The sequence below is a fragment of the Pseudomonas sp. PI1 genome (assembly GCF_000812405.1).
Lineage (GTDB): Bacteria > Pseudomonadota > Gammaproteobacteria > Pseudomonadales > Pseudomonadaceae > Pseudomonas > Pseudomonas citronellolis.
The window spans coordinates 1-56,468 of the sequence record NZ_JWMC01000059.1 but is presented as its reverse complement, the minus strand read 5'-3'; the positions used below and the strand labels follow the sequence as shown (position 1 = coordinate 56,468).

Below are 56,468 nucleotides of genomic sequence, written 5' to 3'. Positions count from 1 at the left end.
GGCAGCGCCCGGCTGTTCGACCTGCTGGCGGTGGCCAGCCTGCCGCTGGGCCTGCTCTGCGTGGGCGCCGCGCTGCAACCGAAGGAACTGCGCGCGGAACTGCCGGTGCTGCTGGGCAGCTGCGCCACGCGCCTGCTGGCGATGCCCGCCCTGGCCTTCGCCTGCGCCCAGCTGCTCGGCCTGGCGCCGCTGGAGTCGGCGGTGTTCGTGCTGTTCTTCGCCCTGCCAACGGCGCCCACGGCCTATGTGCTGACGCGGCAGCTGGGTGGGGACAGTCACCTGATGGCGGGGATCATCACGCTGCAGACGCTGTTGGCGGGGGGGAGCCTGTTGCTGGTGATGGGAGTGGTGCAGGCGCTGGCGGGGTGACGCTGTGGGGGCTTCTCGTAGGAGCGAGCTCGCTCGCGAACAGCGTTTCCCGGTGGCCTCGGTGTTGCAGTTTGACTCCGCAACCCTCTCCCCAGCCCTCGGCTGCGCGCCCCGCCCTGAAGGGAGAGGGGGCTTGTCCGTGCCGAGAGGAGTAATGGTTTCAGCCGGAAACCTGCGGTGTTGCCGGCTGACTCCAGAACACCCAAACACTCCCAACGGTCCCCTCTCCCTGAAGGGAGAGGGGGCTAGTCCGTGCCGAGAGAAGTGATGGTTTCAGTCGGAAACCGTCGGTGTTGCCGGCTGACTCTAGAACACCCAAGCACTCCGAACGGTCCCCTCTCCCTTCAGGGAGAGGGGGCTAGTCTGTGCCGAGAGGAGGAATGGTTTCAGCCGGAAACCTGCGGTGTTGCCGGCTGACTCCAGAACACCCAAGCACTCCGAACGGTCCCCTCTCCCTTCAGGGAGAGGGTTAGGGAGAGGGCGCTCTTCAGGCCAGGCACCGAAGCCACCTGGAAACACCGTTCGCGAGCAAGCTCGCTCCTACAGAACAGAAAAGCGCCCAGCCCCAATCAGAAGTGGTACTTCACCAACAGACTGGTGGTGTTCTGGTCGGTGGTAAAGAACTGCGAATCCTTGATCCCGTACTTGTCGGACCAGTAGTCGTACTCCACGCCCACGTACAGGTGCTTGGCCTCGTAGCCCATGGCCTTGCCCAGGTCGTACTTGATCTGCGGGTTGAAGTGCAGGTTGGCGTGGTAGTCGCTCTGGCCGCGTTCGCTGGCGCTGGCGCTCTTGTTGTTCACCACCCAGTCCATGAAGCCGTCGAAGAGGATGTCGGAGTTGCCCACCGGGATGGTCACGGCCCAGGCCGGGGTGATCTGCCAGGCGCCGGAGGGCACGCGGTTGCCGTCGGGCTTGCGGTAGTAGAAGTTCAGCTGGAAGTAGTCGAAGCCGGGCAGGGCCAGGTCGAAGCCCGGGCCGATCAGGTAGGCCTCGGTGTCGCCTTCGCCGAATTCGTAGGTGGTGGCCAGCAGCACGTCCTTGATCGGGCCCAGCGACAGGTCGGCGCCGGTGATCTTGCCGAACGACAGGCGCGGGCTGAACTCGCCGTAGTAGGTGTTCTTGCCGTTCTGGCTGTCTTCCTTGCCGTTGTAGTTGATCTGGTCGACGAAGAACCAGATGTCGCCCCAGGTCCAGGCGCTCGCGCTCTCGAAGGTGAAGGTCTGCTGGATCGGCGGGTTGACCTTGAAGTTCTTGCCCCACAGGTAGGTCAGGCTTTCGTTGTGCCAGATCAGCGGGCCGTCGTTGCTGGCCGGCGCGGGGGTGAGGTCTTCGCCGCCGGCCATGGCCTGGCCGGTAGCCAGCAGCCCGCCGGCGAGCAGCAGGGATGCGAGGGTGCGAGTCATGTGGTGCTCCTAGGTTTTGAAGTGCTGCGATCTAGTTGGAATTCTGAACCTGTCCACTCGGTCAGGCTTGGCCTGCCGAGGCAAGATCGGGGCCAACGCCGGGCGCGGGCCGGGTTTTCTTCTGTGTTTTGGGAAAAGCCATGCTTTTTCATGGGCCTGCGTCGCGGCCGGCGAAGGCCTGGGATCGGGCAAAAACCTGACTACTGGGACAGGTCGTGCCTTCGCACAGGGCAGCGCAGCGTGCCGAAGCGCCATTTTGGCGAGCATGGGCAGGGCTTATTGAATACACATTTGCTTTGAGTTGAATGGAATCAATTCAAAATATGTATACAAGTTTGCTGTGAAGAATCTACACAAGCGCCCCGGCGGCCACCTTGCGGGCGGCCGCGGCCTTTCCGGGCGCGGATGATGCCAGAGCCGCGCCGCGCAAGCACCTCCGCCGGCCCGGCGGCGGTCTCACCAGGCGGCGATCTGCCCGTCGGTGCGCGGCTCGGTGCCGCCGCAGAGCACGCCGCTGCGCGGGTCGCGCAGGATGATCTGGCCGCGCCCGTAGCTGCTCAGGTCGTGGGCCACTTCCACGTGGTGGCCGCGGCGGCTGAGCACCGCCGCCAGGCTGCGCGGCGCGCCGTGCTCGATGCCGATGCGCTTGTCGCCCAGCCACTGCCAGCGCGGGGCGTCCAGCGCGGCCTGGGGGTTGAGGCCGAAGTCCACCAGGTTCATCACCATCTGCACGTGGCCCTGGGGCTGCATGTAGGCGCCCATCACGCCGAACGGGCCCAGGGGCACGCCGTCCTTGCTGAGGAAGCCGGGGATGATGGTGTGGAAGGTCTTCTTGCCCGGGGCCAGGGCGTTGACGTGACCGGCGTCGAGGCTGAACTCGGCGCCGCGGTTCTGCAGGGCGATGCCGGTGCCGGGCACCACCACGCCGGAGCCGAAGCCGTGGTAGTTGCTCTGGATGAACGACACCAGGTTGCCCTCGCCGTCGGCCGTGGCCAGGTACACGGTGCCGCCGGCGCGCGGCTTGCCCGGGTGCGGTTCCAGGGCGCGCTCGCCGATCAGCGCGCGGCGGCTGGCGGCGTAGTCGTCGCTGAGCAGGTCGGCGACGCTGAAGCGCATGGCGTCCGGCTGGCCGATGTAGGCGCGGCCGTCGGCGTAGGCCAGCTTCATGGCCTCCAGCTGGCGGTGCCAGGTGTCCGGGCTGTCGCGCTCGCCGAATTCGAAGCCCTTGAGGATGTTCAGCGCCATCAGCGCCACCAGGCCCTGACCGGCCGGGGGGATTTCCCAGACGTCGTAGCCGCGGTAGTTCAGCGCAATGGGCTCGACCCACTGGGCGCGGTAGCCGGCCAGGTCGGCCTCGTCCAGGTAGCCGCCGCTGGCCCGGGCGTGGGCGGCGATGCGCCGGGCCAGGGCGCCGCGGTAGAAGCTCTCGCAGCGGCTTTGCGCCAGTTCGCGCAGGGTCTGCGCCTGGCCGGGGTTGCGGAAGATTTCCCCGGCGCGCGGGGCGCGGCCGTCGATGAGGAATTCGTCGAACCAGGCCGCCAGTTCCGGGTGCGCGTCGCGCACCCCGCGGAATTTGTCCAGGCCGCTCTGCCAGAGGCCGGCGATCACCGGCGAGACCGGGAAGCCCTGCTCGGCCAGTTCGATGGCCGGCGCCAGCAGCTCGGCGAAGTCCAGCCGGCCGAAGCGCGCCGACAGCTCGGCCCAGGCCGCCGGGCAGCCCGGCACTGTCACCGGCGTCCAGCCGTACAGCGGCATGCGCGCGTGGCCGGCGCCGCGCAGCGTGCCGATGTCCAGCGCCCCGGGCGCGTAGCCGGCGGCGTCCAGGCCGTGCAGCTTGTCCTTCACCCACACCAGGGCGAAGGCATCGCCGCCGATGCCGCAGCCGGTGGGCTCCACCACCGTCAGCGCCGCCGCCGTGGCCACCGCGGCATCCACCGCGTTGCCGCCGCGCTTGAGAATGTCCAGCCCGACCTGCGCCGCCAGCGGCTGCGAGGTGGCCACCATGCCGCGCCGGGCATACACCAGCGAGCGTTGCGAAGCGTAGGGATATTCCTGGGCGGAGAAATTCAGCATGGGCGGGCTCCGTTGACGGCTTGAGGCGGCAGGGTAGCCCTGCCAGACTCTGTCCACTAGCGATACAAAGCCAAAGCATAGCGATGAACGGACAGCACCCCCATCTGCAACGCGCGATTCCCACGCTCGACGACCTGCCGCGGCCGGTCTACGCGCGCGCCGAAAGCCTGCGCGCCGGCTCCTGGACCGGCCGCCACCACCACGCCTGGGTGCAACTGTCCTACGCCATCAGCGGGGTGCTCGGCGTGCACACCGCCGAGGGCAGCTTCTTCGCCCCGCCGCAGCGGGCCATCTGGATACCGGCGTACCTGGAGCACGAGGTGGTCACCTCCGGCCGCGCGGAGATGCGCAGCCTCTACCTGAGCGCCGAGGCCTGCGCCTGGGCAGAGCCGCGCTGCCGGGTGCTGGAGGTGACGCCGCTGGCCCGCGAGCTGATCAAGAGCTTCTGTGAGCTGCCGGTGGATTATCCACAGGGCGACAGTCCCGAGCAGCGTCTGGTGAACGTGCTGCTGGACCAGCTGCGTACCCTGCCGGAGGTCGCCTTCTCCCTGCCCATGCCGCAGGAGCCGCGGCTGCTGCAGCTGTGCCAGGCGCTGATCGAACAGCCCAGCACCAGCCTCACCCTGGGCGACTGGGCGCAACGCCTGGGCACCTCGGAAAAGACCCTCTCGCGCCTGTTCCAGCGCGAGACCGGCATGAGCTTCCGCCTTTGGCGCCAACGCCAGCGGCTGCTCGGCTCGCTGGGTGTGCTGGAGGATGGCGCCAGCGTGACCGCTGCGGCGCTGGATTGTGGCTATGACTCCACTTCGGCCTATATAGCTGCGTTCAAGGGGTTGTTCGGCTTTACGCCGGGGGAGTTGTTCAAGCAGCGTTGAGCCGCTGCGGTCTGCGCTTCCTGTAGGAGCGAGCTTGCTCGCGAACGGCGTTTCCAGGCGGCCTCGGTGTTTTGGTTTGACTCCGCAACCCTCTCCCCAGCCCTCTCCCTGAAGGGAGAGGGGGCTTGTCCGTGCCGAGAGGAGGAATGGTTTCAGCCGGTAATCACTGTGCTAGCCGGCTAACGCCGAAGTATCAGTATCTGCCCAACGGTCCCCTCTCCCTTCAGGGAGAGGGTTAGGGAGAGGGCGCTCTTCAGGCCAGGCACCGAAGCCACCTGGAAACACCATTCGCGAGCCATCTCGCCCCAACGAAAAGCCACTCCAAATAAGCGGATTTCCGCTCACCCACCCCCGCCCATCGGCATCCAACCGCCTGCCCACGCTGTACGAAAACCCCGTAATCCCTTGCCCCACGCGGCTTTGCGCCCTTGGCACGTTGCCTGCTATCGCCCTCCACACTGCGCCGCACCTCGTGGCGCGCCGGTGCCGGTTTCGTGGTCCGCGCACCCGACGACAACAACGACAAGAGGATTACCCATGGATAGCGCAAGCGCCGTCTCCGCTTCTGCCGCGCCCCGTACGACCTCCCAGCGCATCAAGTCGATCTTCAGCGGCTCGGTGGGCAACCTGGTGGAGTGGTACGACTGGTACGTCTACGCCGCCTTCTCCCTGTACTTCGCCAAGGCCTTCTTCCCCCAGGGCGACATGACCGCCCAGCTGCTCAACACCGCCGCGATCTTCGCCGTGGGCTTCCTGATGCGCCCGATCGGCGGCTGGCTGATGGGCATCTACGCCGACCGCAAGGGCCGCAAGGCCGCGCTGCTGGCCTCGGTGCTGCTGATGTGCTTCGGCTCGCTGATCATCGCCCTCACCCCCAGCTATGAAACCATCGGCGTCGGCGCGCCCATCCTGCTGGTGCTCGCGCGCCTGCTGCAGGGCCTGTCGGTGGGCGGCGAATACGGCACCTCGGCCACCTACCTCAGCGAGATGGCCAACAAGGAACAACGCGGCTTCTTCTCCAGCTTCCAGTACGTGACGCTGATCTCCGGCCAGCTCATCGCCCTGGCGGTGCTCATCGTGCTGCAGCAGACCCTCACCGTCGAACAGCTGGAAAGCTGGGGCTGGCGCGTGCCCTTCTTCATCGGCGCGCTGTGCGCGGTGACCGCCATGTTCCTGCGCCGCGGCATGGAAGAGACCGAGTCCTTCGCCAAGAAGAAGGAAGAGCCCAAGGAAAGCCTGATGCGCACCCTGCTGCGCCATCCCAAGGAAGTCCTCACCGTGGTCGGCCTGACCATGGGCGGCACCCTGGCCTTCTACACCTACACCACGTACATGCAGAAGTACCTGGTGAACACCGTGGGCATGAGCAAGACCGACTCGACCATGATCTCGGCCGCCACCCTGTTCCTGTTCATGCTGCTGCAGCCCATCGTCGGCGCGCTGTCGGACAAGATCGGCCGGCGCCCGATCCTGATCGCCTTCGGCGTGCTCGGCACCGTCTTCACCTACCCGATCCTCAGCACCCTGCACAGCATCGACACCTGGTGGGGCGCGTTCTTCCTGATCATGGCGGCGCTGGTGATCGTCAGCGGCTACACCTCCATCAACGCCGTGGTGAAGGCCGAGCTGTTCCCCACCGAGATCCGCGCCCTGGGCGTGGGCCTGCCCTACGCGCTGACCGTGTCGATCTTCGGCGGCACCGCCGAGTACGTGGCGCTGTGGTTCAAGAGCATCGGCATGGAGAGCGGCTTCTACTGGTACGTCACCGGCTGCATCGCCTGCTCGCTGCTGGTCTACGTGACCATGAAGGACACCCGGACGCATTCGAAGATCACTACCGACTGATAGGGCGCGTGCCCTGGCCCCGGGGTTGCTCCGGGGCGTTTTATCCACGAGGCCCGGCATTTGCTGGGCCTCGTCGTTTTCGGGTCGCCTGGGTTGGGCTTATGGGGGGCGGGGAGATGGGGGAAGCGGCGGATAACCGCGAACGGTTATACGCCCTACGTTATGCTCGGCGGCGTACTTCTTGACGACGCGAGTTCATGAGCGTTTTGGATATTCCCTTTGGGCCTCTGCGGGCCTGCGGCTTGCGCGGGGCGCTGAGCGGGCCGTTCGACCTCGACCTGGCGCCCGGTCGCTGTACGGTGCTCAGCGGCCCTTCGGGCATCGGCAAGAGCCTGTTGCTGCGCATGCTCGCCGACCTCGACCCCAACCAGGGCCAGGTCAGCCTGGCCGGGGTGGCGCGCGAGCGTATGCCGGCCAGCGCCTGGCGGCGGCTGGTCACCTACGTGGCGGCGGAATCCGGCTGGTGGGAGGAGGGCGTCGCCGCGCACTTCGCCGACCTCGACGCCGCGCGGGCGCTGCTGCCGCGGGTGCGTCTCGACCCGGCGTTGCTGCAGGCGCGGGTGGCGCAGTTATCCACAGGCGAGCGCCAGCGCCTGGCCCTGCTGCGCGCGGTGGTGCAGCGGCCGCGCTTCCTGCTGCTGGACGAACCCACGGCGGCGCTGGACGCGGCCAGCCGCGAGGGCGTCGAGCAACTGCTGCAGGCACTGAAGGCCGAAGGCCTGGGCCTGCTGGTGGTCAGCCACGATGCCGGGCAGGCGCGGCGCCTGGCGGATGTGCACCTGCAACTGGACGAACACGGCCTGGGCGAGGTGCAGCCATGACGCCGCTGCAGCTCGGCCTGCCGGAACTGGCCCTGGCGGCGCTGCTGATCGTGGTCGCCGCCGGGCTGTCCTGGGCGCTGCGCCTGGGCCTGCAGCGCACCCTGCTGGTCTGCGCCGTGCGCCTGGTGGTGCAACTGGTGCTGGTGGGGCTGTTCCTGCGCCAGGTGTTCGCCCTGTCCTCGCCCTGGCTGACCGCCGGGGTGGTGCTGGCGATGCTCGCCGCGGCCAGCTTCGAGGTTGGTTCGCGACAACGCCGCCGGCTGGCCGGCTTCTGGCACCTGGGCATCGGCGGCGGCAGCGTCGGCATCGCCACCCTGGGCATCGCCCTCTTCGCCCTGGCCGGCAGCCTGCGGCCGCAGCCGTGGTACGACGCGCGGCACGCCATCCCGCTGGTGGGCATCATCCTCGGCACGGCGATGAACGCCGCCAGCCTGGCGCTGAACCAGGTGTTCGCCAGCGTCACCCGCGAGCGCGCCGCCATCGAGGCGCGCCTGGCCCTGGGCGCCGACCGCTACACGGCGCTGGGCTCGGTGCTGCGCCGGGCGCTGTACAACGGCCTGATCCCCACCCTGAATCAGATGGCCGCCGCCGGCATCATCACCCTGCCGGGGATCATGACCGGGCAGATTCTCGCCGGCATGGACCCGCTGGACGCCGCGCGCTACCAGATCCTGCTGATGTTCCTGCTGGTCGGCGCCGGCTTCGCCGCGGCCCTGGGCGCCGTGTACCTGTCGGCCTGGCGGCTCACCGACGAGCGCGACCGCCTGCGCCTGGACCGCCTGCGCGGCGAGGATTGAGCGGGTATGCTGGGGCTTTTCCATCCCGAGGGGAGAGCCCCATGAGCACTGCCAATTCCGCCCTGATCATCGGCGCCTCCCGCGGCCTCGGCCTGGGCCTGGTGAACCAGCTGCTGGCGCGCGGCTGGGATGTCACCGCCACCGTGCGCGACGCCGCCAACGCCGGCGTGCTGGACAGCCTGCCGGTGCGCGTCGAGTCCCTGGTGCTGGACGATGCGGCCTCCCAGGACCGCCTCGCCGAGGCCCTGGCCGGGCAGCGCTTCGACCTGGTCTACATCAACGCCGGCATCTACGGCCCGGCGCACCAGTCGGCGCTGGACGCCAGCCTGATGGAGGTCGGCGAGCTGTTCATGGTCAACGCCGTGGCCCCGCTGCGCCTGGCCGAGCGCCTGCTGCCGCTGCTGGAGCCGCAGCGCGGGGTGCTGGCCTTCATGACCTCGGAACTGGGCAGCGTGGCCGGCAACGAATCCGGCGGCATGGGCCTGTACCGGGCGAGCAAGGCGGCGCTGAACTCGCTGACCCGCAGCCTGGTCGCCGGGCTGGGCGAAACCGGTCTGACGGTGCTCAACCTGCACCCCGGCTGGGTGCGCACCGACATGGGCGGCGAGGCCGCGCCGCTGGACGTGGAAACCAGCGCCGCCGGGCTCGTCGACCAGGTCGAGGCCTACGCCGGGCGCGGCGGCCAGCACTACCTGGACTACCAGGGAACGACGATCGACTGGTGACGGATGCCGGCGGCGGCGTTACCATGCGCCGACGCCTGACCTGCGGGTCAAGGCGCACCTGGATCAGCAGACAGGGTGAACACTGAGCTGGCTTCCCGTACAACCGGGAGCCGGCTCGCCTCGGGCGGCGGCTCCGCAACCCGGAGGATTCACCCATGTCATCCCCCCGCCTGTGGCTGCGCAACCCCCTCGCCATCTTCACCGCCAACGGCCTCGACGCCCGTGGCGGCCTGGTCGTGCAGGACGGCCGCATCGTCGAGTTGCTCGCCGCCGGCCAGCAACCCTCGCAACCCTGCGAGCAGGTGTTCGACGCCAGCCAGCACGTGCTGCTGCCCGGCCTGATCAACACCCACCACCATTTCTACCAGACCCTCACCCGCGCCTGGGCGCCGGTGGTCAACCAGCCGCTGTTCCCCTGGCTGAAGACCCTCTACCCGGTGTGGGCGCGGCTGACCCCGGACCAGCTGGCGCTGGCCACCAAGGTGGCCCTGGCCGAGCTGCTGCTGTCCGGCTGCACTACCGCGGCGGACCACCACTACCTGTTCCCCGACGGCCTGGAGCAGGCCATCGACGTGCAGGCCGGGGTGGTCGCCGAACTGGGCATGCGCGCCATGCTCACCCGCGGTTCCATGAGCCTGGGCGAGGCCGATGGCGGTTTGCCGCCGCAGCAGACGGTGCAGCGCGCCGAAGACATCCTCGCCGACAGCGAACGGCTGATCCGCGACTACCACCAGCGCGGCGACGGCGCCCAGGTGCAGATCGCCCTGGCGCCCTGCTCGCCGTTCTCGGTGACCCCGGAAATCATGCGCGCCAGCGCCGAGCTGGCCGAGCACCACGACGTGCGCCTGCACACCCACCTGGCCGAGACCCTCGACGAGGAGGACTTCTGCCTGCAGCGCTTCGGCCAGCGTACCGTGGACTACCTGGACAGCGTCGGCTGGCTCGGCCCGCGCACCTGGCTGGCCCACGGCATCCACTTCAACGACGAGGAAATAAAGCGCCTGGGCGAAGCCGGCACCGGCATCTGCCACTGCCCCAGCTCGAACATGCGCCTGGCCTCGGGCATCTGCCCCACCGTGGCCCTGGAAGCCGCCGGCGCGCCGGTGGGCATCGGCGTGGATGGCTCGGCCTCCAACGATGCCTCGAACATGATCCTCGAAGCGCGCCAGGCCCTGTACATCCAGCGGCTGCGCTACGGTGCGGAAGAGATCACCCCGGAGCGGGCGCTGGGCTGGGCCACCAAGGGCTCGGCGAAGCTGCTGGGCCGCAGCGACATCGGCGAGCTGGCGCCGGGCAAGCAGGCGGACCTGGCGCTGTTCAAGCTGGATGAACTGCGCTTCTCCGGGAGCCATGATCCGCTGTCGGCGCTGCTGCTGTGTGGGGCGGACAGGGCGGACAGGGTGATGGTCGGGGGGAGTTGGCGGGTGGTGGATGGCAAGGTGGAGGGCCTGGACCTCAAGGGCCTGATCGCTGCGCACACCCAGGCAGCACGCAAACTGATCGGCTGACTGGCTTTTCGTAGGAGCGAGCTTGCTCGCGAACGAGGCCAACCGGGGGTGCGGTGCATGCCCTGAAGAGCCCCTCTCCCCAGCCCTCGGCTGCGCGCCCCGCCCTGAAGGGAGAGGGGGCTAGTCCGTGCCGAGAAGAGGAATGGTTTCAGCCGGAAACCTTCGGCGTTGCCGGCTAACTCCAGAACACCCTGCCCTGCCCAACGGCTCCTCTTCCTTGAGAGAGAGGGGGCCTGTCCGTGCCGAGAGGTGGCATGGTCTCAGCCTGAGACACTCGGCGTTGCCGGCTAACTCCTATACATCCGCGTCTGCCCAACGGTCCCCTCTCCCTTCAGGGAGAGGGTTAGGGAGAGGGCGCTCTCAAACCCGCGCACCAACCCACCCAGCAAGACACCAATCAAGCCTTCATCCACTCCACCAACCGCCCCAACATCCCATCACAAGCCGCCAACTGCTCCTCACTCACGAACTCATCCGGCTTATGCCCCTGATCCATGCTCCCCGGCCCGCACACCACCGTCGGAATGCCCGCCTGATCAAACAGCCCCCCCTCGGTGCCAAAAGCCACCGTGGAAAACTCATCCGACCCACTGAGCCGCGCCAACAACTGCGCCACCTCGCTCTGCGGATCGGTAGCCAGCGCCGGATACGCCGACAACTCGCTGAAGCGGATATCCGCCTCCGCCTTCACCGCGCGCATCTTCGGCAGCAGCTCGGTTTCGGCGTAGTCGCGCAGTTGCTCGGCGACCTGCTGCGGGTCGTCGCTGGGCAGGGCGCGGACCTCGAAGTCGAACTGGCATTCGGCCGGGACTATGTTCAGCGCGCGGCCGCCGCCGATCACCCCGGTCTGCACCGTGGAGTAGGGCGGGTCGAAGCGCGGGTCGTGGCGTTCCGGCGCGGCCAGGCGGCTGCCGATCTCGCCCAGGCGGTTGATCAGCTTCGCCGCGTATTCGATGGCGTTCACCCCCTGCGGGGCGTAGGCCGAGTGGCAGGCCGCGCCGTGCACCTGGCAGCGCATGGCCAGCTTGCCCTTGTGGCCGAGCACCGGCTTGAGCTCGGTGGGCTCGCCGATGATGCAGGCGATGGGCTTGTGCTCGCGGCGCGCAAGGTCCGCCAGCAGCGAGCGCACGCCCAGGCAGCCGACCTCCTCGTCGTAGGAGAAGGCCAGGTGCAGCGGCACGCGCAAAGGCTGGGCGAGGAAGGCCGGCACGGCGGCCAGCACGCAGGCGATGTAGCCCTTCATGTCGGCCGTGCCGCGGCCGTACAGGCGGCCGTCGTTCTCGGTCAGCTCGAAGGGCGGGACGCTCCAGTTCTGGCCGTCCACCGGCACCACGTCGGTATGCCCGGACAGGCATACGCCGCCGCGGTCGCGCGGGCCGAGGGTGGCGAACAGGTTGGCCTTGCCGCCGGCTTCGTCGAAGAACAGCTCGCTGTCCACGCCCAGGCCGGCCAGGTAGTCCTGGATGTACTTGATCAGCGCCAGGTTGGAATTGCGGCTGACGGTGTCGAAGGCGATCAGCCTGGCGAGGATGTCACGGCTGGAAAGCATGCAATGTCTCCGTAGGATGGGTTAGCCGCGAAGCGGCGTAACCCATCGATTGGCGTCGATGCGCTTACTCGTCGCCGGGCACGCCGTAGCTCGGCGCCTTGGTCGGGTCCAGCGCGCGGGTGATGTAGTCCTGCATCTGCGGCTTGTAGGCTACCCAGAGTTTTTCCAGCGCGTCGATGGGCGCTTCGTCGGCCCAGTCCACGCGCAGGTCGACCATCGGCCAGACCAGGTCGCCCACCACCTTCAGCGCCGCCGAATGCACCGGCCCGGCTTCGCCGCCGGCGGCCATGGCCGCCTGCATCGCCGCCAGCAGGCGTTCGGCCAGGCAGCCGTCGGCCGCCTCGAAGGCCTTGGTCATGGCTTCGATCACCGCGGTGGACGACAGCAGGTTGCCCGCCGCCACGCAGTTCTCGCCGGCCACCGCGTGGTTCACGCCCAGCGCTTCGCTGCCGGTGAACAGCGCCACCTGGCCGTGCTGGTCGATCACCGTCACCTGGCGGTACTCGCTGTAGCCGTTGCTCGACAATGCTTGGTCCAGCGCGGCGGCCGGCGCCAGGCCCGCTTCCAGGCGGTCGAGGATCTGCGGGCCCAGGGCCGGCAGGGTCACGTTCTGCGTGGCCACCGCGCCGACGCCGGCGCGCACCCAGGGGCAGCGCGCGCCGACGGCGATGCTCGACGAGCTGATGGCGATGCCCAACTGGCCGGTTTCGGCGCAACGGCCGACGATGGAGAAGGTCATGGGCCGCTCCTTATTGTTCCCAGTCGTCCGGAATCACCGCGATCACGTCGATCTCCATCAGCCACTGCGGCTGGCCCAGGGCCGAGACCACCAGGCCGGTGGAGATCGGGAACACGCCCTTGAGCCACTTGCCGACCACCTGGTAGACCGGCTCGCGGTAGCGCGGATCGATGATGTAGGTGGTGGTCTTGACGATGTGCGACAGGTCGCTGCCGGCTTCTTCCAGCAGCTGCTTGAGGTTCTTCATCGCCTGCTCGGCCTGGGCCGCCGGGTCGCCCAGGCCCACCAGGTTGCCGGCGAAATCGGTGCCGACCTGGCCGCGCACGTATACGGTGTTGCCGGCGCGCACGGCCTGGCAGAGGTCGTTGTCCAGGGACTGGTTCGGGTAGGTGTCCTTGGTGTTGAACATGCGGATGCGAGTGTGGGTAGGCATCACTTACTCCCAGGAAGCGGCTTTTTTGGCTTGCGATTCGGCGGAGGCCTCGCGCTGCGAGGCGTCCTGGTATTCGACGTATTTGCGTTGCGTGGCGATGTGCCCGGCGATGTGCTTGGCGTCGTGCCACACGCCCCAGATGAACGACGAGCCCCGGCGCGACAGCCACGGCAGGCCGACGAAGTACACGCCCGGCTCGCGGGACACGCCGCGCTGGTGCTTGGGCTTGCCCTTGTCGTCGAAGGCGTCCACCTGCAGCCAGTCGAAGTCCACGGCGTAGCCGGTGGCCCAGATGATCGAGGTGATGCCGGCGGCGGCCAGGTCCAGTTCCAGGATCGGGTTGCGGATGCACTCGGCGTCCGGGTAGACGCGGCGCGCTTCCGGCTCTTCCGGCAGGTCCAGGCCGTTGCGTTCGATGTAGGCGTCGGCGGCGTCCAGCAGGTCGAGGTAGTTCTGGTCGCCGGCCTGCAGGTTCTTCACCAGGTCTTCCTGGAAGCTCACCTTGCCGTCGGCAAAAGCCTTGGTCAGGCCGACCAGGGTGATGCCCTCGTTGGCCAGGCGGCGGAAGTCGATGGTCTCGCCGCCACGGGCGCCGCTCACGGCGATGGTCACGTGCTCGCGGCCGGGCTGCACTTCCTCGGCGTCCCACAGGCCGAGCACGCCCAGCCACCAGACGAAGTCGCGGTTGCGGTAGGAGCGCGGCGGGCGGTCATGGGCGCCCACCGAGAGGAACACCCGCTTGCCGGCGCGGTTCAGCTCGTCGGCGATCTGCACGCCGGAGGAGCCGGCGCCCACCACCAGCACGGCGCCTTCGGGCAGCTGCTGCGGGTTGTAGTACTGGGCCGAGTGGATCTGCTGGATGCGCTCGTCCTTCGGCGCGATGGCCGGGATCACCGGGCGCTGGAACGGGCCGGTGGCGGAAACGATGCGCAGCGCCTGCAGGGTGCCTTCGGAGGTTTCCACGGTGAAGCCGGGGCGGCCTTCGTTGCGGGTCACCTTCTTCACTTCCACGCCGGTGCGGATGGGCGCGTTGAACTGCTTGGCGTAGGCGACGAAGTAGTCCGCTACCTGCTCCTTGTGCGGGAACTCGTCGGGGCCGACGGGGAATTCCATGTTCGGGAAGCGGTCGTGCCAGGCTGGGCCGTTGGCCACCAGCGAATCCCAGCGGCCGGTGCGCCAGGCTTCGGCGATGCGGCTCTTCTCCAGTACGATGTGCGGCACGCCCTGGGCGGTCAGGTGCTCGCTCATGGCCACGCCGGCCTGCCCGGCGCCCACCACGAGGGTATCGGTTTCAATGCCATCGAGCGATTTGCCGGCGGGCTTGCCGAAGGCGGTCTGGTTCGGATCGGCCATGGGGTGACTCCTCGGACTCTGATCGTTGTTGTTCTGCGGTCGCGACTGTCCACCGCGCGTTGGCCGCATTCTGTTCAGACCCGGGCATTAGCGAAATTATGATTTTTGTAGTCGCAGGCTAGGGAAAAGCTGTGGGCCCGCGAGCCACGGGCCGCGCGGGGCGGCGGGGAGGGGGTATAGGTTTTTGCTTGGCAGGGGCGACAAATTCGATTCGTGCGCATTGGGGGGCAGTCGTAGGATGGGTTGAGCGAAGCGATACCCATCACCGTGGCCGCATGGGTTTCGCAGGCTCAACCCATCCTACGCAGAGCGCCTCGGCGCAGCCGGCAAGGGCTTTGAATCAACGGCTCTCCGCCACCGCCTCCAGAAACCGCTCCAGCACCAGGTTCGGTCGCCGTCCCTTGCGCGTCACCACCGTCAGCGGGATGTCGTAGTGGAAGCGCTCCGGGCGCAGCGCGCGCATGCGGCCCTGGGCCACCCAGTCGGCGGCGTAGTGGTCGGGCAGGTAGCCGATGTAGCTGCCGGTGAGGATCAGGAAGGCCATGCCCTCGCGGTCCGAGGCGTTGGCGCTGGCGTTCAGCTCCTGGTGGCGCTCCTGGGCCTCGGCGGGGATGCGGTAGCTGGGCGCCACCGCATCGCAGGCGTGGATTTCCGCCACCGTGATGCCGGCGTCCTCGCGCTCGAACAGAGGGTGCTCGCGGCTGCAGAACAGCAGCGACCGTTCGTCGTACAGCGGCGAATACTCCAGCCCCGACAGCGGGCTGATGAGCGGCACCACGCCGATGTGCAGGCGGCCGTCGAGCACGCCCAGCTCGATCTCGTTGGGCGTGGTCATGCCGATGTTGATGCGCACCCCCGGGCCGCTGGCCTTGAGCGCGCGCAGGGCGTGAGTGATGCGCATCTGCGGCAGGGTCACCAGGTTGTTGATGATGCCGATGTTCAACTCGCCGCGCAGGTGCTGGTGCAGCTCGTTGACCTCGGCGCGGAAGCCCTCCAGCGCCGCCAGCAGCGACTGGGTGGCGCGGTATACCTCGCGGCCCTCGTCGGTCAGCGCGAAGCCGGCGCGGCCGCGCTGGCACAGGCGCATGCCCAGGCGCTTCTCCAGATCGCCCATGTGCAGGCTGATGGCCGAGCGGCTGATGCCCAGGGTGCTTTCCGCGGCGGAAAAGCTGCCGCACTCGACTATGGTCTTGAAGATGCGCAGCAGGCGTATTTCGAAATCGCTGACCTGGCCCAGGGACGGGCTGCGGGTTTTCGCCATTTTTGTTTTACCGAATCGAAACTGAACGTGAGAAGAATAGGCTTTAACTCACGTTAAGTCAGGCCCAATCTTGAGCCATCGCAGCAGGCGTGACGCGGCCTGCGCGCCCAACAAGACAGTCGTCGAGGACGAGTTCCATGAACCAGCAAGTGAACGTAGCGCCGTCGGCCGCCGCCGACCTGAACCTGAAGGCTCACTGGATGCCCTTCAGCGCCAACCGCAACTTCCACAAGGACCCGCGTATCATCGTGGCCGCCGAGGGCAGTTGGCTGGTGGACGACAAGGGCCGGCGCATCTACGACAGCCTGTCCGGCCTGTGGACCTGCGGCGCCGGTCACTCGCGCAAGGAAATCGCCGACGCGGTGGCCAAGCAGATCGGCACCCTCGACTACTCCCCGGGCTTCCAGTACGGCCACCCGCTGTCCTTCCAGCTGGCCGAGAAGATCGCCCAGATGACCCCCGGCACCCTCGACCACGTGTTCTTCACCGGCTCCGGTTCCGAGTGCGCCGACACCGCGATCAAGATGGCCCGCGCCTACTGGCGCATCAAGGGCCAGGCGCAGAAGACCAAGCTGATCGGCCGCGCCCGTGGCTACCACGGCGTGAACGTCGCCGGCACCTCCCTGGGCGGCATCGGCGGCAACCGCAAGATGTTCGGCCCGCTGATGGATGTCGACCACCTGCCGCACACCCTGCAGCCGGGCATGGCCTTCACCAGGGGCGCGGCCGAGACCGGCGGCGTCGAGCTGGCCAACGAACTGCTGAAGCTGATCGAACTGCACGACGCCTCCAACATCGCCGCGGTGATCGTCGAGCCGATGTCCGGCTCCGCCGGCGTGATCGTGCCGCCGAAGGGCTACCTGCAGCGCCTGCGGGAAATCTGCGACGCCAACAACATCCTGCTGATCTTCGACGAAGTCATCACCGCCTTCGGCCGCATGGGCAAGGCCACCGGCGCCGAATACTTCGGCGTGACCCCGGACATCATGAACGTCGCCAAGCAGGTCACCAACGGCGCCGTGCCCATGGGCGCGGTGATCGCCAGCAGCGAAATCTACGACACCTTCATGAACCAGAACCTGCCGGAATACGCGGTGGAGTTCGGCCACGGCTACACCTACTCGGCGCACCCGGTCGCCTGCGCCGCCGGCATCGCCGCGCTGGACCTGCTGCAGAAGGAAAACCTGATCCAGCAGTCCGCCGAGCTGGCGCCGCACTTCGAGAAGGCCCTGCACGGCCTCAAGGGCACGAAGAACGTCATCGACATCCGCAACTGCGGCCTGGCCGGCGCCATCCAGATCGCCGCCCGCGACGGCGACGCCATCGTGCGCCCGTTCGAAGCCAGCATGAAGCTGTGGAAGGAAGGCTTCTACGTGCGCTTCGGCGGCGACACCCTGCAGTTCGGGCCGACCTTCAACGCCAAGCCCGAAGACCTCGACCGCCTGTTCGACGCGGTCGGCGAAGCCCTCAACGGGGTGGCGTAAGTGAGCGAGCGTCCCAAGGCCGTGCCGACGGTGCAGATCGACAACGACAAGGTCCTGGTCACCGAGTGGCGCTTCGCCCCGGGAGCGGAGACCGGCTGGCACCGCCACGGCATGGAGTACGTGGTAGTCCCGGTGACCGGCGGCGAACTGCTGCTGGAAACTCCCGAAGGCGAGCGGCGCGCGCCGCTGGTCCTGGGCCAGAGCTACACCCGCCAGATCGGCACCGAGCACAACGTGATCAACCCGTGCGACCACGAAGTGGCCTTCATCGAGATCGAGCTCAAGCAACACTGAGCCCGCGGGCCCGCGCGTAGGCATGCCGGTTCGGCCGGGCTTACCCTGGCCGTCCCGGCGAGCCTCGCGGCCCACCCGACACACCGAACAATCCCCTCTCCCTTCAGGGAGAGGGTTAGGGAGAGGGGCTCTTACGCTCCTCCTCCAAACCCCACTCAGCGAGAAGAGACAAGACGATGACCATCATCAAGCACCTGATCGGCGGCGAGCTGATCGCCGACACCGGCCGCACCGCCGACGTCTTCAACCCGTCCACAGGCACCGCCGTGCGCAAGGTCCCGCTGGCCGACCGCGAAACCATGCAGCAGGCCATCGACGCCGCCAAGGCCGCCTTCCCGGCCTGGCGCAACACTCCGCCGGCCAAGCGCGCCCAGGTGCTGTTCCGCTTCAAGCAACTGCTGGAAGCCAACGAAGAGCGCATCGTCAAACTGATCAGCGAAGAACACGGCAAGACCGTCGAAGACGCCGCCGGTGAACTCAAGCGCGGCATCGAGAACGTCGAATACGCCACCGCCGCCCCGGAAATCCTCAAGGGCGAGTACAGCCGCAACGTCGGCCCGAACATCGACGCCTGGAGCGACTTCCAGCCCATCGGCGTGGTCGCCGGCATCACCCCGTTCAATTTCCCGGCCATGGTCCCGCTGTGGATGTACCCGCTGGCCATCGCCTGCGGCAACACCTTCATCCTCAAGCCGTCCGAGCGCGACCCCAGTTCCACCCTGCTGATCGCCGAACTGTTCCACGAAGCCGGCCTGCCCAAAGGCGTGCTGAACGTGGTGCACGGCGACAAGGGCGCGGTGGACGCGCTGATCGAGGCCCCGGAAGTGAAGGCCCTGAGCTTCGTCGGCTCGACCCCGATCGCCGAGTACATCTACAGCGAAGGCACCAAGCGCGGCAAACGCGTGCAGGCCCTGGGCGGCGCCAAGAACCACGCCGTGCTGATGCCCGACGCCGACCTGGACAACGCCGTCAGCGCGCTGATGGGCGCCGCCTACGGCTCCTGCGGCGAGCGCTGCATGGCCATCTCGGTAGCCGTGTGCGTGGGCGACCAGATCGCCGACGCCCTGGTGCAGAAGCTGGTTCCGCAGATCAAAGGCCTGAAGATCGGCGCCGGCACCTCCTGCGGCCTGGACATGGGCCCGCTGGTCACCGGCGCTGCCCGCGACAAGGTCACCGGCTACATCGACACCGGCGTGGCCCAGGGCGCCGAACTGGTAGTGGACGGCCGCGGCTACAAGGTCGCCGGCCACGAGAACGGCTTCTTCCTCGGCGGCACCCTGTTCGACCGCGTGACCCCGGAAATGACCATCTACAAGGAAGAAATCTTCGGCCCGGTCCTGTGCATCGTCCGCGTGAACAGCCTGGAAGAAGCCATGCAGCTGATCAACGACCACGAATACGGCAACGGCACCTGCATCTTCACCCGCGACGGCGAAGCCGCCCGCCTGTTCTGCGACGAGATCGAAGTGGGCATGGTCGGCGTCAACGTCCCGCTGCCGGTCCCGGTGGCCTACCACAGCTTCGGCGGCTGGAAGCGCTCCCTGTTCGGCGACCTCCACGCCTACGGCCCGGACGGCGTGCGCTTCTACACCAAGCGCAAGGCCATCACCCAGCGCTGGCCGCAGCGCAAGAGCCACGAGGCGGCGCAGTTCGCTTTCCCCAGCAATAGCTGAGGTGGCATGAGGTAAGGGAAAGGCCGGTCGATTGACCGGCCTTTTTCGTTTGTGGGGCGTGATGGGTATCGCTTCGCTCAACCCATCCTACGGGGCCTCAGGGATCGGTGTTCGTAGGATGGCGTTGAGCGAAGCGATACCCATCATTTCCCTCACTCCCCGGCCCGCTCGACCTCCCCATTACCTCCCGCCCAATCCACCGGCAACACCCCATCGCGCACATAGCGATGAAACGACGACCACGGCCAATCGACCGCCCGCTGCACGTGCCCGTGCTTGCACGGATTGAAATGGATGTAATCGACGTGCCGCGAAAAGTCCTGCTCATCGCGGATGCGGTGCTCCCAGTAGCGGCGCTGCCAGATGCCGCGCTCGCCTTTGCTGGCGCGGCTTGGCGAGCGCGCTTCGCCGCGTGGCAGGGCCCTGGAAAAGTGCGCCTTCATGAGCCGCCAGCACAGGGCATAGTCGTTGTCGCCCTCGGGCAGGGTGCAAAGGGCATGCAGATGGTCGGGGAGGATGACGATGGCGTCGATTGCCCAGGGATGCCGTTCGGCGACGTAGCGGAAGGCCTCGCGAAGCGGGCCGATGTGCTCGACCAGCAGGCGGGATCGGCGGTCGTGCAGTGCCAGGGTGAAGAACCAGGTAGCGCCTGGGGTTCGGTCACGGCGGTAGGTAGTCATGGCGCGTCCTTGGCCTTGGGGTGATGGGTATCGCTTCGCTCAACGCCATCCTACGGGTCCGTGCCAGGCGTTGATGCCGGAGCGTGCAGATACCCCCGTAGGATGGGTGGAGCGCAGCGATACCCATCAATCGGCGAGCAGCCGCGGCATCTCCTCGAAGGGCACCCAGAGCGCGCCCTGCCACTCCAGCAACATCACCCGCCGCGCCTGCCAGCTCATCATCACCCGTCTTGGCGCCTGGCCATCCGGCACGGACTGGTCGCGCAGGCTGGGGATGACTTCGCGCGTCAGCCAGGTATCCAGGTGCTGGCTTTCCGGGCTGCCGAAGCGCACCAGGGCCTTGTAGAGCGCAGCCTCGTTGAGGACGTCGATGGCTTCTTCGCTGCCGCTTTCGTAGTGCAGGTGGATGCGCCGGGTTTCGTGGGGCAGGACGCGGTATTGGAAGGTGTGGGGACGGCGGATGCCCAGGAGGCGGGCGAGGTCGTAGGAGGCGAACCAGGGCTGGTTGTCGATCATGACCGCGCGCAGGGGGCGACCGTGGCGGATGAAGAAGGTGGGGGTGTATGCGTCGTGCATTGCTAGCTCCTGTTATCCATCAAGAGAGCTGCCACCCCACGTCGCCAAGCGTAGGGCGGCAGACCACGCGGGGTTGGCGAACCGGCTAACAGGACCCGGCAGACCCGAAGGTCTCCCCGCGCGATCTGCCATCGAGCATTGCAGAGAATCTGCGAGCTTGTGAGCGCTGCAAGAGCACTCCCTTTGACATTACGCGCCTGCTAGTGATTGGGTCGCCAAACCCAAGTCACGGACTGGCCGTGACCGGTGCAGGATAGGGAGCGGCCCTTGGCCGGGATACGGCGATATTTCCGATGTGCGTGTAGGAGTAAGCTTGCTCGCGAATGAGGGCCCCGGTGACAGGGGGCGTTCGTTCGCTTATTGCCCGGGTTGTGCCCTGATTTCTGCGGAGATGGCCAAAAGATCTCGACGAGGAATCACATAGGTACGAGCCAGCATGTCGCCAAGACGCTGACAGCGTGCGGAATAGACGAAGATTACTGTGGCGACCAGGGGGCCGAGTAGGAAAGGGTTGGTTTCCAGTAATCGACAGAAATTACGCACCAGGCTTTGAATGAGTGTTGGTGGCTCGCCGTTCGGGCCTATGACAACAAGTCGGAACAACCACTTTCCTGGCGTGCGTCCCTTCAACAGCCATTCCGTCAGGGGAAAGTAAAGCAGCATCCAGGCCACACTCAGCGTGAAGGGCCGCTTCAGTATATCGATGCAGGCCATGCCGCCGGCGATTGCCAGGATGTCGAACGTATAGGCCAGGCCTCGGAGGGCGAGCAGCTTGTTTCTTGAGACTTGGCGATCCAAAAACAATATCTCCGCAAATAAATATTGAGGGTGTGCAGCAGATTCAGAGGTATGTCGAGTGCTGCACCGTTGGGAAAGTAAGCGAAAGGCCTTCCTCTGGTTTGTCAGTCTGCACGGTGTCTTCCGTTGCGCAATGTACTGCAGTTGAGGGCTTTGGTTGGAAGGTCTCTTCCATCCCATGCATGGGCTTAGTGGAACTCAGTGCCGATCAGCATCAATGCCTTGGCGCTAGTATATCGGGGCTTCTTTCCCTCTCCACGGCCTTCTAGGGGGCCGTTCGGAGTCGCTTGGAGCGCTCGTAGCCATGGCAGGCACATGGCATATAGGACGCATTTAGAGTGAACTCCTACTGAGGCGTCGGAATGGCCCGGTAGTCTCTCCCTATTCAGTTATGAAAATCCTCATGGGCTTGAGGATTAACGAATATCTACTTAGTCCAACCCATGAATCCTCAAGAACGTGAGGATTTCCCAATGAACGTCAAGATCGACTCTCCCGCCGCCCTTGGCCTGCTGGTGCGCGCCAGCCGAAAGGCCATGAACCTGCGCCAGGATGATGCCGCCGGTAGCATCGGCGTGAGCGAGAACTTCCTCGGCAAGGTCGAGCGCGGTTCGGCGTGCGTGCAGTGGGGCAAGCTGTTCCAGGTGCTGCAGGAGTTGGGATTGGAGCTGTCCGTTGAGGTGCCGGAGCACTATGCGGAGCCCACGCGACACCATCTGCAGCAGCTTGTTCACAAGGCTGATGGTGTGGGCTGAGGACTGGTTCGCGAGCAAGCTCGCTCCTACAGAGCGAAAAGCAGCGGGGCTCAGCGGAACTCGGTGCCGATCAGCATCAGGATGCCTTCGCGGAAGCGCAGCACGCGGGTGGCGCCGTTTTGTGGGGGATAGGTCCAGACTTCGATGGTGGCGCCGCCGGGGATGAATTTGCCGTCCGGGCCGCGGCGGGGTGGGGCCGGCGGGAAGACTTCGCGTTTTGCCGGCGCGCCGCACTTTTCCAGCACCGCGTCCATCTTGTCGCCTTCGTTGATCAGTTGCGTGCCGCAGCGCAGCGTCGAGGCCTGGGCGCTGGCGCACAGGGCCAGGCCGAGCAGCAGGGCGGCGAAGAGGCTGCGGGGTAGGGCGGTCATGGTTTTCCTCCTCGATGACCGCCCTAGCATACCGGCTCGCTCCGGCCCGGGCCTTTGACGCGGCTCACTTGCGCACGTTGCGCGCGTACAGGTCCTTGCCGCCGCTGTTGCTGCCGCCGCGGGCCTGGAGTTCGAAGCGCTTGGGGTGGCCCTTGATCAGGTCGCTGAGTTTCTTGAAGCCGTACAGCCGCGGGTCGAAGGCGGGGCGCAGTTTGCTGATGTTCTGGCCGAGGGCGCCTAGCTGCACCCAGTCTTCCTCGTCGTCGGCGATGTCGTCGAGCACCTTGGCGATGAAGTCCAGCGGCACGCGCTGGGGCTTGGGCTTGGCGGCGGGGGCCTTGGGTTCCTGGGGCTGGCCGGTTTCGGTAGGTTCGGCCGGGGTCACCGGGTCGGCGCGGAGGATTTCGGTGTAGATGAACTTGTCGCAGGCGCGCACGAAGGGGTCGGGCGTCTTGCTCTCGCCGAAGCCGTAGACCATCAGGCCTTCCTCGCGCAGGCGGGCGGCCAGGCGGGTGAAGTCGCTGTCGCTGGAGACCAGGCAGAAGCCGTCGAAGCGGCGGGTGTAGAGCAGGTCCATGGCGTCGATGATCAGCGCGCTGTCGGTGGCGTTCTTGCCCTTGGTGTAGGCGAACTGCTGGATCGGCTGGATGGAGTGGTCGAGCAGCACCTGCTTCCACTTGCCCAGTTGCGGCTGCGTCCAGTCGCCATAGATGCGCTTGACGCTGGCCACGCCGTACTTGGCGATTTCCTCGAACAGGCCTTCGACGATGGCGGCGGGGGCGTTGTCGGCGTCGATCAGCACGGCCAGGTGCGTCTGCTGGCGGTTGGGGGTGGTCTTGATTGCCATGGGGGCTCCGATCTGGAAATTTGCATCGACCTTAGACCGGCAGCGCTCCGGGCACCAGCCCTAGCCGTTGAGACGGCGGCTGTCGAAGGCGTCGCGGGCCTCGTAGGCGCTGTAGGTGGCCTGGGCGGCGAGCAGGCCGGCGAGGCCGAAAGCGTGGGTCAGGCCGAAGCGGGCGAAGCCGGGCGGCACCGCCCTGGCGCCGCTGATGGCGTCGGCGAGCACTTCGCCGGCCACGGTGGTCGGCGCCATGCCGTGGCCGCCGAAGCCGATGGCGTGCCAGATGCCGGCTTCGTCCTGGCCGATCTGCGCCATCTGGTGGCGGCCGTAGCTCATCAGGCCGCCCCAGGCGTAGTCCACCTTCACCTCGGCCAGCTGTGGATAAACCAGCGTCAGGTCGCGTTTGAGCAGGGCGGCGATGGCTTCCGGGCCGCGGTCGAGGATGGAGATGCGCCCGCCCCAGAGGATGCGGCTGTCGGCCAGCGGGCGGTAGTAGTCGAAGGCGAAGCGGGTGTCGTAGACCGCGGCCTGGCAGGCGATGACGTCCCGCAGGCGCTCGCCCAGGGGCTCGGTGGCGATGACGTAGGTGGCGATGGGCAGCACGGCGCGTTCGATGGGCCGGTACAGGCCGCGGGCGTAGCCGCCGCCGCAGAACACCACCTGTTCGGCGTGCACTTCGCCGCCGGCGGTGCGCACGACGAAGCGGCCGTCGCGTTTTTCGATGCCCAGGGCTGGCGAGCCTTCGTGGATGCGCACGCCCAGGCCGGCGGCGGCGCGGGCCACGCCGCGCACGTATTTCAGCGGGTGGAAGTGGAAGGCGTTGCGTTCCAGCAGGCCGCCGAAGTAGCGGTCGGTCTTGAGCTGTTCGCGGAGCGCGCCGGGGGCGATGGGTTCCCAGTCCACGCCGTAGGCTTCCTTCATCAGGTGCCGGGGCTTTTCCAGGCGTGAGGGGTCGTTGAACCAGTTGGCGAGGATCACGCCCTGGTCCACCAGGTCGCAGTCGATGGCGTACTGGCGCGCGCGTTGGCGGATCAGGTCCACCGCTTCGAGGGTCAGGTGGTAGAGCCGCCGCGCCTGCTCGGCGCCGAGAGTGGCGAGCAGGTCGGCGTTGCCCAGGCTGTAGCCGCCGAAGACGAAGCCGCCGTTGCGGCCCGAGGCGCCGTGGCCCACGTAGTGCGATTCCAGCAGCGCCACGTCGGTGATGCCGCGCTCGGCCAGGCCCAGGGCGGTGTTGAGGCCGGCCAGGCCGCCGCCGAGGATGCACACGCGGGTGTCGAGGCGGCCGGTCTGGGTGGGGTAGGTCGGCTTTGCGGAGGTGGCTTCGTAGTAGGTTTGGGTGAAGGTGGGCATGGCGGACTCGTCCCTTGAGCTGTTGAACGAGTGTTTAGCCTTGGGGCGGGGAGGGCAATTGAAAAATCTTCGGGTTGGGATTCCTTGGGGGACTGGAGTGCAAGGGGTTTAGAGCGCCCTCTCCCCAACCCTCTCCCTGAAGGGAGAGGGGGCTTGTCCGTGCCGGCTGAAAGCAAGGTTTTATCCGGGTGCCATGGCGTCCGGCTGACTCATAAATATCCAAGCACTCCGAACGGTCCCCTCTCCCTTCAGGGCGGGGCGCGCAGCCGAGGGTTAGGGAGAGGGAGCGGGCTCGAACCCTCGCTCCGCGGCCTACCCGAGCGCACTCAATACTCGATCACCACATCCCCCTTCGGCACGCTGCAGCACGACAGGATGTAGCCCTCGGCCACATCCTCGTCGGTAATACCGCCGTTGTGTTCCATCTCCACTTCGCCGGAGCGCTTCATCACCTTGCAGGTGCCGCAGATGCCCATGCCGCAGGCTTTCGGGATATGCAGGCCGAGCTTGGCGGCGGCGGCATGGACGGTTTCGCCGGGGCCCACGCGGATGCTCTTGCCGGTTTCGCAGAATTCCACGTTGTTCAGGTCGGCGGCTGGGATTTCCGGGGCTTCGGCGGCTTCGGCGGCCAGTTCCTTCACTTCCTCGCGGACTTCCGGCGGCGTCGGGCCGAAGGCTTCCTCGTGGTAGCGCGACATGTCGTAGCCTTCGGCTTCGAGCAGGCGCTTGATCGCGTGCATGTAGGGCGTGGGGCCGCAGCAGAATACTTCGCGTTCGAGGAAGTCCGGGGCTATCAGCTGCAGCATGGCCTTGTTCAGGAAGCCGCGGTAGCCGGCCCAGGCCTCGCCCATCTCGTACTTCTCGCAGATCAGGTGGACCTTGAAGTTGGCGATGCGCGAGGCCATGTGGTCCAGCTCGCGGTGGTAGATGATGTCTTTCGGCGTGCGCGCGCTGTGCACGAAGACCATGTCCACCGAGCCGTTGGTGTCGAAGAACCAGCGCGCCATGGACATCACCGGGGTGATGCCGACGCCGCCGGAGAGGAACAGCGCCTTGTCGGTGGGGAAGTCGATGGCGTTGAAGTTGCCCACCGGGCCGTGCACCGGGACGACGTCGCCTTCCTTGAGGTTGTCGTGCAGCCAGTTGGAAACCTTGCCGCCGGGCACCCGCTTGATGGTGATGGAGAAGCTGTAGGGCACCGAGGGCGAGCTGGAGATGGTGTAGGAACGCATGATCGGCTGACCGTCGATCTCCAGCTCCAGGGTGACGAACTGCCCGGGCTTGAAGAAGAACAGGATCGGCTGGTCGGCCATGAAGCAGAAGGTGCGTACGTCCCAGGTCTCCTGGATGGCCTTGACGCAGCGCACCAGGTGGCGGCCGTTGGTCCAGGTCTGGGTGTTCACCGGGTTGAGGAAGTTGCTCGTCGACATGGTGTCTCTCCGCGCACGCAGGCCGTTTCCCGGCCGAATGGGGCAGCGCCGGGCGGGGACGCTCGCCCCGGCCTTTTCGGCATGCCTGATGGGGCCGATTGTGCGCACGCCCCGTTCCCCCCACTTACCTGCCAGCGACATTTGCATGCTTATCGCGACCTGCCGCCTGGGGCGGGGGCTGCCAGGTCGGAAACGGATGTGGTCGTGTCGCCCATGGATAAGGCACCGCAAAGGCCCGGACGCACACTGCCTCCAGCCGAAACGAAGGTAATCCACCAGAGCGCCTGACCTTCACGCCCGCCGCCGCGGGCCCCGCCCATCGGCAGGGCGGGATTCCGGAGCCACCGGAGTGCCGAAGGCCGTGAACGCCACCTTGCGTAGCGTCGAACCGTATCAGCCACCCAATTTCGCCGCCGCCGATCCCCGGCGCGGCATGAGGACCAACCGATGGACGTCACTACCACCCTGAGTCTGGGCGATCCGCTGGAACCGGCCCGCAAGGCCACCGCCGAGATGCTGCGCACCCGCGACCATTCCTTCTCGCTGCCGCAGCCGTTCTACAACGACGAGCGCCTGTTCAAGCTCGACATGCAGGAGATCTTCCAGAAGGAATGGCTGATCGCCGGCATGACCTGCGAAATCCCCGCCAAGGGCAACTTCCTCACCCTGCAGATCGGCGACAACCCGGTCATCGTGCTGCGCGGCGCCGAGGGCAAGATCCACGCCTTCCACAACGTCTGCCGCCACCGCGGCTCGCGCCTGTGCGTGAGCGACAAGGGCAAGGTGGCCAAGCTGGTGTGCCCCTACCACCAGTGGACCTACGAGCTGGACGGCCGCCTGCTGTTCGCCGGCACCGAGATGGGCGCCGACTTCGACATGAAGGACTACAGCCTCAAGCCTGTGAACGTGAAGACCGCTGGCGGCTACATCTTCATCTCCCTGGCCGAGAACCCGCCGGCCATCGACGACTTCCTGCGTACGCTCGAGCACTACATGGAGCCGTACGACATGGAGAACACCAAGGTCGCCGTGCAGACCACCATCCGCGAAGCGGCCAACTGGAAGCTGGTGCTCGAGAACAACCGCGAGTGCTACCACTGCAACGGCTCGCACCCGGAGCTGCTGAAGACCCTGCTGGAGTGGGACGACGTCACCGACCCGCGCGCGAGCCAGGCGTTCAAGGACCAGGTGGCCGCCTGCACCAAGGCCTGGGACGAGGAGAAGATCCCCTACGCCCATGCCAGCTTCGGCCTGCGCAACCGCATCGTGCGCATGCCGCTGCTCGACGGCACCGTGTCCATGACCATGGACGGCAAGCAGGGCAGCAAGAAGCTGATGGGCCGCATCAAGAACCCGGACCTGGGCTCGATGCGCATCCTCCACCTGCCGCACTCCTGGAACCACTGCATGGGCGACCACCTGATCGTCTTCACCGTGTGGCCGATCAGCGCGCAGGAAACCGTCGTCACCACCAAGTGGCTGGTGCACAAGGACGCGGTGGAAGGCGTGGACTACGACGTGCAGCGCCTGCGCGAAGTGTGGGACGCCACCAACGACCAGGACCGCCGCCTGGCCGAGGAAAACCAGCGCGGCATCAACTCCACCGCCTACCAGCCGGGCCCGTACTCCAAGACCTACGAGTTCGGCGTGATCAACTTCCTCGACTGGTACAGCGAGCGCATGCTCAACAACCTCGGCGAAGAGTCCGCCCACGCGCGGCTGGTCGCCCACGAGTAAACCCAGGTCCACCCGGCGCCCCCTTCACTGGGGGCGCCTGCATTTCGGAGGGGAGAACGTGGATAGTCTGCTGTTCTATGGCAGTTCGGTGGTGGTCGGCGGGTTGATGGTGTGGAACCTGGTGGCTTGCTGGCGCAATCGTTGAGGGCTCGGCGCTTTTCGTAGGAGCGAGCTTGCTCGCGAACGGGGTTTGCCGGGAGCTGCAGGTGCAGGGTTTGAGAGCACCCTCTCCCTGAAGGGAGAGGGGACCGTTCGGAGTGCTCGGATATTTCAGAGTCAGCCGGCAGCTCTGCAGTTTCCGGCTAAAGCCATGCTCATCTCGGCACGGACAAGCCCCCTCTCCCTTCAGGGCGGGGCGCGCAGCCGAGGGCTGGGGAGAGGGAGCGGAGTCAACCCAACACACCTGAGCCGCCGGGGAGCACTGTTCGCGAGCAAGCTCGCTCCCACGAAAAGCCTTCCCCCCTCATTCCCCCAAGCTCTCTAAACCGCCCCCTTCATACCCATATGCCCGCCCGCGACGCCTTCGGTGTCGCGCATGTCGCCGGCTTGACGCTTTCGGTACGACCCTGGTCGTTTTCGAGCCGGGCCGCCCCGCCACCCGGGGATATGCTGCCCCCAAAGCGCCGGCACAAGCCCCGGCGCGCCAAGCCTGACAAGCCTTGCCTGATATAGAGAGACGCCAGATGAGCCCAGCCGAACTTCACGCCGACAGCATCGTCATCGATGGCCTGATCATCGCCAAGTGGAACCGCGAACTCTTCGAGGACATGCGCAAGGGCGGCCTGACCGCCGCGAACTGCACCGTGTCCGTGTGGGAGGGCTTCCAGGCCACGGTGAACAACATCGTCGCCAGCAACAAGCTGATCCGCGAGAACAGCGACCTGGTCATCCCGGTGCGCAGCACCGCCGACATCCGCCGCGCCAAGGAGCTGGGCAAGACCGGCATCCTCTACGGCTTCCAGAACGCCCACGCGTTCGAGGACCAGATCGGCTACGTCGAGGTGTTCAAGCAGCTGGGCGTGGGCATCGTGCAGATGTGCTACAACACCCAGAACCTGGTCGGCACCGGCTGCTACGAGCGCGACGGCGGGCTCTCCGGCTTCGGCCGCGAGATCGTCGCCGAGATGAACCGCGTCGGCGTGATGTGCGACCTGTCCCACGTCGGCAGCAAGACCAGCGAGGAAGTCATCCTCGAATCGAAAAAGCCGGTCTGCTACTCCCACTGCCTGCCCTCGGGCCTGAAAGAGCACCCGCGCAACAAGTCCGACGAGGAACTGAAGTTCATCGCCGACCACGGCGGCTTCGTCGGCGTGACCATGTTCACGCCGTTCCTGGCCAAGGGCGTGGATGCCACCATCGACGACTACGCCGAGGCCATCGAGTACGTGATGAACATCGTCGGCGAGGACGCCATCGGCATCGGCACCGACTTCACCCAGGGCCATGGCCAGGACTTCTTCGAGTACCTGACCCACGACAAGGGCTACGCCCGCCGCCTGACGCGCTTCGGCACCATCATCAACCCGCTGGGCATCCGCACCGTGGGCGAGTTCCCCAACCTCACCGAAACGCTGCTCAAACGCGGCATGCCCGAGCGCGTGGTGCGCAAGGTCATGGGCGAGAACTGGGTGCGCGTCCTGGCGGACGTCTGGGGCGAGTGAGCCCGGGCCGCCGACTTCCTTCGTAGGGTGGGTGGCGCGCAGCGATACCCACCATGCCGGCGCCCCGCCGGCCAAGATCATCAACCGGATTCCGAGAACCGAACCATGGCCAAACACGCCCCCGAACTGCCCATCGAAGTCGACAGCGAAACCGGCGTCTGGACCACCGACGCCCTGCCGATGCTCTACGTGCCGCGGCACTTCTTCGTCAACAACCACATGGGCATCGAGGAAGAGCTGGGCGCCGAGCGCTATGCCGAAATCCTCTACAAGGCCGGCTACAAGTCCGCCTGGCACTGGTGCGAGAAAGAGGCCGAATGCCACGGCATCGAAGGCGTGGCGGTGTTCGAGCACTACATGAAGCGCCTGTCGCAGCGCGGCTGGGGCCTGTTCCAGATCGAGCAGATCGACCTCGATAAGGGCACCGCCCAGGTGCGCCTGAAGCACTCCGCCTTCGTGTACGTGTACGGCAAGGTCAACCGCAAGGTCGACTACATGTTCACCGGCTGGTTCGCCGGCGCCATGGACCAGATTCTCCAGGCCCGCGGCAGCAGCATCCGCACCGTGGCCGAGCAGGTCTACAGCGGTTCGGAAGAAGGCCACGACGACGGCCTGTTCATCGTCAAGCCGCTCTGATCCACGACTTCGGCACAGGCGGCCCGCCGGCCGCCACCACAACAAGAAACCTCTGATCCCGTGAGGATGCCGCAATGGCTTTCGAGGCAATGTTCCAGCCGATCCAGATCGGCAAGCTGACCATCCGCAACCGCGTGCTCTCCACCGCCCACGCCGAGGTCTACGCCACCGACGGCGGCATGACCACCGAGCGCTACGTGAAGTACTACGAGGAGAAGGCCAAGGGCGGCATCGGCCTGGCCATCTGCGGCGGTTCCTCGGTGGTCGCCATCGACAGCCCGCAGGAGTGGTGGAGCTCGGTGAACCTGTCCACCGACCGCATCATCCCGCACTTCCAGAACCTGGCCGACGCCATGCACAAGCATGGGGCCAAGATCATGATCCAGATTACCCACATGGGCCGCCGCTCGCGCTGGGACGGCTTCAACTGGCCGACGCTGATGTCGCCCTCGGGCATCCGCGAGCCGGTGCACCGCGCCACCTGCAAGACCATCGAGCCGGAAGAGATCTGGCGGGTGATCGGCAACTACGCGCAGGCCGCGCGCCGGGCGAAGGAAGGCGGCCTGGACGGCGTCGAGCTGTCCGCCGTGCACCAGCACATGATCGACCAGTTCTGGAGCCCGCGGGTCAACAAGCGCACCGACGAATGGGGCGGCACCTTCGAGGGCCGCATGAAGTTCGGCCTGGAGGTGCTCAAGGCCGTGCGCAAAGAGGTCGGTGACGACTTCTGCGTCGGCATGCGCATCTGCGGCGACGAGTTCCATCCCGACGGCCTGTCCCACGAGGACATGAAGCAGATCGCCAAGTACTACAGCGACACCGGCATGCTCGACTTCATCGGCGTGGTCGGCTCCGGCTGCGACACCCACAACACCCTGGCCAACGTCATCCCCAACATGACCTACCCGCCGGAGCCCTTCCTGCACCTGGCGGCGGGCATCAAGGAAGTGGTCAACGTGCCGGTGCTGCACGCGCAGAACATCAAGGACCCGAACCAGGCCACGCGCATCCTCGAAGGCGGCTACGTGGACATGGTCGGCATGACCCGCGCGCACATCGCCGACCCGCACCTGATCGCCAAGATCAAGATGGGCCAGGTCGACCAGATCAAGCAGTGCGTCGGCGCCAACTACTGCATCGACCGCCAGTACCAGGGCCTGGACGTGCTGTGCATCCAGAACGCCGCCACCAGCCGCGAATACATGGGCGTGCCGCACATCATCGAGAAGACCACCGGCGTGAAGCGCAAGGTCGTGGTCGTCGGTGGCGGCCCGGCCGGGATGGAAGCCGCGCGGGTAGCGGCCGAGCGTGGCCACGACGTGACCCTGTTCGAGAAGAAGGACCAGCTCGGCGGGCAGATCACCACCGCCTCGAAAGCGCCGCAGCGCGACCAGATCGCCGGCATCACCCGCTGGTACCAACTGGAGCTGGCGCGCCTGGGGATCGACCTGCGCCTGGGCACCGCGGCGGACGCTGACACCATCCTCGACCTGCGTCCGGACGTGGTGGTGCTGGCCAACGGCGGCCACCCGTTCCTCGAACAGAACGAACACTGGGGCGCCGCCGAGGGCCTGGTGGTGAGCAGCTGGGACATCCTCGACGGCAAGGTCGCCCCCGGCAAGAACGTGCTGGTCTACGACACCATCTGCGAGTTCAGCGGCATGTCGGTGGCCGACTTCCTCGCCGACAAGGGCGCGCTGGTGGAGATCGTCACTGACGACATCAAGCCCGGCGTGGCCATCGGCGGCACCACCTTCCCCACCTACTACCGCAGCATGTACCCCAAGGAAGTGATCATGACCGGCGACCTGATGCTGGAAAAGGTCTACTGCGAGGGCGACAAGCTGGTGGCGGTGCTGGAGAACGAATACACCGGCGCGAAAGAGGAGCGGGTGGTCGACCAGGTCGTCGTGGAGAACGGCGTGCGCCCGGACGAGAGCCTGTACTACGCGCTCAAGCAGGGCTCGCGCAACAAGGGCCAGATCGACGTCGAGGCGCTGTTCGCGATCAAGCCGCAGCCGTGCCTCAGCGAGCCAGGCGACGGCTACCTGCTGTTCCGCATCGGCGACTGCGTGGCCCAGCGCAACACCCACGCGGCGATCTACGACGCGCTGCGGTTGTGCAAGGACTTTTAAAGAAGCTTGAAGCTGGAGGCTTGAAGCTGGAAGCGAAGGGCGGCCCGAACCGCTTCCAGCTTCCAGCTTCCAGCTTCCGGCTCCCCCAACCGGGTGAGCTGCAATGCTGAATATCATTCTTCCCCTCCTGCTCTTCGCCGCCCTGGCCCTCGCCGTGCTGGGCGCCGTGAAGCGCTTCGCCATGTGGCGCCGTGGCCGGCCCGCGCCGGTCGACTGGCTCGGCGGCCTGCTGGCCATGCCGCGCCGCTACCTGGTGGACCTGCACCATGTGGTCGAGCGCGACAAGTACATGTCCAGGACCCACGTGGCCACCGCCGGCGGCTTCGTCCTGGCGGCGCTGCTGGCCATCGTCGTGCACGGCTTCGGCCTGCACAGCCGGATCCTCGGCTTCGCCCTGCTGGCGGCCACGGCGCTGATGTTCGGCGGCGCGCTGTTCGTCGCCAAGCGCCGCCTCGACCCGCCGTCGCGGCTGTCGAAGGGCCCGTGGATGCGCCTGCCGAAGAGCCTGCTGATGTTCTCGGCGAGCTTCTTCGTCGCCACGCTGCCCGTGGCCGGCATCCTTCCCGAAGGTTTCGGTGGCTGGTTCCTGGCGGCCATCCTCGCCATCGGCGTGGCCTGGGGCGTGTCCGAGCTGTTCTTCGGCATGACCTGGGGCGGGCCGATGAAGCACGCCTTCGCCGGCGCCCTGCACCTGGCCTGGCACCGCCGCGCCGAGCGGTTCTCCAGAAAAGATGGGCGCGGCGGCCGCTCCACCGGCCTCAAGGCCCTCGATCTCAGCGATCCCATGGCCCCGCTGGGCGTGGAAAAGCCCACCGACTTCACCTGGAACCAGCTGCTCGGCTTCGACGCCTGCGTGCAGTGCGGCAAGTGCGAGGCCATGTGCCCGGCCTTCGCCGCTGGCCAGCCGCTGAACCCGAAGAAGCTGATCCAGGACATGGTCATCGGCCTGGCCGGCGGCAACGACGCCAGGTTCGCCGGCTCGCCTTATCCGGGCAAACCACTCGGCGAACACAGCGGCGGCCCGCACCTGCCCATAGTCGCGCTGGAAGGCAAGGCCCTGGTGGATGCCGAGACGCTGTGGTCGTGCACCACCTGCCGCGCCTGCGTCGAGGAATGCCCGATGATGATCGAGCACGTCGACGCCATCGTCGACATGCGCCGCCACCTCACCCTGGAAAAGGGCGCCACCCCGAACAAGGGCGCCGAGGTGCTGGAGAACCTGATCGCCACCGACAATCCCGGCGGCTTCGCCCCCGGCGGCCGGCTGAACTGGGCGGCCGACCTGAACCTGCCGCTGATGAGCGAGCGGAAGCAGGCCGACGTGCTGTTCTGGGTCGGCGACGGCGCCTTCGACATGCGCAACCAGCGCACCCTGCGCGCCTTCGTGAAGATCCTCAAGGCGGCGAAAGTGGACTTCGCCGTGCTCGGCCTGGAAGAACGCGACAGCGGCGACGTGGCCCGCCGCCTGGGCGACGAGGCGACCTTCCAGAGCCTGGCCAAACGCAATATCGCCACCCTGGCGCAGTACCGCTTCAAGCGCATCGTCAGCTGCGACCCGCACAGCTTCCACGTGCTGAAGAACGAATATGGCGCCCTGGGCGGCAGCTACGACGTGCTGCACCACAGTACCTTCATCGACGAGCTGGTGAAGAGCGGCGCGCTGCAGCTGGGCCAGAGCAAGGCCGACAGCGTGACCTACCACGACCCCTGCTACCTGGGCCGCTACAACGGCGAGTACGAGGCGCCACGCAATGTGCTCAAGGCCATCGGCATCAAGGTGAAGGAGATGCAACGCTCCGGCTTCCGCTCGCGCTGCTGCGGCGGCGGCGGCGGCGCGCCGATCACCGACATCCCCGGCAAGCAGCGGATTCCGGACATGCGCATGGTCGACATCAAGGAGACCGGCGCCGAACTGGTGGCCGTGGGCTGCCCGCAGTGCACCGCGATGCTCGAAGGCGTGGTGGCGCCGCGGCCGGAGATCAAGGACATCGCCGAGCTGGTGGCGGAGGTGCTGATCGAGAGCGCGGAGGCGCCGGCAAAAAAGCCGGCGCGGCGTGAAGAAGTGGCGGGGGTGCATTGATGAGAGCGGTGTTCCTCACTTTGGGTCCTGTGCTGACTGTGAGTCCGCAGGCCCTCTCCCTAACCCTCTCCCTGAAGGGAGAGGGGACCGTCTCTGCCACGGCGGACATCGGCTTTAGCCGGGTTGCTCGCTGCGCCATTACTTACAGGGAAGCTCGGATAGCTCCCTCTCCCTTCGGAGCGGGGCGCGCAGCCAGGGCGGGGGGAGAGGGTAGCCCGAGCTTCGATGCCAAAAGGTTCGCGAGCAAGCTCGCTCCTACGAAAAGCCCAGGCTCCCTGGAGGTCCAAGCATGAGCGACATCATCCGCCGCGACCCACGCGCCGAGTGGATCGCCCGCAACCGCCTGCACCCGCTGCACGCGGCCATGCAGTCCGCCCAGGGCGGCGAGGTGCGCTGGATGGGCCCCAACGGCCTGATCCGCAGGAACCCCCACGCCGTTGGCTTCATCGGTCCCAACGGCGTCAGGCGCATCGACCGCTCCGGCGGCCAGCAGGGCACCGCCGGCAAGCGCTCCAGCGCGCTGGAAGTGGTGCAGCTGCCGCTGCAGGTCATCGAGCAGCCGGCGTTCTACATCGCCGTGGTGCCGGACATGGTCGGCGGCCGCCTCTCCAGCCACGACCGCGACCTGCTGGGCCTGGCCCGCAAGCTCGCCGGCGAGGGCGGCGCGGTGCTGGCCATCGTCTTCGGCGAACACAAGGAAAGCGCCTTCGACACCGCCGGCGTCGACCGCCTGCTGCAGGTCGAGGGCGACGAATACGAAGGCTACGCCCCGGAACAACGGGTGCTGGCGTTGCGCGCCGTGGATGGCCAGTTCGTGCCGCGCCACTGGCTGCTGCCCGACAGCCGCACCGGTGGCGGCGAACTGGGCCGGCGCCTGGCCGCCAGCCTCGGCGAACGCCCGGCCACCCGTGTCTGGCAGGCCGAGGGCGAGCGCTGCATTGGCCGCGCCGGCGCCGGCCAGCAGGACCTGCAACGGCCGCTGGCGCGCCTGATCCTGGCCGCCGCCGAGTGCGCCGAGCCGGTCAGCGAGACGCGCCACGAGGCCCGCCCGGTCGCCCTGGAAGGCGGCGTGGCGCGCAACCTGCCGCGCATCGAGGACCTCGGCCCGGTGGCTGTGGACCCGGCGCAGATTCCCATGGCCGAGGCCGAGTTCATCCTCTCCGGCGGCAACGGCGTGCGCGACTGGGACCTGTTCCACCGCGCCGCCGCGGCCCTGGGCGCCACCGAAGGCGCCTCGCGGGTGGCGGTGGACGACGGCCACATGCCGCGCAACCGCCAGGTCGGCGCCACCGGCACCTGGGTCACCGCGCGGGTCTACCTGGCGGTGGGCATCTCCGGCGCCATCCAGCACCTGCAAGGCATCGGCGCCTGCGACAAGGTGGTGGCGGTGAACATGGACCCCGGCTGCGACATGATCAAACGCGCCGACCTTTCGGTGATCGGCGACTCCACGGCGATTCTCCAGGCGCTGATCCGCCTGGCCGAGGAGTACCGCCAGGGAGGGGCGCGGGATGCGGCTTGAGAGTAGCGGCAAGCTTCAAGCTGCAGGCTTCAAGCAAGAGCGCAGCACGGTGCTGGTCCTTATCCATAGGTACGAACAATGACCGACCTGAACATCGTCACCCTGGTCTCCATCGGCGCCCACCCCGCCTCCGGCCGCGCCCGCCGCGCCGAGCAGGATGCCCGCGCCGTCGAACTGGGCCTGCGCCTGGCCGGCAAGCGCCTGCAGGTGCTGCACGCCGGCAACCCGCAGGAAGAGGCGCTGCGCAGCTACCTGGGCATGGGCCTGGACGAGCTGGCGGTGCTGGAACAACCAGCCGGTGCCGACGCCTTGCCGGCGCTGGTCGACTACCTCGGCGGCGCCGGCGCGCAACTGGTGCTGACCGGCAGCCAGGCCGAGACCGGCGAAGGCTCCGGCATGCTGCCGTTCCTGCTCGCCGAGCGCCTGGGCTGGCCGCTGGTGGTGGGCCTGGCCGAGGTGGAAAAGGTCGAGGGCGGCAGCGCCCAGGTGCTGCAGGCCCTGCCGCGCGGCCAGCGGCGCCGGCTGAAGGTGCGCCTGCCCTTCGTCGCCAGCGTCGACAACGCCGCCCCGGTGGCGCGCCAGAGCGCCTTCGGCCCGGCCCGGCGCGGCTTCATCGAGGCCCACGAGGTGGAGGTCGTCGAGGACGACCTGCTCGCCGCCAGCAGCTTGCAACCGGCGCGCCCGCGGCCCAAGCGGCTCAAGGTGATCAAGGCCAAGACCGGCGCCGAACGCATGAAGGCCGCCACCGCCAAGGCCTCCGGCGGCACCGGCCAGGTGCTCAAGGACCTGTCCCCGGAGGCCGGCGCCGAAGCCATCTTCAAGCTGCTGCGCGAGGAAGGCGTGATCCGCTGAGCTTGCCGACCGCGTCGATGCGCTCTTCGTAGGATGGGTTGAGCTTGCGATACCCATCGCCGTGGTCTGATGGGTATCGCTTCGCTCAACCCATCCTACGGAGGTTCGTCGTGCGATCAAGCTGCTGAAATGGCACGAAATTTGGCTTCTAAGCTATTGAATTGACAGCATACTTTCCGTCAGGAAAGCGTGTATTTCCCTGGCCGCACAGGCGACTTTTCTTTATCCTCCGCGACCTTTACCACGGCCTCGGAGACTCCCATGCTCGACAGCACTATCGAACAGCTCGAACAACTGGTGGCTGAGCTGCTGCAGCAGAACAAGCAGCTGGCCGACGACAACGCCCAACTGCGCGACAGCCTCGGCAAGGCCAGCGAAGACAACGACGCCCTGCAACTGCAGCTGATGGAGCAGGAAGAGAAGCACAACGCCACTGCCGTGCGCCTGCAGGCCCTGGTCCGCCGCGTCAGCGACAGCCGCGCCAGCGCATGAGCGACGACGGCGTGCGCGTCCTGCGCATCCTCGGCCGCGACTACAGCGTCAAGGCGCCGGCCGGCGAGGAGCGTGCCCTGCAGGAGGCCGCCGCCCTGTTGCAGGCGGAGATCGCCGCCGCCAAGCAGAAATTTCCCTATGTCACCAGCAACGAGCTGTTGCTGCTCAGCGCCCTGAACCTGTGTGCCCGCCAGTTGGCGCCGCGTGGGGAAGCTGAAGAGGGTGACGAGCGTGCGGTGGAGCGTCTTGCGGCGCTCAATCGGCGTATTCGTGCGCATTTGCAGGCGCAGGATTGATCTTTGCCCTGGGCCTTGGTGCTCGGGAATAGAGCCCCTCTCCCCCGCCCTCTCCCTGAAGGGAGAGGGGGCTTGTCCGTGCCGAGAGAAGATATGGTTTCACTCTGAAACCCACGGAGCCGCCGGCTGACTCCAAAGCATCCAAGCACTCCGAACAGTCCCCTCTCCCTTCAGGGAGAGGGTTAGGGAGAGGGGGCTCTTTCTCACCGGCCAGCCCCGTTCGCGAGCAAGCTCGCTCCTACGAAAAGCAGCAGCCACCCCCAAACCCCAGCCGAAAAAAAAGGGACACCACAATCCGTGGCGTCCCTATGAATGGAGAGAGGGCTGAATATCCTCTCGACCGGTGAGACGTGGCGCTGCGGGAAGTCCCGTCGCGCCGGGCATAAAAGAAGGGACGGGGGATAGCCCATCCCTGAAGGGTGAGAGGCGGGTACTGCCCCTCGACCGGTGAGTCGTGCCCGGCTCGCGCCGGGCGGTGGATCAGGCGCGCAGCGGGATCAGGCGCGGGGCGATCATGTTTTCCGGGCGCAGGATGTCGGCCAGGGTGGCCTCGTCCAGCAGCTTCTCCTCGCGCACCAGCTCCAGCACGCCGCGGCCGGTTTCCAGCGCCACCTTGGCGATGCGGGTGGCGTTCTCGTAGCCGATGTACGGGTTCAGCGCGGTGACCAGGCCGATGCTGTGCTCCACCAACTGGTGGCAGCGTTCGACGTTGGCGGTGATGCCGGTGATGCAGTGCTCGCGCAGCATGTCCATGGCGCGTTGCAGCAGGCGGATCGAGTCGAAGATCTTGTAGGCGATCAGCGGCTCCATCACGTTCAGCTGCAGCTGGCCGCCCTCGGCGGCGATGGTCAGCGCCAGGTCGTTGCCCATGATCTCGAAGGCGCACATGTTCACCGCCTCCGGGATCACCGGGTTGACCTTGCCCGGCATGATCGAGCTGCCCGGCTGGCGCGGCGGCAGGTTGATCTCGTTGATGCCGGTGCGCGGGCCGCTGGAGAGCAGGCGCAGGTCGTTGCAGATTTTCGACAGCTTGACCGCGGTGCGCTTGAGCATGCCGGAGAACAGCACGAAGGCGCCCATGTCCGAGGTGGCCTCGATCAGGTCGGCGGCCGGCTTCAGCGGCTGGCCACTGATGGCGGCCAGGCGTTCCACGGCCAGGTGCTGGTAGCCGGGGTCGGCGTTGATGCCGGTGCCGATGGCGGTGCCGCCGAGGTTCACTTCGGTCAGCAGTTCCGGGGCCAGGCGGCGCAGGCGGTCGAGGTCTTCGCCCAGGGTGGTGGCGAAGGCGTGGAATTCCTGGCCGAGGGTCATGGGCACCGCGTCCTGCAGCTGGGTGCGGCCCATCTTCAGGACGTTGGCGAACTCCTCGCCCTTGGCGGCGAAGGCCTGGATCAGGCTGTCGAGGCTGGCCAGCAGGGTGTCGTGGCCCAGCAGCAGGCCCAGGCGGATGGCGGTCGGATAGGCGTCGTTGGTCGACTGCGCCATGTTCACGTCGTTGTTCGGGTGCAGGTACTTGTACTCGCCCTTGGCGTGGCCCATCGCTTCCAGGGCGATGTTGGCGATCACCTCGTTGGCGTTCATGTTGGTGGAGGTACCGGCGCCACCCTGGATCATGTCCACCACGAACTGGTCGTGGAAGTCACCGCGGATCAGGCGAGCGCAGGCTTCGCTGATGGCGGCGTGTTTCTCGCCGGGCAGGTGGCCCAGCTTGTGGTTCGCATCGGCCGCGGCCTGCTTGACCATCGCCAGGGCGACGACCAGCTTCGGGTAGTGCGACAGCGGCACACCGGAAAGGCGGAAGTTGTTCACAGCGCGCAGGGTCTGGATGCCGTAGTAGGCGTCAGAAGGTACTTCGAGGGTGCCGAGGAGGTCTTTCTCGATGCGGAACGATGCAACAGGGGACATGATGAGATTTTTCTCAGGAGAACACGGCCAGCGCCGCGATGCCCACTAGACTAGGGATTTCGCCGATCGTCGGCCAATGCTGTTGGAAGCTGTCTCATGCACAAACGGCATAATGTATTCTGTGACGACCTGATGACGGCGAGCGTATGGCCATGCTACGCGCGCCCGTTCATCCACTGACCGATCGATCAAGACCATCCCGCCGCGCCGGGAGGAGACGACGTGAACCTGGAAACCAAATGGCTTGAGGACTTCAGCACCCTGGCCACCACCCGCAGCTTCTCCCAGGCCGCGGAAAAGCGCTTCGTCACCCAGCCGGCCTTCAGCCGGCGCATCCGCAGCCTGGAGGACGCCCTCGGGCTGACCCTGGTGAACCGCCAGCGCACGCCCATCGAGCTGACCGAGGCCGGGCAGCTGTTCCTGGTCACCGCGCGCGCGGTGGTCGAGCAGCTCGGCCAGGTGGTGCGCCACCTGCACCACCTGGAAGGCGGGCAGGGCGAGGTGCTGCAGTTCGCCGCCGCGCACTCCCTGGCCCTGGGCTTCTTCCCGGCGTGGATCGCCCGGCTGCGCGCCGAGGGCCTGAACATCGCCAGCCGCCTGGTGGCGACCAACGTCGGCGAGGCCGTGCACCTGCTGCGCGAGGGCGGTTGCGACCTGATGCTGGCCTTCTACGACCCGGACGCGGCGCTGCAGATGGACCCGGAAGTGTTCCCCTCGCTGCACCTGGGCCGCACCGAGATGCTCCCGGTGTGCGCGGTGAACTCCGCTGGCCTGCCGCTGTACGACCTCGACAGCGGCCAGAGCGTGCCGCTGCTGGCCTACAGCGCCGGCGCCTTCCTCGGTCGCGGCGTCAACCTGCTGCTGCGCCAGCGCAACCTGCGCTACACCACGGTCTACGAGACGGCCATGGCCGACAGCCTGAAGAGCATGGCGCTGCAGGGCATGGGCGTGGCCTGGGTGCCGCGCCTGAGCATGGAGGCGGAGCTGGCCCGCGGCGAGCTGGCGGTGTGCGGCGGCCCGCACTGGGTGGTGCCGCAGGAAATCCGCCTGTACCGCTGCGCCCTGGTGCGCAAGGCGCAGATCCGTTTGCTGTGGCGCAAGCTGGAGGGCGGCCTGGGGCTCGGGGAGACCGCCTGAGGTGGGGCTTGGTGTAGGAGCGAGCTTGCCCTGAAGACGTAGGATGGGTTGAGCTTGCGATACCCATCGACCGGCGATGATGGGTATCGCTGCGCTCAACGCCATCCTACAAGGCGTGTGGCCTACATCTCGACGACGATCCGCCCTTCGATTTGCCCGGCGCGCATCCTGTCGAGGATGGTATTGATGTCGTCCAGCTTCCCGGCGCTCACCGTCGCCTTCACCAGCCCTTCGCCAGCGAAGTCCAGCGCCTCCTGCAGGTCCGCGCGGGTGCCGACGATGGAGCCGGTGATGTGCAGGCCCTTGAGCACCACGTCGAAGATCGGCGTGGGGAAGTCGCCCGGCGGCAGGCCGACCAGGGAGATGGTGCCGCCGCGGCGGGCCATGCCGATGCCCTGGCCGAAGGCGCTGTTGGACACCGCCGTCACCAGCACGCCGTGGGCGCCGCCGATGTCGCGCTGGACCACTTCCACCGGGTTTTCCTTCTTCGCGTTGATGGTCAGGCTGGCGCCGAGCTTGCGCGCCAGCTCCAGCTTGGCGTCGTCCACGTCCACCGCCGCCACGTGCAGGCCCATGGCCTTGGCGTATTGCACCGCGACGTGGCCCAGGCCGCCGATGCCGGAGATGGCCACCCACTGGCCGGGACGTGCCTTGGTTTCCTTCAGGCCCTTGTACACGGTGACGCCCGCGCAGAGGATCGGGGCGATTTCGGTGAAGCCAATGCCCTTGGGCAGGTGGCCGACGAAGTTCGGGTCGGCCAGCACGTATTCGGCGTAGCCGCCGTTCACCGAGTAGCCGGTGTTCTGCTGCTGCGTGCAGAGGGTTTCCCAGCCGGTCAGGCAGTGCTCGCAGCAGCCGCAGGCGGTGTACAGCCAGGGCACGCCGACGCGGTCGCCTTCCTTCACCCGGGTCACCCCGGCGCCCACCGCGGCGACGTAGCCGACGCCCTCGTGGCCGGGAATGAACGGCAGGCTCGGCTTCACCGGCCAGTCGCCCTCGGCGGCGTGCAGGTCGGTGTGGCAGACGCCGGAGGCCTCGATCTTCACCAGGATCTGGCCGGGGCCGGGCAACGGCACCTTCACTTCTTCCAGGCGCAGCGGCGCGCCGAAGGCGTGCACCACTGCCGCTTTCATGGTCTGGGGCAGGGTCGAGGACATGGCAAGCTCTCCTTGTGCAAACGAACGGGGGGCGGGCGAAAACCGGTCTGCGCCGCGGGTTGCATCAGTCTGAGCCCTTGAGCCTAGGCGATATTGAGCTGGAGCAAGGACCGCGCGCCTCATCCCTTGGCAGCACCCGCCCAACGGCCCGCGCACGGACTCCACGAACGGCGCGGCCTTGCGGTATACTGCGCCGCCTCCGAACCGGCCCCGCTCGTCGGTTCGTCCATGTACAAGCCACGCCCGGGACCGGAATGCGTGGCTTGTTGGTTTTTGACGCGCGGCACGCGCACCACCAAGAGGCACGACGATGAGCGTACTGGTTGGCGTGATCATGGGCTCCAAGTCCGACTGGAGCACCCTTAGTCACACCGCGGACATGCTGGACAAGCTGGGCATCCCCCATGAAGTGAAGGTGGTTTCCGCCCACCGCACCCCGGACCTGCTGTTCCAGTACGCCGAAGAGGCCGAAGGCCGCGGCATCGAGGTGATCATCGCCGGCGCCGGCGGCGCCGCCCACCTGCCGGGCATGTGCGCGGCCAAGACGCACCTGCCGGTGCTCGGCGTGCCGGTGCAGTCGTCCATGCTCTCGGGCGTCGACTCGCTGCTGTCCATCGTGCAGATGCCCGGCGGCGTGCCGGTCGCCACCCTGGCCATCGGCAAGGCCGGCGCCATCAACGCCGCGCTGCTGGCGGCGAGCATCCTCGGCGGCAAGCACCCGCAATACCACGACGCGCTCAAGCGCTTCCGCACCGAGCAGACCACCTCGGTGCTGGACAACCCCGACCCCCGCGAGGCCTGAGCAGAACCATGAAGATCGGTGTCATCGGTGGCGGCCAGCTGGGCCGCATGCTGTCCCTGGCGGGCACCCCGCTGGGCATGGATTTCGCCTTCCTCGACCCGGCGCCGGACGCCTGCGCCCAGGCCCTGGGCGAGCACATCCGCGCGGACTACAGCGACCAGGACCACCTGCGCCAACTGGCCGACGAAGTGGACCTGGTGACCTTCGAGTTCGAGAGCGTGCCGGCCGAGACCGTGGCCTTCCTCTCGCAGTTCGTCCCGGTCTACCCCTCGGCCTCCGCGCTGCGCATCGCCCGCGACCGCTGGTTCGAGAAGTCGATGTTCAAGGACCTGGGCATTCCCACCCCGGCCTTCGCCGACATCCAGTCCCAGGCCGACCTCGACGCCGCCGCGGCCGGCATCGGCCTGCCGGCGGTGCTCAAGACGCGCACCCTGGGCTACGACGGCAAGGGCCAGAAGGTCCTGCGCAAGCCCGAGGACGTGGCCGGCGCCTTCGCCGAGCTGGGCAGCGTGCCCTGCATCCTCGAAGGCTTCGTGCCCTTCACCGGCGAAGTCTCGCTGGTGGCGGTGCGCGCCCGCGACGGCGAGACGCGCTTCTACCCGCTGGTGCACAACACCCACGAGAACGGCATCCTGCGCCTGTCCGTGGCCAGCAGCGAGCACCCGCTGCAGGCTCTGGCCGAGGACTACGTCGGCCGCGTGCTGGACAAGCTGGACTACGTCGGCGTGCTGGCCTTCGAGTTCTTCGAGGTGGACGGCGGCCTGAAGGCCAACGAGATCGCCCCGCGCGTGCACAACTCCGGGCACTGGACCATCGAAGGCTCCGAGTGCAGCCAGTTCGAGAACCACCTGCGCGCCGTGGCCGGCCTGCCGCTGGGCTCCACCGCCAAGGTGGGCGAGAGCGCCATGCTCAACTTCATCGGCGAAGTGCCGCCGGTGGAAAAGGTGCTGGCCATCGCCGACTGCCACCTGCACCACTACGGCAAGGCCTTCAAGGCCGGGCGCAAGGTCGGCCACGCCACCCTGCGCAGCAAGGACCTGGCTACCCTGAAAGCGCGCATCGGCGAAGTCGAAGCCCTTATCGGCAAGGGCTGACGCGCCTGGCCGCCCGCTTCTCATGGCGGGCGGCCGCACGGAACGCCAGGCTTTCCTACACTGTCTGACAAGGGGCGCGCCGGTTGGCGCGTCCATCCACAGGAGGGAAAGCCATGGGTTTAATCGGAACCATCGTCATCGGCCTGATCGTCGGCCTCATCGCCCGTTTCCTGAAGCCGGGGGACGACAGCATGGGCTGGATCATGACCATTCTGCTGGGCATCGGCGGCTCGCTGCTGGCCACCTATGGCGGCCAGGCCCTGGGCATCTACCAGGCCGGGCAGGCCGCCGGGTTCATCGGCGCGGTGGTCGGCGCGGTGATCCTGCTGGTCATCTACGCCTTCGTGAAGAAGAACTGAGGCTCTACGCCGGGTAGCGCTTCGCGCTGGTCATTTGCCCGGCGATCCCCAAGAATGTGCGCCGATTCCCGCTCGCCCGGCCCGGGCGGGCGGTGAAGGTCATCCGCCGTCTTCCCGTTGCGTGGGCGCCCGCTGCCGGCGCCCGAGAGCCCATTCATGCGCCGTACCCTGCTCGCCTGCAGCCTCGTGCTGTTCACCAGCCTGGCCCATGCCGCCGACATCCCGGAAACCGACTGGCTGCAACTGATGCCGCCCAGCGACCGCAAGGCGCTGGAGGAAATGCCCGAGATCGACCACAACAGCCCGGAAGCCGCCGGAACCTTCACCCAGAAGCAGGGCGGCCTGAAGCAGAAGGGCAAGCTGCCGCAGGTGATGTTCTCGACCAAGACGGTCGCCGCGCTGGACGGCAAGCAGATCCGCCTCGGCGGCTATCCGGTGCCCCTGGAGAACGACGCCAAGGGCCGCGTCACCGAGTTCTTCCTGGTGCCCTACCCGGGCGCCTGCATCCACGTACCGCCGCCGCCGCCGAACCAGATCGTGCTGGTGCGCTACCCCAAGGGCATGAAGATCGACGACATCTACAGCCCGCTGTGGGTGACCGGCAAGCTGAAGGTGGAGAAGGTCAGCAACGAGATGGCGGATGCGGCCTATGCGATGGACGAAGCCAAGGTGCGGGCGGTGCAGGATAGCGATCTGTAGGAGCGAGCTTGCTCGCGAACGGTGTTTCCCGGATGCGCTGGTGTGTTGGGTTGACTCCGTTCCCTCTCCCCAACCCTCGGCTGCGCGCCCCGCCCTGAAGGGAGAGGGGGCTTGTCCGTGCCGAGAGAAGGAATGGTTTCAGCCGGCAATCTCTGTGCTAGCCGGCTGACTCCAAAGCATCAGCGTCTGCCCAACGGTCCCCTCTCCCTTCAGGGAGAGGGTTAGGGAGAGGGCGCTCTTCAGGCCCAGCACCGAAACCACCAGGAAACGGTTCGCGAGCAAGCTCGCTCCTACGAAAAGAAAGCGCAGCCTACCCCTCCAGCCCTTCGCTCCAGATCTCCACGCTCATCGTCTCGCTGCGCCCCGGCGCCACGCTCAGCACGTCGTCCCACACCCTTGCCGTCTCGATGCACAACATCCTTTGCCAGGCATCGTCGGCGAACTGCGACAGGCGCTGCGCCTTGTCCACCCAGGGATTCCACAGCACCGCCGAGCGCGAGTGACCGGCCTGGATGTGGATGCCGCGCTGCCACTGCGGATCGCGGATCACCAGGGGCCGGTCGACGTCCAGGTAGATGCGGTCGGTCTCGCCCTGGATGCGCACCAGGCCGTCCTGGCGGCGTTCTTCCCAGTTCTCCAGCGTCTCGATGTAGCGGCAGCCCTGCAGGCCGTCGACGCTCACCTGGCGAACGTCGCTGACGGCGAAGTAGGTGTGCAGCGCCTGGCTCAGGGCCAGCGGCTTGTCGCCGAGGTTGCGGGTGGTCAGTTCCAGGCCCAGGCGTTCGCCGAAGCGCATCACCAGGCTCAGTTCGGCGGAGTGGGCCCAGCCCGGCAGGCCCTGCCGGGCGTCGAGCTTCCAGTGCACGGACAGCGCGCCCTGTTCGTCGGCGATGTCGTCCAGTTGCCAGTCGATGCCGCGCACCAGGCCGTGGGCCGGCGGCTGGTCGCCTGCGTATTCGGTGCGCACCTGCACCGGGTTGCGCGCCAGGTCGCCGAACCACGGCCAGCACACCGGCACGCCGCCGCGCAGGGACTGGCCGCGCTTGTAGCCGGCCTGCTCGCTGAGCCACACCAGCGGCGGCTGCTCGTGGGGCTGGTAGCTGAGCAACTGGGCGCCCTGCTGGGCGATCAGCGCTTCGCCGAATTCGGTGTGGATGCGCCAGCAGGGCAGCTCGTCGATGGTGGTCTGCTCGACGCGGGGGGTGATGTATGGGCTGCTCATGGGGGGCCTCCGGCACAGCAAGGGGAAAGGATTCAGTATCACCGATCCCCCGGCGGCCGGGCAGTTCCCCGAAAAGGCTTTTTTCAGCCCTGGCGCAGGCTTTCCAGGCCGCGCTTCTGGCGCCCCTGGGCGTCGAAGTTGGCGGCGTCGAGCCAGGCTTCGAAGGCCGCCTGGCGCGTCGGCCACTCGCTGTCGAGGATGGAGAACCAGGCGCTGTCGCGGTTGCGGTCCTTGATCACCATGTGCTGGCGGAAGGTGCCCTCGTAGGTGAAGCCCAGGCGCTCGGCGGCGCGCATGGAACGCGCGTTCAGCGCGTTGCACTTCCATTCCAGGCGCCGGTAGCCCAGCTCGAAGGCGCGCCGGGCCAGCAGGTACACCGCCTCGGTGGAGGCCGGGCTGCGCTGCATGACGCGGCCGAAGGCGATGTGGCCGATCTCGATCACGCCGTCCTTGGGCGTGATGCGCAGGAAACTCAGCAGGCCGGTGATGCGGCCGCTGCTGCGCTCGCGCACGGCGTAGAACTGCGGGTCGGCGCTGGCGGCGTTGCCGGCGATCCAGGCATCGAAGGCGGCGCGCTCGGGGAAGGGGCCGTAGGGCAGGTAGTCCCATAGCACGGGGTCGGATTCCGGACCTTGCAGGGCTTCCCACAGGTCGTCGCCGTGGCGCGCGGCGTCCAGCGGCTCCAGGTCGAGGTAGCGGCCGTTCAGGGTTTGCCGGGCCGGGGCGGGCACCGCTTGCCAGTGCAGGGCGGGTTGGGTGTCGGTCATGGTCGCGCTCCGGTCAGAGAATCTTGCGGTACTGCACGAAGCCGGAGCGGTCGGCGATCCGGTCGTACAGGTGCATGGCGTCGGTATTGGTCTCGTGGGTCAGCCAGTGCACCCGCGAGGCACCGGCCTCACGGGCCGCGGCGTAGACGTGCTCGATCAGCTCGCGGCCGACGCCGCCGCCGCGCAGGCCTTCGTGGACGTAGAGGTCCTGCAGGTAGACGTAGTCGCCCTGGGTCCAGCAGGAGCGGTGGAAGATGTAGTGGACCATGCCGATGGCCTCGCCGTCGCGCCAGGCGAGGGCGGCGTGCATGGGCTCGGCGGGGTCGAGGAAGCGCTGCCAGGTGACGGCGCTGGTGGCGTCGTCGATCACGGTCTTGTAGAAGCGCTGGTAGCCCTGCCAGAGCGGCAGCCAGGCGGCGTGATCGTCGGCGCTGACGAGGCGGATTTCGAGCGGTGCGGTCATGGGATGGCCTTTGTCCTTGGGGTCTGGCTCCAGACTAGAGCGGGAATTGGTTCCGCTAAAGAGCCATTCATGGTCCAATTCGAGGAGCCATTTCCGGAGCCCGCCATGAACGCCCCGCTGCCTTTCGATCCGTCCGGCATCCGCCTGGACCCTGCCAGGGGGCTGGGCCAGCAGCTGTTCCAGGCGCTGCGCGAACGCATCCTCGACGGCCGCCTCGCCGCGCGCTCGCGGCTGCCGGCCAGCCGCGACCTGGCTGCAGCCCTGGGCGTGTCGCGCAATACCGTGGTGCGCGCCTACGAGCAGCTCTACGCCGAGGGCTACATCGAAGGCCGCACCGGCGATGGCACCTACGTCGCCGAACGTGTGCAGCCGCGCAGCGCGCCCGCCCCGCAACCCGGCAAGGTGCCCGAGGTGGCGGCGCTGGAGCGCCTGCAACGGCACCACCTGCCCAGGCCGCCGCAAGGCGCGCCGCGGGCCTTCCGCGTCGGCGTGCCGGCCTTCGACCTGTTTCCCTTCGAGACCTGGGCGCGGTTGCAGGCGCGCTTCTGGCGCGAGCCGCCGGCGGACTGCCTGGGCTACGGCGACGCTGCCGGCGAATGGCGCCTGCGCGAGCTGATCGCCGCCTATCTGCGCAGCGCGCGCGGCCTGCATTGCGAGGCGGGGCAGATAATAGTCACCAGCGGCGCGCAGCAGGCCATCGCCCTGTGCGCCCAGGTGCTGCTCGCCGAGGGCGACCACGTGGCCATCGAGAACCCCGGCTATCGCGCCGCCGGCCATGCCTTCGCCACCGCCGGCGCGCACCTGCACGGGGTGGCGGTGGACGGGGAGGGCCTGCGCACCGAGCAGCTGCGCGAGCTGCCGGACTGCCGGCTGGTCTACCTCACCCCCTCGCACCAGTACCCCACCGGCGTCACCCTGTCGCTGGCGCGGCGCCTGGCCCTGCTGGAATGGGCCGAGCGCAGCGGCGGCTGGATAGTCGAGGACGACTACGACGGCGAATACCGCTACGCCGGCACTCCGCTGATGCCGCTGGCGGCGCTCGACCGCCAGCAGCGCGTGCTCTACGTCGGCACCTTCTGCAAGATCGCCTTCCCCGCGCTGCGCCTGGGCTACCTGGTGGTGCCGCCGGCCCTGGCCGAGGCCTTCGCCCGGCGCCGCGCCCTCGATGTGCGGCATTCGGAGGTCGGCACCCAGCGGGTGATGGCCGACTTCATCGCCGAAGGCCACTTCCAGCGCCATGTTCGACGGATGCGCCGGGCCGCCCGGGCGCGGCGCGACGCCCTGCTGCGCGGCTGGCCGGAGGTGCCCGGCTGCGCGCCCATGCCGCCGGTGGAGGCGGGGCTGCACCTGTGCGTGCGGGTGGAAAGCCGCGAGCGCGAGCGCTGGCTGGTGGAGCGCGCGTTGCAGGCCGGGGTGGAGGTCAACGCGCTGAGCGACTACTGGCTGCCCGAATCGACGGAGCCTGAAGACGAGCGCGCCGGCCTGGTGATGGGCTTCGCCGCCGTGCCCGAGGCGCGCATCGCCGAAGCCCTGAAGGCCCTGCGCAAGGCCTGGCACCTTCCGCTTTCGTAGGATGGGTTGAGCCTTGGCGAAACCCATGCGGGCATGGCGATGGGTATCGCTGCGCTCCACCCATCCTACGTCGTGCCATGCGGGGGCTTTTCCTCGCGCTCGGCCCAGTAGGTCTGCTTGTGCCCGCGGCCCTGGTACTCAAGAGCCAGGGCCTCGGCCTCTTCGCGGTTCAGGCCGCGGCGCACGACGAAGCGGTTGCCGTTGTCGTCCAGGCGCCACAGGCACCAGTCGCGCGCTTCAGGCATCGAAGGTCGAGGTCTTGCGCAGGCGCAGCGCGAGCAGGATCAGCAGCACGCCGAAGAACAGCGCGTAGGCGCCGATCACCCAGACCACCGCCACCGCGCCGGCGCCGGGGTTGGCGATCATCAGCACGCCGAACAGCACCGACAGCGCGCCCGACAGCCCCAGCCACCATTCGTTGGCCAGGCTCCTGCGCAGGCGGAAGGCGGCGATGATCTGCAGCACGCCGGTGGCCAGCGCCCAGCCGGCGATCAGCATCAGCAGGCCCAGCGCCGTCAGCGCCGGCCAGAAGAACGCCACCAGGCCGGCCAGCACGCCCAGCGCGCCGACCAGCCACAGCGGCCAGATCGGCCGTTGCGACTCGCGCATGCTGGCCGCGGCGATCAGGGTGAACACTCCGTCGACGAAGGCATAGGCGCCCCAGACGATGACCAGCACGGTGAGGGCGATGCCCGGCCAGGCGATGGCCAGCACGCCGAACAGCACCGCGGCCACGCCGCGCAGGGCGATCCATTTCCAGTGCCGGCCCAGGGCTTGCCACAGGGGATGATCGTTCATGAGTTTCTCCAGCGGGGTTCGCCAGAAACCATAGCAGCCCTGCGCCATAGGGCCGGAGCTAAAAGAAAGCCCGGCGCAGGGCCGGGCGAAAGGGCCTGCCATGGGCAGGCGGGTGGCATCGTGCGGGACGCCACCGGGGAGCCTTGGATCAGCCGGGCGCCGGCCGTGCAGGCGCTCGTAGTCGGCGCGCATGGCCTTGTGCAGGCCGAACACAGCATTGCCGCCGCGACACTTCCGGGCAGGATTCTGCGATCCTTGCCCCCTGGAACGCATCGCGGTGATGAACGGCTCGGGCCCGCTTGCACGCAGGGGCTCGGGAGGGTTCACGGAGCGCAGCTTATTCTTGGTTGATTGAACGTTCAATAAAAACAAAATAGACTGGCCCACAATGACGCCGGACGGCACAGCCACGTCCCGCGTGAGGAGAGATATCAATATGCCCAAGGTCGGTATGCAGCCGATTCGCCGTTCGCAACTGATCCACGCCACCCTCGAGGCCGTGGACCAGGTCGGCATGAGCGACGCCAGCATCGCCCTGATCGCCCGCCTGGCGGGGGTCTCCAACGGCATCATCAGCCACTACTTCCAGGACAAGAACGGCCTCCTGGAGGCGACGATGCGGCATCTGATGTCGGCTTTGAGCAAGGCCGTGCGCGAGCGTCGCGCTAGCCTGCGAACCGACGATCCGCGCGCCCACCTGCGGGCGATCGTCGCCGGCAACTTCGACAACAGCCAGGTCAACGGCCCGGCCATGAAGACCTGGCTGGCGTTCTGGGCCAGCAGCATGCACCAGCCGTCCCTGCGCCGGCTGCAGCGGATCAACGACCACAGGCTGTATTCCAACCTGTGCTGCCAGTTCCGCCGCGAGCTGCCGCTGGACCAGGCGCGCCGCGCCGCCCGCGGCCTGGCCGCGCTGATCGACGGCCTGTGGCTGCGCGGCGCGCTGTCGGGCGATGCCTTCGACACCGAGCAGGCGCTGGCTATCGCCTACGACTATCTCGACCAACAACTGGCCAAGCGCACCGGATAGCGGGCGCGGCCTTCGTGCACGGACCATAAGAGAGGACAACCGACCCATGGCTCGATTCGACGTTCAGAAGCTCTACATTGGCGGCCGCTACGTGGAGGCCAGCAGTGGCGCCACCTTCGAGACCGTCAATCCGGCCAACGGGGAGGTCCTCGCCCTGGTGCAGCGGGCTTCGAAGGAAGACGTCGAGCGCGCCGTCGTCAGTGCCGTCGAAGGTCAGAAGGTGTGGGCGGCGATGACTGCCATGCAGCGCTCGCGCATCCTGCGTCGCGCCGTGGACATCCTCCGCCAGCGCAACGACGAACTGGCCGAGCTGGAAACCCTGGACACCGGCAAGCCGCTGGCCGAGACGCGCAACGTCGACATCGTCACCGGCGCCGACGTGCTCGAGTACTACGCCGGGCTGGTCCCGGCCATCGAAGGCGAGCAGATCCCGCTGCGCGAGAGCAGCTTCGTCTACACCCGCCGCGAGCCGCTGGGCGTGGTCGCCGGCATCGGCGCCTGGAACTACCCGATCCAGATCGCCCTGTGGAAATCCGCCCCGGCCCTGGCCGCGGGCAACGCGATGATCTTCAAGCCCAGCGAAGTCACTCCGCTGAGCGTGCTCAAGCTGGCCGAAATCTACACCGAGGCCGGCCTGCCCGACGGCGTGTTCAACGTGCTCACCGGCAGCGGCCGCGAGGTCGGCCAGTGGCTGACCGAGCATCCGCAGATCGAGAAGATCTCCTTCACTGGCGGCACCTCCACCGGCAAGAAGGTGATGGCCAGCGCCTCTAGTTCCTCGCTCAAGGAAGTCACCATGGAACTGGGCGGCAAGTCGCCGCTGATCATCTTCGACGACGCCAACCTCGACCGCGCCGCCGACATCGCCGTCATGGCCAACTTCTTCAGCTCCGGCCAGGTCTGCACCAACGGCACCCGCGTGTTCGTCCCGCGCAGCCTGCAGGCGCGCTTCGAGGAGAAGGTGCTGGAGCGCGTCAAGCGCATCCGCCTGGGCAGCCCGCAGGACGAGAACACCAACTTCGGCCCCCTGGTCAGCTTCCCGCACATGGAGAGCGTGCTCGGCTACATCCAGGCAGGCAAGGAACAGAAGGCCCGCCTGCTGTGCGGCGGCGAGCGCGTCACCGAGGGCGAGTTCGGCAAGGGCGCCTACGTCGCGCCCACCGTGTTCACCGACTGCCGTGACGACATGACCATCGTCCGCGAGGAAATCTTCGGCCCGGTGATGAGCATCCTCGTCTACGACAGCGAAGAAGAAGTCATCCGCCGCGCCAACGACACCGAATACGGTCTGGCCGCCGGCGTCGTCACCCAGGACCTGGCCCGCGCCCACCGGGTGATCCACCGCCTGGAAGCGGGCATCTGCTGGATCAACACCTGGGGCGAGTCGCCGGCGGAAATGCCGGTGGGCGGCTACAAGCAATCCGGCGTCGGTCGCGAGAACGGCCTGACCACCCTGGCTCATTACACTCGGATCAAATCCGTGCAGGTAGAGCTGGGCGACTACGCCTCGGTGTTCTGACCACCGCGATCGAGCCCTGAGCGGCCGGTCGCCACGACGACCGGCCTTCCGACCTTCAGACACCGGCGCGCCATGCGTCGCGGGCGGTGTCGTGCCCAGAAAAAGAGGTAGGCCTGCATGACCCAGGAATACGACTACATCATCATCGGCGCCGGTTCCGCCGGTAACGTCCTCGCCACCCGCCTGACCGAGGACGTGGACGTCAGCGTGCTGCTGCTCGAAGCCGGCGGCCCGGACTACCGCGCCGACTTCCGCACCCAGATGCCCGCCGCGCTGGCCTACCCGCTGCAGGGCCGCCGCTACAACTGGGCGTACCTCACCGACCCCGAGCCGCACATGAACAACCGCCGGATGGAGTGCGGGCGCGGCAAGGGCCTGGGCGGCTCCTCGCTGATCAACGGCATGTGCTACATCCGCGGCAACGCCATGGACTTCGACGGCTGGGCGAAAGAGAAGGGCCTGGAAGACTGGACCTACCTCGACTGCCTGCCGTACTTCCGCAAGGCGGAAACCCGCGACATCGGCCCCAACGACTACCACGGCGGCGACGGCCCGGTCAGCGTGACCACGCCCAAGGCCGGCAACAACCCGCTGTTCCACGCCATGGTCGAGGCCGGCGTGCAGGCCGGCTACCCGCGGACCGAAGACCTCAACGGCTACCAGCAGGAAGGCTTTGGCCCGATGGACCGCACCGTGACCCCCGAGGGCCGCCGCGCCAGCACCGCCCGCGGCTACCTGGACCAGGCCCGCGAGCGCGCCAACCTGACCATCGTCACCCACGCCCTGACCGACCGCATCCTGTTCAGCGGCAAGCGCGCCATCGGCGTCAGCTACCTGCTGGGGGACGACAATGCGCCGAAAGAGGCGCGTGCGCGCCGCGAAGTGCTGGTGTGCTCCGGCGCCATCGCCTCGCCGCAACTGCTGCAACGCTCCGGCGTCGGCCCGGCGACCGTGCTGCGCGACCTGGGCATCGAAGTGGTGCACGATCTGCCGGGCGTCGGCCAGAACCTCCAGGACCACCTGGAGATGTACCTGCAGTACGCCTGCAAGGAGCCGGTGTCGCTGTACCCGGCATTGCAGTGGTGGAACCAGCCGCAGATCGGCGCGCAGTGGATGTTCCTCGGTACCGGCCTGGGCGCCAGCAACCAGTTCGAGGCCGGCGGCTTCATCCGCACCCGCGAGGAGTTCGAATGGCCGAACATCCAGTACCACTTCCTGCCGGTGGCGATCAACTACAACGGCAGCAACGCGGTGAAGGAGCACGGCTTCCAGGCCCACGTCGGCTCCATGCGCTCGCCCAGCCGCGGGCGCATCCAGCTGACCTCGCGCGACCCGCGCAAGCACCCGAGCATCCTCTTCAACTACATGTCCTGCGAGCAGGACTGGCAGGAGTTCCGCGACGCCATCCGCATCACCCGCGAGATCATGGCGCAGCCGGCGCTGGACGCCTACCGCGGCCGCGAACTGAGCCCGGGGCTGGACAAGAAGAGCGACGCCGAACTGGACGCCTTCGTCCGCGAGCACGCGGAAACCGCCTTCCACCCCTCCTGCTCGTGCAAGATGGGCGAGGACGACATGGCGGTGGTCGATGGCCAGGGCCGCGTGCACGGCATGCAAGGGCTGCGCGTGGTGGATGCGTCGATCATGCCGCTGATCATCACCGGCAACCTCAACGCCACCACCATCATGATCGCCGAGAAGATCGCCGACCGCATCCGTGGCCGCCAGCCGCTGCCGCGCAGCACCGCGGACTACTACAAGGCCAACGGCGCGCCGGTGCGGGGCAAGCCGATGCGGGAATAGGGAAGGGCGCCACGAGTTGGCGCCTTTTCCTTTATATGGGTGGGAGCGATAAGGAAGTAACCGGCTGAATCCGGACTTTACGCCGGCACGAACTAGCCCCCTCTCCCTTCAGGGAGAGGGCTGGGGAGAGGGAAAAGCGATATCAGGGAGCGCAGGACTCGTCACCACTCCGAGCTGCTTCCAGCCAAAGAGGACTGTCCCTCACCCCCGCCGCGGCGGCACCGGCCGCGTCCGCCCGCTGCCATCGATGGCCACGAACACGAACACCGCCTCGGTGACCTTGCGCCACTCGCTGGACAGCGGATCGTCGCTCCACACTTCCACCAGCATGCGGATCGAGCTGCGCCCGACCTCCAGCGTCTGGGTATAGAAGGACAGCTGCGCGCCCACCGCCACCGGCACCAGGAAGGCCATGCGGTCGATCGCCACCGTGGCCACGCGGCCGCCGGCGATGCGGCTGGCCATGGCGGTGCCGGCGAGGTCCATCTGCGACACCAGCCAGCCGCCGAAGATATCGCCGAAACCATTGGTCTCGCGCGGCAGCGCGGTGATCTGCAGCGCCAGGTCGCCCTGCGGAATGGGGTCTTCTTGTTCAAGCTCGATCATAGGTAAGGGCCTCGTGCCCCGACGGTCTCGATTCAAGGAAAGGAAAAGCTCTCCCAAGAGTCCTGTAAAAGTGGTTTCCTACAGAAACTTGGGACAGCTTTCTGACCGACCCCGCGCATGTCGCATCGGCATTATATAGAGGCCGGCCTGCGGCAGCGACCGCAGAATGCCTGATGACAATGTTGCGCTGACGCGCTCCCATTTGCCATGGTTCGCCTTCGGCGTTCCCTGTCAGCGCCGCCAACCTGCCGAGAAGCCTTGCGATGCCTCCTGCCAATACCACCGCTGCCCGTCCGCTGACCCGCAGCGACTACAAGACCCTGTCCCTTTCCGCCCTGGGCGGCGCCCTGGAGTTCTACGACTTCATCATCTTCGTGTTCTTCGCCACCGTGGTCGGCAAGCTGTTCTTCCCCGCCGACATGCCCGAGTGGCTGCGCCAGTTGCAGACCTTCGGCCTGTTCGCCGCCGGCTACCTGGCGCGGCCGCTGGGCGGCATCGTCATGGCGCACTTCGGCGACCTGCTCGGGCGCAAGAAGATGTTCACCCTGAGTATCTTCCTGATGTCGGTGCCCACGCTGCTCATGGGCGTGCTGCCGACCTACGAGCAGATCGGCATCTGGGCGCCGCTGGCCCTGTTGCTGCTGCGCGTGGTGCAGGGCGCGGCCATCGGCGGCGAGGTGCCCGGGGCCTGGGTGTTCGTTTCCGAACACGTGCCGGCGCGCAACGTCGGCTTCGCCTGCGGCACCCTGACCGCGGGGTTGACCGCCGGCATCCTCATCGGCTCGCTGATGGCCACGGCGATCAACAGCTTCTACAGCGCCGACGAAGTGCTGGCCTACGCCTGGCGCATCCCCTTCCTGCTCGGCGGCATCTTCGGCCTGTTCTCCGTCTACCTGCGCCGCTGGCTGCACGAGACCCCGGTATTCGCCGAGCTGCAGCAGCGCAAGCAACTGGCCGACGAGGTGCCCCTGGGCGTGGTGGTGCGCGAGCACCGTCCGGCGGTGGCCATCTCCATGCTGCTCACCTGGCTGCTGTCGGCGGCCATAGTCGTGGTCATCCTCATGACGCCCTCCGTGCTGCAGTCGGTCTACGGCGTCCCGGCGGCCACCGCGCTCAAGGCCAACAGCCTGGCGATCATCTTCCTCACCGCGGGCTGCATCCTCGCCGGGCGCATCGTCGACCGCATCGGTGGCGGGCGTACCTTCATCGCTGGCAGCCTGCTGCTGGGCGCGACCTCATGGTTCTTCTACAGCAGCCTGAAGACCCACCCGGACTGGCTCTTCCCTTTATATGCGCTGGCCGGCCTGTGCGTCGGCATCGTCGGCGCCGTGCCCTACGTCATGGTCAAGGCCTTCCCGCCGGTGGTGCGCTTCAGCGGCCTGTCCTTCTCCTACAACCTGTCCTACGCCATCTTCGGCGGCCTCACGCCGATGGTCGTGGCGCTGCTGATGAAGGAAGACCCCATGGGCCCCGCCTACTATGTAGCCGCGTTGTGCCTGGTCGGCTTCCTCACTGGCTGCTTCCTGCTGCGCCAGGAGCGCCTGGCTGGCGAGGCCGCTCTGGTTGCAAATTGATCGTTCGGACAGCTTTTTCAGAAAAGATTCAAAAAGTCGTTGACGGGGGTTTTTAACTCCCTATAATGCGCACCACTCCCAGCGACGAAGCGCTGAAAGAGCTTGAAAATCAAGCACTTAAGCGGGTTCGAAGTTGAGAGTGGTGGTCAGGCCGGTGATTCACTTGCCGCCTTTGGGTTCGACAGCTGCTCCGGCAGCGAGCCAAAAGGAAGATCGCCGAGGTGCTTGACAGTGATTCTGATCGCTGTAGAATGCGCCTCCCGCTGATGAGAAGGTTTCCTTCGCTGAAGCGCAAGCGGTTGAGTAGGAACGAAAAATTCTGAAAATAACGCTTGACGAAATAAGAGGTTGGCGTAGAATGTGCGGCCTCGGTTGAGACGAAAGCCTTAACCAACTGCTCTTTAACAAGTTGAATCAAGCAATTCGTGTGGGTGCTTGTGAGCTAAGACTGGTGATCGCAAGATTATCAGCATCACAAGTAACACTCGTGAATTCGAGAGTTTTTTGCGATTGCTGAGCCAAGTTTAGGGTTTTCTCAAAA

Annotated in this window: 52 protein-coding genes (1 of these 52 running past the window's edge); 30 read left to right on the top strand and 22 right to left on the bottom strand. The window is 67.2% G+C overall.

Annotated elements, in window-relative coordinates; genetic code table 11:
• Positions 1-369 carry the 3' portion of an AEC family transporter gene (locus RN02_RS19305; protein ID WP_043316008.1) on the top strand. The gene continues 549 nt to the left of window position 1, outside the view, so only the last 369 of its 918 coding nucleotides appear in the window; the start codon falls outside the window, past its left edge; its stop codon occupies positions 367-369.
• Positions 370-938: 569 nt separating this feature from the next.
• Here the strand turns inward: RN02_RS19305 and RN02_RS19300 are convergent.
• Both RN02_RS19300 and RN02_RS19295 read right to left on the bottom strand, forming a co-directional pair.
• Positions 939-1,775 carry an outer membrane protein OmpK gene (locus RN02_RS19300; protein WP_009614309.1) on the bottom strand — a complete coding sequence of 279 codons (837 nt, stop codon included), beginning with the start codon at positions 1,773-1,775 and terminating at the stop codon, positions 939-941.
• Between the two features lie 456 nt (positions 1,776-2,231).
• Positions 2,232-3,848, bottom strand: a complete 1,617-nt coding sequence (locus tag RN02_RS19295; RefSeq protein WP_043316005.1) for a gamma-glutamyltransferase family protein — start codon at positions 3,846-3,848, stop codon at positions 2,232-2,234.
• A 77-nt stretch (positions 3,849-3,925) separates the two neighbouring features.
• On the opposite strand from RN02_RS19295, the gene RN02_RS19290 reads away from it, so the two are divergent.
• From RN02_RS19290 to RN02_RS19265, 6 genes are all read left to right on the top strand, one after another.
• Positions 3,926-4,723, top strand: a complete 798-nt coding sequence (locus RN02_RS19290) for an AraC family transcriptional regulator (RefSeq protein ID WP_024128863.1) — start codon at positions 3,926-3,928, stop codon at positions 4,721-4,723.
• A gap of 537 nt (positions 4,724-5,260) precedes the next feature.
• Complete coding sequence (locus RN02_RS19285; RefSeq protein ID WP_009614303.1) at positions 5,261-6,568, top strand: MFS transporter; 1,308 nt, start codon at positions 5,261-5,263, stop codon at positions 6,566-6,568.
• Between the two features lie 197 nt (positions 6,569-6,765).
• Positions 6,766-7,389, top strand: coding sequence for an ABC transporter ATP-binding protein (locus tag RN02_RS19280; protein ID WP_043316004.1), 624 nt, complete (start codon positions 6,766-6,768; stop codon positions 7,387-7,389).
• Complete coding sequence (locus tag RN02_RS19275) at positions 7,386-8,186, top strand: ABC transporter permease (RefSeq protein ID WP_043316002.1); 801 nt, start codon at positions 7,386-7,388, stop codon at positions 8,184-8,186. The genes RN02_RS19280 and RN02_RS19275 overlap by 4 nt, the downstream gene beginning before the upstream one ends.
• A gap of 41 nt (positions 8,187-8,227) precedes the next feature.
• On the top strand, positions 8,228-8,911 hold the full coding sequence (locus tag RN02_RS19270; RefSeq protein ID WP_043315999.1) for an SDR family oxidoreductase: 684 nt from the start codon (positions 8,228-8,230) through the stop codon (positions 8,909-8,911).
• A 155-nt stretch (positions 8,912-9,066) separates the two neighbouring features.
• Complete coding sequence (locus RN02_RS19265) at positions 9,067-10,419, top strand: 8-oxoguanine deaminase (RefSeq protein WP_043315997.1); 1,353 nt, start codon at positions 9,067-9,069, stop codon at positions 10,417-10,419.
• Between the two features lie 397 nt (positions 10,420-10,816).
• On the opposite strand, the gene argE is transcribed toward RN02_RS19265, so the two are convergent.
• The 5 genes from argE to RN02_RS19240 form a co-directional block, all read right to left on the bottom strand.
• Entirely contained in the window at positions 10,817-11,968 is a 1,152-nt protein-coding gene (argE, locus tag RN02_RS19260; RefSeq protein WP_043315994.1) for an acetylornithine deacetylase, read from the bottom strand.
• A 64-nt stretch (positions 11,969-12,032) separates the two neighbouring features.
• On the bottom strand, positions 12,033-12,707 hold the full coding sequence (locus RN02_RS19255; RefSeq protein ID WP_043315992.1) for a DUF1028 domain-containing protein: 675 nt from the start codon (positions 12,705-12,707) through the stop codon (positions 12,033-12,035).
• Positions 12,708-12,717: 10 nt separating this feature from the next.
• Entirely contained in the window at positions 12,718-13,140 is a 423-nt protein-coding gene (locus tag RN02_RS19250; RefSeq protein WP_043315990.1) for a RidA family protein, read from the bottom strand.
• Between the two features lie 3 nt (positions 13,141-13,143).
• Positions 13,144-14,493 (bottom strand): flavin-containing monooxygenase, encoded by a 1,350-nt coding sequence (locus tag RN02_RS19245; protein WP_052267767.1) that lies wholly within the window; start codon positions 14,491-14,493, stop codon positions 13,144-13,146.
• 340 nt (positions 14,494-14,833) lie between these two features.
• On the bottom strand, positions 14,834-15,754 hold the full coding sequence (locus tag RN02_RS19240; RefSeq protein ID WP_009614289.1) for a LysR family transcriptional regulator: 921 nt from the start codon (positions 15,752-15,754) through the stop codon (positions 14,834-14,836).
• Between the two features lie 137 nt (positions 15,755-15,891).
• Between RN02_RS19240 and RN02_RS19235 the strand changes: the two genes are divergently transcribed.
• The 3 genes from RN02_RS19235 (at position 15,892) to RN02_RS19225 (ending at position 19,205) form a co-directional block, all read left to right on the top strand.
• Positions 15,892-17,238, top strand: coding sequence for an aspartate aminotransferase family protein (locus RN02_RS19235; protein ID WP_043315988.1), 1,347 nt, complete (start codon positions 15,892-15,894; stop codon positions 17,236-17,238).
• Positions 17,239-17,532 (top strand): cupin domain-containing protein, encoded by a 294-nt coding sequence (locus RN02_RS19230; protein ID WP_009614286.1) that lies wholly within the window; start codon positions 17,239-17,241, stop codon positions 17,530-17,532.
• Positions 17,533-17,708: 176 nt separating this feature from the next.
• On the top strand, positions 17,709-19,205 hold the full coding sequence (locus tag RN02_RS19225; RefSeq protein ID WP_043315986.1) for a CoA-acylating methylmalonate-semialdehyde dehydrogenase: 1,497 nt from the start codon (positions 17,709-17,711) through the stop codon (positions 19,203-19,205).
• A 152-nt stretch (positions 19,206-19,357) separates the two neighbouring features.
• On the opposite strand, the gene RN02_RS19220 is transcribed toward RN02_RS19225, so the two are convergent.
• The 3 genes from RN02_RS19220 to RN02_RS32585 all read right to left on the bottom strand — a co-directional run bounded on the left by RN02_RS19220 (position 19,358) and on the right by RN02_RS32585 (position 21,259).
• Entirely contained in the window at positions 19,358-19,885 is a 528-nt protein-coding gene (locus tag RN02_RS19220) for an REP-associated tyrosine transposase (RefSeq protein ID WP_043315983.1), read from the bottom strand.
• Positions 19,886-20,011: 126 nt separating this feature from the next.
• A complete protein-coding gene (locus tag RN02_RS19215) occupies positions 20,012-20,461 on the bottom strand; it encodes a BRO-N domain-containing protein (protein ID WP_043315981.1) in 450 nt (149 codons plus the stop codon).
• Between the two features lie 357 nt (positions 20,462-20,818).
• The gene (locus tag RN02_RS32585; protein WP_161796254.1) at positions 20,819-21,259 is read right to left on the bottom strand and encodes an RDD family protein; all 441 of its coding nucleotides are present in this window, start codon (positions 21,257-21,259) and stop codon (positions 20,819-20,821) included.
• 473 nt (positions 21,260-21,732) lie between these two features.
• Between RN02_RS32585 and RN02_RS19210 the strand changes: the two genes are divergently transcribed.
• A complete protein-coding gene (locus RN02_RS19210) occupies positions 21,733-22,014 on the top strand; it encodes a helix-turn-helix domain-containing protein (RefSeq protein ID WP_043315980.1) in 282 nt (93 codons plus the stop codon).
• A gap of 50 nt (positions 22,015-22,064) precedes the next feature.
• Here RN02_RS19210 and RN02_RS19205 read toward each other — a convergent pair whose 3' ends face one another.
• From RN02_RS19205 to gbcB, 4 genes are all read right to left on the bottom strand, one after another.
• On the bottom strand, positions 22,065-22,385 hold the full coding sequence (locus tag RN02_RS19205) for a DUF2845 domain-containing protein (protein ID WP_043315977.1): 321 nt from the start codon (positions 22,383-22,385) through the stop codon (positions 22,065-22,067).
• Between the two features lie 64 nt (positions 22,386-22,449).
• Positions 22,450-23,232 carry an NYN domain-containing protein gene (locus RN02_RS19200; protein ID WP_009614275.1) on the bottom strand — a complete coding sequence of 261 codons (783 nt, stop codon included), beginning with the start codon at positions 23,230-23,232 and terminating at the stop codon, positions 22,450-22,452.
• A 60-nt stretch (positions 23,233-23,292) separates the two neighbouring features.
• A complete protein-coding gene (locus RN02_RS19195) occupies positions 23,293-24,579 on the bottom strand; it encodes an NAD(P)/FAD-dependent oxidoreductase (protein ID WP_043315974.1) in 1,287 nt (428 codons plus the stop codon).
• A 326-nt stretch (positions 24,580-24,905) separates the two neighbouring features.
• Positions 24,906-26,009, bottom strand: a complete 1,104-nt coding sequence (gbcB, locus tag RN02_RS19190) for a glycine-betaine demethylase subunit GbcB (protein ID WP_009614271.1) — start codon at positions 26,007-26,009, stop codon at positions 24,906-24,908.
• Positions 26,010-26,456: 447 nt separating this feature from the next.
• Between gbcB and gbcA the strand changes: the two genes are divergently transcribed.
• The 9 genes from gbcA to RN02_RS19145 all read left to right on the top strand — a co-directional run bounded on the left by gbcA (position 26,457) and on the right by RN02_RS19145 (position 37,420).
• Positions 26,457-27,746 carry a glycine-betaine demethylase subunit GbcA gene (gbcA, locus tag RN02_RS19185; RefSeq protein WP_009614269.1) on the top strand — a complete coding sequence of 430 codons (1,290 nt, stop codon included), beginning with the start codon at positions 26,457-26,459 and terminating at the stop codon, positions 27,744-27,746.
• A 683-nt stretch (positions 27,747-28,429) separates the two neighbouring features.
• A complete protein-coding gene (locus RN02_RS19180; protein WP_043315972.1) occupies positions 28,430-29,407 on the top strand; it encodes a dipeptidase in 978 nt (325 codons plus the stop codon).
• Positions 29,408-29,512: 105 nt separating this feature from the next.
• Positions 29,513-30,043 (top strand): DUF5943 domain-containing protein, encoded by a 531-nt coding sequence (locus RN02_RS19175; protein ID WP_043256596.1) that lies wholly within the window; start codon positions 29,513-29,515, stop codon positions 30,041-30,043.
• A 74-nt stretch (positions 30,044-30,117) separates the two neighbouring features.
• Entirely contained in the window at positions 30,118-32,178 is a 2,061-nt protein-coding gene (gene dgcA, locus RN02_RS19170; protein WP_043315970.1) for a dimethylglycine demethylation protein DgcA, read from the top strand.
• 103 nt (positions 32,179-32,281) lie between these two features.
• On the top strand, positions 32,282-34,258 hold the full coding sequence (dgcB, locus tag RN02_RS19165) for a dimethylglycine demethylation protein DgcB (protein ID WP_043315967.1): 1,977 nt from the start codon (positions 32,282-32,284) through the stop codon (positions 34,256-34,258).
• Positions 34,259-34,547: 289 nt separating this feature from the next.
• Positions 34,548-35,780, top strand: coding sequence for an electron transfer flavoprotein subunit alpha (etfA, locus tag RN02_RS19160; protein ID WP_043315966.1), 1,233 nt, complete (start codon positions 34,548-34,550; stop codon positions 35,778-35,780).
• A gap of 78 nt (positions 35,781-35,858) precedes the next feature.
• On the top strand, positions 35,859-36,632 hold the full coding sequence (gene etfB / locus RN02_RS19155) for an electron transfer flavoprotein subunit beta (RefSeq protein WP_043315964.1): 774 nt from the start codon (positions 35,859-35,861) through the stop codon (positions 36,630-36,632).
• A gap of 261 nt (positions 36,633-36,893) precedes the next feature.
• Complete coding sequence (locus RN02_RS19150; protein WP_009614252.1) at positions 36,894-37,124, top strand: hypothetical protein; 231 nt, start codon at positions 36,894-36,896, stop codon at positions 37,122-37,124.
• The gene (locus RN02_RS19145) at positions 37,121-37,420 is read left to right on the top strand and encodes a cell division protein ZapA (RefSeq protein ID WP_009614251.1); all 300 of its coding nucleotides are present in this window, start codon (positions 37,121-37,123) and stop codon (positions 37,418-37,420) included. The genes RN02_RS19150 and RN02_RS19145 overlap by 4 nt, the downstream gene beginning before the upstream one ends.
• Positions 37,421-37,900: 480 nt before the next feature.
• On the opposite strand, the gene RN02_RS19140 is transcribed toward RN02_RS19145, so the two are convergent.
• Complete coding sequence (locus RN02_RS19140; RefSeq protein ID WP_009614250.1) at positions 37,901-39,325, bottom strand: aspartate ammonia-lyase; 1,425 nt, start codon at positions 39,323-39,325, stop codon at positions 37,901-37,903.
• A 222-nt stretch (positions 39,326-39,547) separates the two neighbouring features.
• Between RN02_RS19140 and RN02_RS19135 the strand changes: the two genes are divergently transcribed.
• Positions 39,548-40,462, top strand: coding sequence for a LysR substrate-binding domain-containing protein (locus RN02_RS19135; RefSeq protein ID WP_009614249.1), 915 nt, complete (start codon positions 39,548-39,550; stop codon positions 40,460-40,462).
• A 122-nt stretch (positions 40,463-40,584) separates the two neighbouring features.
• Here RN02_RS19135 and adhP read toward each other — a convergent pair whose 3' ends face one another.
• Positions 40,585-41,619: an alcohol dehydrogenase AdhP gene (adhP, locus tag RN02_RS19130; protein ID WP_043315962.1), complete on the bottom strand. Its 1,035-nt coding sequence runs from the start codon at positions 41,617-41,619 to the stop codon at positions 40,585-40,587.
• Between the two features lie 310 nt (positions 41,620-41,929).
• On the opposite strand from adhP, the gene purE reads away from it, so the two are divergent.
• The 4 genes from purE to RN02_RS19110 all read left to right on the top strand — a co-directional run bounded on the left by purE (position 41,930) and on the right by RN02_RS19110 (position 44,573).
• Positions 41,930-42,421 carry a 5-(carboxyamino)imidazole ribonucleotide mutase gene (purE, locus tag RN02_RS19125; protein WP_009614245.1) on the top strand — a complete coding sequence of 164 codons (492 nt, stop codon included), beginning with the start codon at positions 41,930-41,932 and terminating at the stop codon, positions 42,419-42,421.
• A gap of 8 nt (positions 42,422-42,429) precedes the next feature.
• Positions 42,430-43,515 carry a 5-(carboxyamino)imidazole ribonucleotide synthase gene (locus tag RN02_RS19120; RefSeq protein WP_009614242.1) on the top strand — a complete coding sequence of 362 codons (1,086 nt, stop codon included), beginning with the start codon at positions 42,430-42,432 and terminating at the stop codon, positions 43,513-43,515.
• A 113-nt stretch (positions 43,516-43,628) separates the two neighbouring features.
• Positions 43,629-43,874 carry a GlsB/YeaQ/YmgE family stress response membrane protein gene (locus RN02_RS19115; RefSeq protein WP_009614240.1) on the top strand — a complete coding sequence of 82 codons (246 nt, stop codon included), beginning with the start codon at positions 43,629-43,631 and terminating at the stop codon, positions 43,872-43,874.
• Positions 43,875-44,030: 156 nt separating this feature from the next.
• A complete protein-coding gene (locus tag RN02_RS19110; protein ID WP_043315959.1) occupies positions 44,031-44,573 on the top strand; it encodes a DUF3299 domain-containing protein in 543 nt (180 codons plus the stop codon).
• A 310-nt stretch (positions 44,574-44,883) separates the two neighbouring features.
• Here the strand turns inward: RN02_RS19110 and RN02_RS19105 are convergent, their stop codons facing one another.
• The 3 genes from RN02_RS19105 to RN02_RS19095 form a co-directional block, all read right to left on the bottom strand.
• Positions 44,884-45,795, bottom strand: coding sequence for a D-hexose-6-phosphate mutarotase (locus tag RN02_RS19105; protein ID WP_043315957.1), 912 nt, complete (start codon positions 45,793-45,795; stop codon positions 44,884-44,886).
• Between the two features lie 83 nt (positions 45,796-45,878).
• Complete coding sequence (locus tag RN02_RS19100; RefSeq protein WP_043315955.1) at positions 45,879-46,562, bottom strand: GNAT family N-acetyltransferase; 684 nt, start codon at positions 46,560-46,562, stop codon at positions 45,879-45,881.
• 13 nt (positions 46,563-46,575) lie between these two features.
• Positions 46,576-47,025, bottom strand: a complete 450-nt coding sequence (locus tag RN02_RS19095; RefSeq protein WP_043315953.1) for a GNAT family N-acetyltransferase — start codon at positions 47,023-47,025, stop codon at positions 46,576-46,578.
• Between the two features lie 105 nt (positions 47,026-47,130).
• Here RN02_RS19095 and pdxR point away from each other — a divergent pair, with 105 nt between their 5' ends.
• Positions 47,131-48,597, top strand: a complete 1,467-nt coding sequence (pdxR, locus tag RN02_RS19090; RefSeq protein WP_043316055.1) for a MocR-like pyridoxine biosynthesis transcription factor PdxR — start codon at positions 47,131-47,133, stop codon at positions 48,595-48,597.
• A 65-nt stretch (positions 48,598-48,662) separates the two neighbouring features.
• On the opposite strand, the gene RN02_RS19085 is transcribed toward pdxR, so the two are convergent.
• Positions 48,663-48,842, bottom strand: coding sequence for a hypothetical protein (locus tag RN02_RS19085; protein WP_043315952.1), 180 nt, complete (start codon positions 48,840-48,842; stop codon positions 48,663-48,665).
• Positions 48,835-49,395: an HdeD family acid-resistance protein gene (locus RN02_RS19080; RefSeq protein WP_024128866.1), complete on the bottom strand. Its 561-nt coding sequence runs from the start codon at positions 49,393-49,395 to the stop codon at positions 48,835-48,837. The genes RN02_RS19085 and RN02_RS19080 overlap by 8 nt, the downstream gene beginning before the upstream one ends.
• 436 nt (positions 49,396-49,831) lie before the next feature.
• On the opposite strand from RN02_RS19080, the gene betI reads away from it, so the two are divergent.
• The 3 genes from betI to betA all read left to right on the top strand — a co-directional run bounded on the left by betI (position 49,832) and on the right by betA (position 53,747).
• On the top strand, positions 49,832-50,425 hold the full coding sequence (gene betI, locus RN02_RS19075) for a transcriptional regulator BetI (protein ID WP_043270284.1): 594 nt from the start codon (positions 49,832-49,834) through the stop codon (positions 50,423-50,425).
• Positions 50,426-50,471: 46 nt separating this feature from the next.
• Positions 50,472-51,944, top strand: coding sequence for a betaine-aldehyde dehydrogenase (gene betB, locus RN02_RS19070; RefSeq protein WP_043315950.1), 1,473 nt, complete (start codon positions 50,472-50,474; stop codon positions 51,942-51,944).
• Positions 51,945-52,061: 117 nt separating this feature from the next.
• A complete protein-coding gene (gene betA, locus RN02_RS19065) occupies positions 52,062-53,747 on the top strand; it encodes a choline dehydrogenase (protein ID WP_043315948.1) in 1,686 nt (561 codons plus the stop codon).
• 201 nt (positions 53,748-53,948) lie between these two features.
• On the opposite strand, the gene RN02_RS19060 is transcribed toward betA, so the two are convergent.
• A complete protein-coding gene (locus RN02_RS19060; protein WP_009614218.1) occupies positions 53,949-54,353 on the bottom strand; it encodes an acyl-CoA thioesterase in 405 nt (134 codons plus the stop codon).
• Positions 54,354-54,616: 263 nt separating this feature from the next.
• On the opposite strand from RN02_RS19060, the gene RN02_RS19055 reads away from it, so the two are divergent.
• Positions 54,617-55,927, top strand: coding sequence for an MFS transporter (locus RN02_RS19055; RefSeq protein WP_043315946.1), 1,311 nt, complete (start codon positions 54,617-54,619; stop codon positions 55,925-55,927).
• Positions 55,928-56,468: the final 541 nt, after the last annotated feature.

Coding starts and splice junctions, on each gene's coding strand:
- RN02_RS19300 (WP_009614309.1), bottom strand. CDS start 1,775: ATGACTCGCACCCTCGCATCCCTGCTGCTCGCCGGCGGGCTGCTGGCT.
- RN02_RS19295 (WP_043316005.1), bottom strand. CDS start 3,848: ATGCTGAATTTCTCCGCCCAGGAATATCCCTACGCTTCGCAACGCTCG.
- RN02_RS19285 (WP_009614303.1), top strand. CDS start 5,261: ATGGATAGCGCAAGCGCCGTCTCCGCTTCTGCCGCGCCCCGTACGACC.
- RN02_RS19280 (WP_043316004.1), top strand. CDS start 6,766: ATGAGCGTTTTGGATATTCCCTTTGGGCCTCTGCGGGCCTGCGGCTTG.
- RN02_RS19275 (WP_043316002.1), top strand. CDS start 7,386: ATGACGCCGCTGCAGCTCGGCCTGCCGGAACTGGCCCTGGCGGCGCTG.
- RN02_RS19270 (WP_043315999.1), top strand. CDS start 8,228: ATGAGCACTGCCAATTCCGCCCTGATCATCGGCGCCTCCCGCGGCCTC.
- RN02_RS19265 (WP_043315997.1), top strand. CDS start 9,067: ATGTCATCCCCCCGCCTGTGGCTGCGCAACCCCCTCGCCATCTTCACC.
- argE (WP_043315994.1), bottom strand. CDS start 11,968: ATGCTTTCCAGCCGTGACATCCTCGCCAGGCTGATCGCCTTCGACACC.
- RN02_RS19255 (WP_043315992.1), bottom strand. CDS start 12,707: ATGACCTTCTCCATCGTCGGCCGTTGCGCCGAAACCGGCCAGTTGGGC.
- RN02_RS19250 (WP_043315990.1), bottom strand. CDS start 13,140: ATGCCTACCCACACTCGCATCCGCATGTTCAACACCAAGGACACCTAC.
- RN02_RS19245 (WP_052267767.1), bottom strand. CDS start 14,493: ATGGCCGATCCGAACCAGACCGCCTTCGGCAAGCCCGCCGGCAAATCG.
- RN02_RS19240 (WP_009614289.1), bottom strand. CDS start 15,754: ATGGCGAAAACCCGCAGCCCGTCCCTGGGCCAGGTCAGCGATTTCGAA.
- RN02_RS19235 (WP_043315988.1), top strand. CDS start 15,892: ATGAACCAGCAAGTGAACGTAGCGCCGTCGGCCGCCGCCGACCTGAAC.
- RN02_RS19225 (WP_043315986.1), top strand. CDS start 17,709: ATGACCATCATCAAGCACCTGATCGGCGGCGAGCTGATCGCCGACACC.
- RN02_RS19220 (WP_043315983.1), bottom strand. CDS start 19,885: ATGACTACCTACCGCCGTGACCGAACCCCAGGCGCTACCTGGTTCTTC.
- RN02_RS19215 (WP_043315981.1), bottom strand. CDS start 20,461: ATGCACGACGCATACACCCCCACCTTCTTCATCCGCCACGGTCGCCCC.
- RN02_RS19210 (WP_043315980.1), top strand. CDS start 21,733: ATGAACGTCAAGATCGACTCTCCCGCCGCCCTTGGCCTGCTGGTGCGC.
- RN02_RS19205 (WP_043315977.1), bottom strand. CDS start 22,385: ATGACCGCCCTACCCCGCAGCCTCTTCGCCGCCCTGCTGCTCGGCCTG.
- RN02_RS19200 (WP_009614275.1), bottom strand. CDS start 23,232: ATGGCAATCAAGACCACCCCCAACCGCCAGCAGACGCACCTGGCCGTG.
- RN02_RS19195 (WP_043315974.1), bottom strand. CDS start 24,579: ATGCCCACCTTCACCCAAACCTACTACGAAGCCACCTCCGCAAAGCCG.
- gbcB (WP_009614271.1), bottom strand. CDS start 26,009: ATGTCGACGAGCAACTTCCTCAACCCGGTGAACACCCAGACCTGGACC.
- gbcA (WP_009614269.1), top strand. CDS start 26,457: ATGGACGTCACTACCACCCTGAGTCTGGGCGATCCGCTGGAACCGGCC.
- RN02_RS19180 (WP_043315972.1), top strand. CDS start 28,430: ATGAGCCCAGCCGAACTTCACGCCGACAGCATCGTCATCGATGGCCTG.
- RN02_RS19175 (WP_043256596.1), top strand. CDS start 29,513: ATGGCCAAACACGCCCCCGAACTGCCCATCGAAGTCGACAGCGAAACC.
- dgcA (WP_043315970.1), top strand. CDS start 30,118: ATGGCTTTCGAGGCAATGTTCCAGCCGATCCAGATCGGCAAGCTGACC.
- dgcB (WP_043315967.1), top strand. CDS start 32,282: ATGCTGAATATCATTCTTCCCCTCCTGCTCTTCGCCGCCCTGGCCCTC.
- etfA (WP_043315966.1), top strand. CDS start 34,548: ATGAGCGACATCATCCGCCGCGACCCACGCGCCGAGTGGATCGCCCGC.
- etfB (WP_043315964.1), top strand. CDS start 35,859: ATGACCGACCTGAACATCGTCACCCTGGTCTCCATCGGCGCCCACCCC.
- RN02_RS19150 (WP_009614252.1), top strand. CDS start 36,894: ATGCTCGACAGCACTATCGAACAGCTCGAACAACTGGTGGCTGAGCTG.
- RN02_RS19145 (WP_009614251.1), top strand. CDS start 37,121: ATGAGCGACGACGGCGTGCGCGTCCTGCGCATCCTCGGCCGCGACTAC.
- RN02_RS19140 (WP_009614250.1), bottom strand. CDS start 39,325: ATGTCCCCTGTTGCATCGTTCCGCATCGAGAAAGACCTCCTCGGCACC.
- adhP (WP_043315962.1), bottom strand. CDS start 41,619: ATGTCCTCGACCCTGCCCCAGACCATGAAAGCGGCAGTGGTGCACGCC.
- purE (WP_009614245.1), top strand. CDS start 41,930: ATGAGCGTACTGGTTGGCGTGATCATGGGCTCCAAGTCCGACTGGAGC.
- RN02_RS19120 (WP_009614242.1), top strand. CDS start 42,430: ATGAAGATCGGTGTCATCGGTGGCGGCCAGCTGGGCCGCATGCTGTCC.
- RN02_RS19115 (WP_009614240.1), top strand. CDS start 43,629: ATGGGTTTAATCGGAACCATCGTCATCGGCCTGATCGTCGGCCTCATC.
- RN02_RS19110 (WP_043315959.1), top strand. CDS start 44,031: ATGCGCCGTACCCTGCTCGCCTGCAGCCTCGTGCTGTTCACCAGCCTG.
- RN02_RS19105 (WP_043315957.1), bottom strand. CDS start 45,795: ATGAGCAGCCCATACATCACCCCCCGCGTCGAGCAGACCACCATCGAC.
- RN02_RS19100 (WP_043315955.1), bottom strand. CDS start 46,562: ATGACCGACACCCAACCCGCCCTGCACTGGCAAGCGGTGCCCGCCCCG.
- RN02_RS19095 (WP_043315953.1), bottom strand. CDS start 47,025: ATGACCGCACCGCTCGAAATCCGCCTCGTCAGCGCCGACGATCACGCC.
- pdxR (WP_043316055.1), top strand. CDS start 47,131: ATGAACGCCCCGCTGCCTTTCGATCCGTCCGGCATCCGCCTGGACCCT.
- RN02_RS19085 (WP_043315952.1), bottom strand. CDS start 48,842: ATGCCTGAAGCGCGCGACTGGTGCCTGTGGCGCCTGGACGACAACGGC.
- RN02_RS19080 (WP_024128866.1), bottom strand. CDS start 49,395: ATGAACGATCATCCCCTGTGGCAAGCCCTGGGCCGGCACTGGAAATGG.
- betI (WP_043270284.1), top strand. CDS start 49,832: ATGCCCAAGGTCGGTATGCAGCCGATTCGCCGTTCGCAACTGATCCAC.
- betB (WP_043315950.1), top strand. CDS start 50,472: ATGGCTCGATTCGACGTTCAGAAGCTCTACATTGGCGGCCGCTACGTG.
- betA (WP_043315948.1), top strand. CDS start 52,062: ATGACCCAGGAATACGACTACATCATCATCGGCGCCGGTTCCGCCGGT.
- RN02_RS19060 (WP_009614218.1), bottom strand. CDS start 54,353: ATGATCGAGCTTGAACAAGAAGACCCCATTCCGCAGGGCGACCTGGCG.
- RN02_RS19055 (WP_043315946.1), top strand. CDS start 54,617: ATGCCTCCTGCCAATACCACCGCTGCCCGTCCGCTGACCCGCAGCGAC.